At 62.7% G+C, this 57,135-nt stretch carries 51 protein-coding genes and 1 other RNA gene; 39 read left to right on the plus strand and 13 right to left on the minus strand.

From position 1 onward, the window contains the following. Positions 1–152: 152 nt before the first annotated feature. Both NKH16_RS26945 and tsaA read right to left on the minus strand, forming a co-directional pair. The gene (locus tag NKH16_RS26945; RefSeq protein WP_352742509.1) at positions 153–464 is read right to left on the minus strand and encodes a DUF2293 domain-containing protein; all 312 of its coding nucleotides are present in this window, start codon (positions 462–464) and stop codon (positions 153–155) included. Next, positions 464–982 carry a tRNA (N6-threonylcarbamoyladenosine(37)-N6)-methyltransferase TrmO gene (tsaA, locus tag NKH16_RS26950; protein ID WP_352742507.1) on the minus strand — a complete coding sequence of 173 codons (519 nt, stop codon included), beginning with the start codon at positions 980–982 and terminating at the stop codon, positions 464–466. Before tsaA ends, NKH16_RS26945 begins: the two co-directional genes overlap by 1 nt. A gap of 143 nt (positions 983–1,125) precedes the next feature. On the opposite strand from tsaA, the gene NKH16_RS26955 reads away from it, so the two are divergent. From NKH16_RS26955 to NKH16_RS26970, 4 genes are all read left to right on the plus strand, one after another. After that, a complete protein-coding gene (locus NKH16_RS26955; RefSeq protein ID WP_352742506.1) occupies positions 1,126–2,148 on the plus strand; it encodes an ArsR/SmtB family transcription factor in 1,023 nt (340 codons plus the stop codon). Further along, complete coding sequence (metF, locus tag NKH16_RS26960; RefSeq protein WP_023676795.1) at positions 2,148–3,065, plus strand: methylenetetrahydrofolate reductase [NAD(P)H]; 918 nt, start codon at positions 2,148–2,150, stop codon at positions 3,063–3,065. The genes NKH16_RS26955 and metF overlap by 1 nt, the downstream gene beginning before the upstream one ends. A gap of 601 nt (positions 3,066–3,666) precedes the next feature. Beyond that, positions 3,667–4,104, plus strand: coding sequence for an antitoxin Xre/MbcA/ParS toxin-binding domain-containing protein (locus NKH16_RS26965; protein ID WP_352742504.1), 438 nt, complete (start codon positions 3,667–3,669; stop codon positions 4,102–4,104). Positions 4,105–4,188: 84 nt separating this feature from the next. Next, complete coding sequence (locus NKH16_RS26970; RefSeq protein ID WP_352820905.1) at positions 4,189–4,794, plus strand: RES family NAD+ phosphorylase; 606 nt, start codon at positions 4,189–4,191, stop codon at positions 4,792–4,794. Positions 4,795–4,905: 111 nt separating this feature from the next. Here the strand turns inward: NKH16_RS26970 and NKH16_RS26975 are convergent, their stop codons facing one another. Beyond that, entirely contained in the window at positions 4,906–5,823 is a 918-nt protein-coding gene (locus tag NKH16_RS26975; RefSeq protein ID WP_352742500.1) for a DMT family transporter, read from the minus strand. A gap of 225 nt (positions 5,824–6,048) precedes the next feature. Here NKH16_RS26975 and NKH16_RS26980 point away from each other — a divergent pair, with 225 nt between their 5' ends. Further along, positions 6,049–7,269 carry an alanine racemase gene (locus tag NKH16_RS26980; protein ID WP_352456188.1) on the plus strand — a complete coding sequence of 407 codons (1,221 nt, stop codon included), beginning with the start codon at positions 6,049–6,051 and terminating at the stop codon, positions 7,267–7,269. A 145-nt stretch (positions 7,270–7,414) separates the two neighbouring features. On the opposite strand, the gene NKH16_RS26985 is transcribed toward NKH16_RS26980, so the two are convergent. After that, entirely contained in the window at positions 7,415–8,146 is a 732-nt protein-coding gene (locus NKH16_RS26985) for an SDR family oxidoreductase (RefSeq protein ID WP_352742499.1), read from the minus strand. Between the two features lie 124 nt (positions 8,147–8,270). Between NKH16_RS26985 and NKH16_RS26990 the strand changes: the two genes are divergently transcribed. After that, positions 8,271–9,164 carry a LysR family transcriptional regulator gene (locus NKH16_RS26990; protein WP_352742497.1) on the plus strand — a complete coding sequence of 298 codons (894 nt, stop codon included), beginning with the start codon at positions 8,271–8,273 and terminating at the stop codon, positions 9,162–9,164. Positions 9,165–9,321: 157 nt separating this feature from the next. Here the strand turns inward: NKH16_RS26990 and NKH16_RS26995 are convergent, their stop codons facing one another. Together NKH16_RS26995 and NKH16_RS27000 are read right to left on the minus strand one after the other, a co-directional pair. Next, positions 9,322–10,494 carry a lytic murein transglycosylase gene (locus NKH16_RS26995; RefSeq protein WP_352742495.1) on the minus strand — a complete coding sequence of 391 codons (1,173 nt, stop codon included), beginning with the start codon at positions 10,492–10,494 and terminating at the stop codon, positions 9,322–9,324. A gap of 80 nt (positions 10,495–10,574) precedes the next feature. Beyond that, on the minus strand, positions 10,575–11,372 hold the full coding sequence (locus NKH16_RS27000) for a glycoside hydrolase family 25 protein (RefSeq protein ID WP_352742493.1): 798 nt from the start codon (positions 11,370–11,372) through the stop codon (positions 10,575–10,577). 407 nt (positions 11,373–11,779) lie between these two features. Here NKH16_RS27000 and NKH16_RS27005 point away from each other — a divergent pair, with 407 nt between their 5' ends. After that, a complete protein-coding gene (locus tag NKH16_RS27005; RefSeq protein WP_352742491.1) occupies positions 11,780–13,159 on the plus strand; it encodes a serine hydrolase domain-containing protein in 1,380 nt (459 codons plus the stop codon). A 24-nt stretch (positions 13,160–13,183) separates the two neighbouring features. Here NKH16_RS27005 and NKH16_RS27010 read toward each other — a convergent pair whose 3' ends face one another. From NKH16_RS27010 to NKH16_RS27030, 5 genes are all read right to left on the minus strand, one after another. After that, on the minus strand, positions 13,184–13,492 hold the full coding sequence (locus tag NKH16_RS27010; RefSeq protein ID WP_352453138.1) for a HigA family addiction module antitoxin: 309 nt from the start codon (positions 13,490–13,492) through the stop codon (positions 13,184–13,186). 12 nt (positions 13,493–13,504) lie between these two features. Further along, positions 13,505–13,801: a type II toxin-antitoxin system RelE/ParE family toxin gene (locus NKH16_RS27015; RefSeq protein ID WP_352902747.1), complete on the minus strand. Its 297-nt coding sequence runs from the start codon at positions 13,799–13,801 to the stop codon at positions 13,505–13,507. 136 nt (positions 13,802–13,937) lie between these two features. Beyond that, the gene (locus tag NKH16_RS27020; RefSeq protein ID WP_352742489.1) at positions 13,938–14,603 is read right to left on the minus strand and encodes a class I SAM-dependent methyltransferase; all 666 of its coding nucleotides are present in this window, start codon (positions 14,601–14,603) and stop codon (positions 13,938–13,940) included. Continuing rightward, complete coding sequence (locus tag NKH16_RS27025; RefSeq protein ID WP_352742487.1) at positions 14,603–15,847, minus strand: BtaA family protein; 1,245 nt, start codon at positions 15,845–15,847, stop codon at positions 14,603–14,605. Before NKH16_RS27025 ends, NKH16_RS27020 begins: the two co-directional genes overlap by 1 nt. 998 nt (positions 15,848–16,845) lie before the next feature. After that, the gene (locus NKH16_RS27030) at positions 16,846–20,739 is read right to left on the minus strand and encodes a hydantoinase B/oxoprolinase family protein (RefSeq protein ID WP_352742485.1); all 3,894 of its coding nucleotides are present in this window, start codon (positions 20,737–20,739) and stop codon (positions 16,846–16,848) included. A gap of 181 nt (positions 20,740–20,920) precedes the next feature. On the opposite strand from NKH16_RS27030, the gene NKH16_RS27035 reads away from it, so the two are divergent. The 7 genes from NKH16_RS27035 (at position 20,921) to NKH16_RS27065 (ending at position 24,906) form a co-directional block, all read left to right on the plus strand. Next, positions 20,921–21,121 carry a hypothetical protein gene (locus NKH16_RS27035; protein ID WP_352492713.1) on the plus strand — a complete coding sequence of 67 codons (201 nt, stop codon included), beginning with the start codon at positions 20,921–20,923 and terminating at the stop codon, positions 21,119–21,121. Between the two features lie 189 nt (positions 21,122–21,310). Beyond that, positions 21,311–22,030 carry a TerB family tellurite resistance protein gene (locus tag NKH16_RS27040; RefSeq protein WP_352742483.1) on the plus strand — a complete coding sequence of 240 codons (720 nt, stop codon included), beginning with the start codon at positions 21,311–21,313 and terminating at the stop codon, positions 22,028–22,030. Further along, on the plus strand, positions 22,027–22,794 hold the full coding sequence (locus NKH16_RS27045; protein ID WP_352742481.1) for an N-acetylmuramoyl-L-alanine amidase: 768 nt from the start codon (positions 22,027–22,029) through the stop codon (positions 22,792–22,794). The genes NKH16_RS27040 and NKH16_RS27045 overlap by 4 nt, the downstream gene beginning before the upstream one ends. A 184-nt stretch (positions 22,795–22,978) precedes the next feature. Continuing rightward, positions 22,979–23,722 (plus strand): lytic transglycosylase domain-containing protein, encoded by a 744-nt coding sequence (locus NKH16_RS27050; protein WP_352742479.1) that lies wholly within the window; start codon positions 22,979–22,981, stop codon positions 23,720–23,722. 59 nt (positions 23,723–23,781) lie between these two features. Further along, positions 23,782–24,180, plus strand: an RNA gene (gene rnpB, locus NKH16_RS27055) — RNase P RNA component class A. Positions 24,181–24,330: 150 nt separating this feature from the next. Next, on the plus strand, positions 24,331–24,615 hold the full coding sequence (locus tag NKH16_RS27060) for a type II toxin-antitoxin system ParD family antitoxin (protein ID WP_352680272.1): 285 nt from the start codon (positions 24,331–24,333) through the stop codon (positions 24,613–24,615). Positions 24,616–24,732: 117 nt separating this feature from the next. Then, positions 24,733–24,906, plus strand: a complete 174-nt coding sequence (locus tag NKH16_RS27065; RefSeq protein WP_352680271.1) for a type II toxin-antitoxin system RelE/ParE family toxin — start codon at positions 24,733–24,735, stop codon at positions 24,904–24,906. 8 nt (positions 24,907–24,914) lie between these two features. Here NKH16_RS27065 and NKH16_RS27070 read toward each other — a convergent pair whose 3' ends face one another. Then, entirely contained in the window at positions 24,915–26,030 is a 1,116-nt protein-coding gene (locus NKH16_RS27070; RefSeq protein ID WP_352453149.1) for a cystathionine gamma-lyase, read from the minus strand. Between the two features lie 406 nt (positions 26,031–26,436). Here NKH16_RS27070 and mraZ point away from each other — a divergent pair, with 406 nt between their 5' ends. The 24 genes from mraZ (at position 26,437) to NKH16_RS27190 (ending at position 54,835) form a co-directional block, all read left to right on the plus strand. Next, complete coding sequence (mraZ, locus tag NKH16_RS27075; protein WP_254818997.1) at positions 26,437–26,895, plus strand: division/cell wall cluster transcriptional repressor MraZ; 459 nt, start codon at positions 26,437–26,439, stop codon at positions 26,893–26,895. Then, positions 26,892–27,923, plus strand: coding sequence for a 16S rRNA (cytosine(1402)-N(4))-methyltransferase RsmH (rsmH, locus tag NKH16_RS27080; RefSeq protein WP_352589451.1), 1,032 nt, complete (start codon positions 26,892–26,894; stop codon positions 27,921–27,923). Before mraZ ends, rsmH begins: the two co-directional genes overlap by 4 nt. Before the next feature lie 4 nt (positions 27,924–27,927). After that, complete coding sequence (gene ftsL, locus NKH16_RS27085) at positions 27,928–28,305, plus strand: cell division protein FtsL (RefSeq protein ID WP_023676771.1); 378 nt, start codon at positions 27,928–27,930, stop codon at positions 28,303–28,305. A gap of 14 nt (positions 28,306–28,319) precedes the next feature. After that, entirely contained in the window at positions 28,320–30,047 is a 1,728-nt protein-coding gene (locus NKH16_RS27090) for a peptidoglycan D,D-transpeptidase FtsI family protein (protein ID WP_352453152.1), read from the plus strand. 54 nt (positions 30,048–30,101) lie between these two features. Continuing rightward, positions 30,102–31,556, plus strand: a complete 1,455-nt coding sequence (locus NKH16_RS27095) for a UDP-N-acetylmuramoyl-L-alanyl-D-glutamate--2,6-diaminopimelate ligase (RefSeq protein ID WP_352453153.1) — start codon at positions 30,102–30,104, stop codon at positions 31,554–31,556. Then, complete coding sequence (locus tag NKH16_RS27100; RefSeq protein WP_352589457.1) at positions 31,553–32,986, plus strand: UDP-N-acetylmuramoylalanyl-D-glutamyl-2,6-diaminopimelate--D-alanyl-D-alanine ligase; 1,434 nt, start codon at positions 31,553–31,555, stop codon at positions 32,984–32,986. The genes NKH16_RS27095 and NKH16_RS27100 overlap by 4 nt, the downstream gene beginning before the upstream one ends. A 24-nt stretch (positions 32,987–33,010) precedes the next feature. Next, a complete protein-coding gene (gene mraY, locus NKH16_RS27105; protein ID WP_023676767.1) occupies positions 33,011–34,093 on the plus strand; it encodes a phospho-N-acetylmuramoyl-pentapeptide-transferase in 1,083 nt (360 codons plus the stop codon). 8 nt (positions 34,094–34,101) lie between these two features. Beyond that, entirely contained in the window at positions 34,102–35,502 is a 1,401-nt protein-coding gene (gene murD, locus NKH16_RS27110) for a UDP-N-acetylmuramoyl-L-alanine--D-glutamate ligase (protein ID WP_352589460.1), read from the plus strand. Next, the gene (ftsW, locus tag NKH16_RS27115) at positions 35,502–36,653 is read left to right on the plus strand and encodes a putative lipid II flippase FtsW (RefSeq protein WP_023676765.1); all 1,152 of its coding nucleotides are present in this window, start codon (positions 35,502–35,504) and stop codon (positions 36,651–36,653) included. The genes murD and ftsW overlap by 1 nt, the downstream gene beginning before the upstream one ends. A 1-nt stretch (position 36,654) precedes the next feature. Next, the gene (gene murG, locus NKH16_RS27120; RefSeq protein WP_352742473.1) at positions 36,655–37,782 is read left to right on the plus strand and encodes an undecaprenyldiphospho-muramoylpentapeptide beta-N-acetylglucosaminyltransferase; all 1,128 of its coding nucleotides are present in this window, start codon (positions 36,655–36,657) and stop codon (positions 37,780–37,782) included. Further along, positions 37,779–39,185 (plus strand): UDP-N-acetylmuramate--L-alanine ligase, encoded by a 1,407-nt coding sequence (gene murC, locus NKH16_RS27125; RefSeq protein WP_352456166.1) that lies wholly within the window; start codon positions 37,779–37,781, stop codon positions 39,183–39,185. The genes murG and murC overlap by 4 nt, the downstream gene beginning before the upstream one ends. Further along, a complete protein-coding gene (gene murB / locus NKH16_RS27130) occupies positions 39,182–40,147 on the plus strand; it encodes a UDP-N-acetylmuramate dehydrogenase (RefSeq protein ID WP_031211769.1) in 966 nt (321 codons plus the stop codon). The genes murC and murB overlap by 4 nt, the downstream gene beginning before the upstream one ends. Positions 40,148–40,461: 314 nt before the next feature. Beyond that, a complete protein-coding gene (locus NKH16_RS27135) occupies positions 40,462–41,388 on the plus strand; it encodes a D-alanine--D-alanine ligase (protein ID WP_352742471.1) in 927 nt (308 codons plus the stop codon). Further along, positions 41,376–42,317, plus strand: a complete 942-nt coding sequence (locus NKH16_RS27140; RefSeq protein ID WP_352742469.1) for a cell division protein FtsQ/DivIB — start codon at positions 41,376–41,378, stop codon at positions 42,315–42,317. The genes NKH16_RS27135 and NKH16_RS27140 overlap by 13 nt, the downstream gene beginning before the upstream one ends. Further along, a complete protein-coding gene (gene ftsA / locus NKH16_RS27145) occupies positions 42,314–43,621 on the plus strand; it encodes a cell division protein FtsA (protein ID WP_352902759.1) in 1,308 nt (435 codons plus the stop codon). The genes NKH16_RS27140 and ftsA overlap by 4 nt, the downstream gene beginning before the upstream one ends. A 67-nt stretch (positions 43,622–43,688) precedes the next feature. Then, complete coding sequence (ftsZ, locus tag NKH16_RS27150) at positions 43,689–45,359, plus strand: cell division protein FtsZ (protein ID WP_352742467.1); 1,671 nt, start codon at positions 43,689–43,691, stop codon at positions 45,357–45,359. A gap of 279 nt (positions 45,360–45,638) precedes the next feature. Further along, positions 45,639–46,586 (plus strand): UDP-3-O-acyl-N-acetylglucosamine deacetylase, encoded by a 948-nt coding sequence (gene lpxC, locus NKH16_RS27155; protein WP_254818982.1) that lies wholly within the window; start codon positions 45,639–45,641, stop codon positions 46,584–46,586. A gap of 204 nt (positions 46,587–46,790) precedes the next feature. Next, a complete protein-coding gene (locus NKH16_RS27160) occupies positions 46,791–47,660 on the plus strand; it encodes an outer membrane protein assembly factor BamD (protein ID WP_023676756.1) in 870 nt (289 codons plus the stop codon). A gap of 13 nt (positions 47,661–47,673) precedes the next feature. Beyond that, entirely contained in the window at positions 47,674–49,347 is a 1,674-nt protein-coding gene (gene recN, locus NKH16_RS27165; RefSeq protein ID WP_352742466.1) for a DNA repair protein RecN, read from the plus strand. Positions 49,348–49,587: 240 nt separating this feature from the next. After that, on the plus strand, positions 49,588–51,795 hold the full coding sequence (gene ligA / locus NKH16_RS27170) for an NAD-dependent DNA ligase LigA (RefSeq protein ID WP_352742464.1): 2,208 nt from the start codon (positions 49,588–49,590) through the stop codon (positions 51,793–51,795). Further along, positions 51,795–52,487 carry a DUF2461 domain-containing protein gene (locus tag NKH16_RS27175; RefSeq protein WP_352450121.1) on the plus strand — a complete coding sequence of 231 codons (693 nt, stop codon included), beginning with the start codon at positions 51,795–51,797 and terminating at the stop codon, positions 52,485–52,487. Before ligA ends, NKH16_RS27175 begins: the two co-directional genes overlap by 1 nt. Before the next feature lie 119 nt (positions 52,488–52,606). After that, positions 52,607–53,335 (plus strand): AzlC family ABC transporter permease, encoded by a 729-nt coding sequence (locus tag NKH16_RS27180; protein WP_352450120.1) that lies wholly within the window; start codon positions 52,607–52,609, stop codon positions 53,333–53,335. Further along, positions 53,332–53,628 carry an AzlD family protein gene (locus tag NKH16_RS27185; RefSeq protein WP_352742462.1) on the plus strand — a complete coding sequence of 99 codons (297 nt, stop codon included), beginning with the start codon at positions 53,332–53,334 and terminating at the stop codon, positions 53,626–53,628. The genes NKH16_RS27180 and NKH16_RS27185 overlap by 4 nt, the downstream gene beginning before the upstream one ends. Before the next feature lie 316 nt (positions 53,629–53,944). Further along, entirely contained in the window at positions 53,945–54,835 is an 891-nt protein-coding gene (locus NKH16_RS27190; RefSeq protein ID WP_352742461.1) for a LysR family transcriptional regulator, read from the plus strand. Here the strand turns inward: NKH16_RS27190 and NKH16_RS27195 are convergent. Beyond that, positions 54,825–56,669 (minus strand): aminopeptidase P family protein, encoded by a 1,845-nt coding sequence (locus tag NKH16_RS27195; RefSeq protein ID WP_352902764.1) that lies wholly within the window; start codon positions 56,667–56,669, stop codon positions 54,825–54,827. The two genes, NKH16_RS27190 and NKH16_RS27195, sit on opposite strands and share 11 nt — an antisense overlap. Positions 56,670–56,705: 36 nt before the next feature. Between NKH16_RS27195 and NKH16_RS27200 the strand changes: the two genes are divergently transcribed. Beyond that, positions 56,706–57,050, plus strand: a complete 345-nt coding sequence (locus tag NKH16_RS27200) for a hypothetical protein (RefSeq protein WP_352589485.1) — start codon at positions 56,706–56,708, stop codon at positions 57,048–57,050. The last annotated feature ends 85 nt before the right edge of the window (positions 57,051–57,135 follow it).

The following is a 57,135-nucleotide window of genomic DNA, read 5'->3' on the forward strand; positions in this document are numbered from 1 at the left end:
GGGGAGATGGGGTATCTTGTCTGCTTCCGCCAATCACCAACGTTGCAGGATTGGCGGCTAGGGCGAAGCTGCTGATCTCCCCCCTTGAGGGGGAGATGGCCGGCAGGCCAGAGGGGGGCGCCGTAGAACTCGACGCGCGTGCCTGCTATTCTCTACGCCTCATCCTCATCGTCGAGCAGCCGGGTGGCGCGCCAGCGGGTCAGCACGATGTTGGTCTGCTCGATGACGAAGAAGCGCGCGGAATCGCGGTCATAGCCTTCGGCCAGCAGCTTTTCGTAGTCGGTGTGGGCGTGGCGAATATGCGCAATCGTTGCCAGCCACACGGCAATGCTCGGCGGCAAGCTCTTCATGTGCACGGCGCCGGCATCGGCACGGATCTTTTCCATGTCGGCATAAGGCGCCAGCGGCAGGAGCGCTGTCAGCGCCTTGGCGACGGCGCGGCGGCGGCCGGTCGGCGCGCTCATCACTCCACCGGCCCTGACTCGTCCCGCCCGGCGATGGTCGCCTCGGCGAAGGCATCGGTCGAGGCGAAATAAGGCTTGATGTCGATGACCGGCGTGCCGTCGAGCACGTCGATGGCATCGAGATCGACGCGGCCGGTGTCGATGTCGACGGCAACCAGCTTGGCGACGTGCAGCCCAATTGGGTTCGGCCGGGCAGGGGAGCGCAGCGAAAAGACGCCTTTCGGCTCCGTGGCATGGCGGGGTTTCTGGACAATCAGTTGCCGCGGCGCATGGTGCAGCCAGGACAGGATGATGACGTGGCTAGCGCGTTCCAGCCCAAGCAGGCCGTCCCGATAGAGCGGATCGATCGTGAGAACCGCCGGCTGTCCCATCTCCCGCGCTGCCTTCATGTTCTTGGGGCAGGTCTCCCGCGTGACCCAAGGCGAAGCGATGCGGCCGATGAAGACGACATGGCCATCCGGCGGCATCGTTGCCGGGTCGGTTTCCAGAAGCTTTTCGCCGCTGCGCGTTTCGAACATGGGTCTCGCCTCGATCATGCTTCCGACTTTGCGCGATCCGCCACGCATGCGTCATTTTCTTGTCCGGAAGCGACATAGCGCTTGCAAGCCCATCAAAATCGACATAAACATATGTTTATATCTTTTTCAAAGAGAATGCTCGCATGCATGTCGCTCTCGACACGATGGTAGATACATTGAAGGCGGCTGCCGAATCCAGCCGGCTGCGCATATTGGCGCTGCTGTCGCGCGGCGATCTGACCGTGTCCGATCTCACCGAAATCCTTGGCCAGTCGCAGCCGCGCGTCTCGCGCCATTTGAAATTGCTGCTGGAGGCCGGGCTGATCGGCCGCTACCAGGAGGGCTCGTGGGCGTTCTTCCGGCTATCGGATTCCGACGCGTCGCGCGATTTCGTGCTCAGGCTGGTCTCCGGCATCCGCGGCGCCGATCCGCAGGTCGAGCGTGATCTCGAACGGCTGGCCGCGGTCAAGCGCAAGCGGCAGGACCGGGCTGCCGAATATTTCTCGGTAAACGCCGCAAGCTGGGACCATATCCGCTCGCTGCATGTGCCGGATCGCGCCGTCGAAGCAGCCCTCATCAAGCTCGTCGGCAAGCGGCCGTTTCAGTCGATGCTCGATCTCGGCACCGGCACCGGACGGCTGCTCGAGATCTTTTCGCCGCTCTATCGGCGCGGTATCGGCATCGACATGTCGCGCGAAATGCTGACGGTGGCGCGCGCCAATCTCGACAAGGCCGGCGTTTCGAATGCGCAGGTGCGCCAGGGCGACATTTTTGCGCCACCGGTCGAACGCGACGCCTTCGATCTCGTTACCATCCATCAGGTGCTGCATTATCTCGACGATCCCGCCCGCGCCATCCGCGAGGCGGCGCGTCTGCTGCGCCCGGCCGGCCGGCTGGTGATCGTCGATTTCGCGCCGCACGCGCTGGAGTTCTTGCGCGAGGAGCACGCGCATATGCGTCTCGGCTTTTCCGACCGGCAGATTGGCGACTGGTTTTCCGAGGCCGGCCTCGATCTTGAGGACAGCCAGGAATTCGAGCCGCGCGGCGGCAACGAGGCCAAGCTCACCGTCAAACTCTGGCTCGGGCGCGATCGGCGCATGCTGATTGCCGACCCTTCCAACGACAGACAACCGGCCAATGCGTATCCGATAGGGGAAACCGCCTGATGAACCAGTTCCGCTTCTCCCGCCGCCCCGACATCGGCGACAAGGTCAGGGTTTCGTTCGAGTTCTTTCCGCCGAAAAACGATGAGATGGAAGCAAGGCTGTGGGACACGGTCACCCGGCTTGAGCCGCTCAAGCCGAAATTCGTCTCGGTCACCTATGGCGCCGGTGGTTCGACCCGCGAGCGGACGGCCCGCACCGTCAAGCGCATCCTCAATGAAACGACGCTGACGCCGGCGGCGCACATGACTTGCGTCGATGCTGCGCGTCACGAGGTCGATGCGGTGATCCGGGAGTTCGCCGATATGGGCGTCAAGCGTTTCGTCGCCCTGCGCGGCGATCCGGCAGAGGGCGTCGGCGCGGCTTACCGGCCGCATCCGGAAGGCTATGCCAATGGCGCCGAACTGGTCGATGCGCTGAAGGGCGCCGGCGATTTCGACATATCGGTCTCGGCCTATCCGGAAAAACATCCGGAGAGTCCTGATTTCGCCACCGACTTCGACATGCTGAAGCGCAAGGCCGACAACGGAGCGACGCGGGCGATCACCCAGTTCTTCTTCGACAACGATCTCTATGAGCGCTATGTCGAGCGGGCACGGCGGGCCGGCATCTACATACCGATCGTGCCGGGCATATTGCCGGTGCACAATTTCACCCAGGTCGCCAACTTTTCGGCGCGGTGCGGCGCCTTGGTGCCGGCATGGCTGGCCGAGCGTTTCGATGGGCTGCAGAACGATCCGCAAACGCATGCGCTGGTGGCATCTGCCGTGGCCGCCGAGCAGGTGCTGGACCTTGTCGAGCGCGGCGTCGGCGATTTCCACTTCTACACGATGAACCGGGCCGATCTGGTCTTCGCCATCTGCCACATGATCGGCATCAGGTCGCACGAAGTCGAGGCGGCGGGATCGGCCGCGGCGTAAGGCGGCAAGCTCCTTTTTGAAATGTCAAAGATCGGGGAAATGCAAAAGGCCGGGCAAAATGCCCGGCCTTTTCAATGGTTTGGAATATTCGGTGCTGGTCTTCCCCCGCTAAGCGGCCTTATGGAAGGACGCCCATAATGAGGGCGCCGATGAATGCAAACGCAGCACAAATCATCAATGCGTTGATCGGCCTCGTCAGTCCCATGTCATAGCCTCCTCTTAAAGAGCTATGGCGAGAGTCTAGGGTCATTTGTGCCACAGGCAAGCAGAAACTTTGCTGCAATGCGACGAGATTGTGGAATTTGCGACCTGCCGTTTGCCGTTAGGCATTGAAAATCTTTGTCAAAAGCCGGCTCGGGACCTGTGAATAATTTGTGGCAAAGCCGGGGCAGTAACGAGAATGGCAGCGCTACCGCGGCAGAAATCGGAATCGATTTTCGGAACGACTGAAGATTCGACGCGTCGAAGCATCCTTTGCGCATCCAACCGGATGCTGCACGCTATACGAATGCGGTGGGCAACCAGCAGCGTTGTGAGATAGCCAGGACTTGAATTTTCTGCCAATTGGCAGTATATTGCCTGCCAAGTGATGGAGGTCGGAATGAGTGTCGCTTATGCGGTTCGCGATCCTGCAAATCAGGCTTTGCCGGCAAATCTGGCGGATGCCTCGGCACGGGCGCGGATCACGCCAGCTGCTGTTGCCGGCATCGTCAGGGTCGCAGACATCTGGCATCTGACCAGCACCGAGATCTGTACCTTGATCGGCGACGTGTCGGAGAGAACCTGGTTCCGCATGAAGAAAGGCGAGTGGGAGGGCGTTCTCTCCCAGGATTCGCTGACACGCATCAGCGCCCTGATCGGCATCTTCAAGGGACTGCGGCTTCTGTTCTCCGAAGGGCTTGCCGATGAATGGGTGCGGTTGCCGAACAAAGGGCCTCTTTATGGTGGCCGGCGCCCCCTGGACGTGATGATCGAGGGCGGCATTCCGAAGCTGCTGCAGGTTCGCCAACATATCGACGCTTTGCGCGGTGGACTTTGAATGCAGATCCCACCACGCGCTGACATTTCCCAGCGCGACACGATCCGGCTGATTTCGACAGGCAGGCTCAAGGAACCGGTCCTGATGCCGTTGGCCAGGAATCATGGAGATTTGGAGGACCTTGCGGAGCTCGAAGGAGCCACCAGCGGCCGTCTTCAGGCGCAGCAAGGGGGATTGCCCGACCTCGATCCGCGCGAACTGGTTTTCGGGAGACCGGGCTACACCTTCATCAATGCGGCGTTCGCTTACACCCGTCCAGGCGGCAATCGTTTCAACGATGATGCCAGGGGCGTCTGGTACTGTGCGTTCGATGCAGAAACCGCGCTCGGCGAGGTCTCTTTTCATCTGACGCGCGAGCTTGCCGCGATCGAACGGTTCGAAAACGTCACCGACTACGCGGAGCTCGTTGCCGACTTCATAGGCTCGTTTCACGATCTGCGCGGTGCTGAGTTCAGCAAGGACCCGGTGCTCGATCCGGATACTGTCTTAGCCTATCCTGCCGGTCAGGCGCTGGCGAAGCAACTCCGCAAGCAAGACGCCGCGACCGGTCTTGCGTATCCTTCCGTGAGACATGTTGGCAGGACCTGCCTTGCCGCCTTCCTTCCCGATCTCGTTCAGAATCTCCGGCAAGGCGGTATCTGGCGTCTGGAATGGCAGGGTTCATCTGTTCCCGCGATCACGCCCATATAGCGCCATCTCTAAAGCGCGTCGCGTTCGACCGGCCTCATGCGACGCGCTTTAGGTTCTTGTTCTATGCATGTCGTTATCGCAAAACCGCTGCACACCTTTGCGCGACATGCATTAGCGCCGCCCGAACAAGCGACCGTCGATGGTGACGAGGCCGAGCGCGATCAGCGCCATGCCGCCCAATTCGAACAGTTCGAGCCGCTCGCCCAGGAACAGGAAGCCGAGCAGAATGGCACTGGCCGGCACGATGAGCGTGACCAGCGAGGCATTGGTGGCGCCGGCCGAGGCGACGAGATTGAAATAGAGGATGTAGGCGAAGGCCGTCGACAGCAGCGCCAGCGCCAGCACCGCCGCCCACACCGGCGGCGAGGCCGAAAACAGATTGGCAGCGTCATAGGTGAACAGAACGACCGGGATCATGATGATGGTCGAGCAGGTCAATTGTCCGGCGGCAATGACCGGTGACGGCACACCCTTGAGGCGGCGGGCAATCATCAGCGCAACCGCATAGGATAGCGACGCTCCGATGAGCGCGAATTTCGCCCAGACCGAACCGCCGAGCCCGGCGACGAGGCCGGGGCCGATCATCACCGCCGTTCCCGCGATACCGAGGGCGATGCCGGCAAGCTTGTTCCACGACAGCTTTTCGTCGCTGGTCAGGGCGTTGGCGAGGATCAGCGTCCAGAACGGCGTCGTCGAATTGAGCACCGAGGCGACACCGGCGCCAAGTTCGGTCTGGCCGGCAAAGATCAGCGAGAAAGGGATGACATTGTTGGCGAGCGCCAGCAGGAAGAACAGGCCGGCATGCGGCAAGGCGAGGCGAAACGACGGGCCGCGGACCGCAAGATAGAGCTGCAACGCGATCGCAGCGATGGTGACGCGAAACAGCACCAGCACCAGCGGCGGAAGTTCCGCCACCGCAATGCGGGCAAAGAAGAACGAACCGCCCCAGACGGCGCCGAGCAGCAGAAGCTGCGCCCAGTCCTTGAGCACCATCGGACCGCGCATCGTGGTGGTGGCAGCTATCGCCATTGGTCGTCCTCCCAGACGAGATGCCTTGCTCTTCAGGCGTCTGTTCACGCCATACCCGATCCGGCCGCAAGGGCCACCCGAAACCTGAGCGATGGCCTAGCTCGCTCATAACCGGCCTGCAGCACCGGCGTAGCGCCGCGAAGCCAGGGCGGCGAGACATAGAATTGTTTTCATTAGCCGCTAGCTTGGATTAATTGTGCGCAGCCTCAGTCAAGGGATTCGTCCATGCAGCGATTCGAAAATGCCCGCGAGGCAGCGCTGGCGCTTCGCCCGGACGATCCGATCTATTGCTTCCGCCCGCAGGTGCTGAAGGCGGACGCCAAACAGTTCATGGGCATGTTTCCCGGCAAGACCGCCTATGCGGTCAAGACCAATGGCGAGCGGATCGTGCTCAACGCCCTGGTCGAGGCCGGCGTCGGTGCCTTCGATGTGGCCTCGCCCGGCGAATTCGCCGCCGTGCGCGCCGTCTCGCCGGACGCCGAGATGCTCTACATGCACCCGGTGAAGGCGCAGTCGGACATCAGGCTGGCGCTGGAAAAATACGCCATCCGCGTCATTTCGCTCGACCATGAGGACGAGGTCACCAAGCTGACCAGGGTGGTGCGGGCGCTCGACATCGATCCGGGCGCCATCACCGTGTTCGTGCGGATCCAGACGAAAGGCTCGGCGGCCTACGAACTGTCGAAGAAGTTCGGCGCCGGACCGGCCAATGCGGTCGAACTGGCCGAACGGCTGAACCGGACGGGCTACAAGGTCGGGCTGTGCTTTCACGTCGGCAGCCAGATCGAGGATCCCGACACCTATGAGCGGGCGCTGGCCTCCGCCGACTGGGTGCGCAACCGCGTCGGTTTCGACATTGCCGGGCTCGATGTCGGCGGCGGCTTTCCCGCCGAATACGGTCATGATCCGAACAGCCGCAAGCCGGAAATGCCGTCGCTCGGCCAGATCATGTCGCGGCTGTCGGGCGACCTCCAGGAGTACCAGTTCGACCAGATGCCGCTGGTGGCCGAGCCCGGCCGGGTGATCGTGGCGCGCTGCCTGTCGCTGATCGTGCGCGTGCTGCTGCGCAAGGGCAAAAGGCTCTACATCAATGACGGCATCTGGGCGTCGCTGTCGGATTCATGGACCGGCAAGATCACGCTGCCGGCGCGCTTCATCCCCGATCCGGCGATCCGCTCGCGCAATGGCGAGGACAAGACCATCGTGCCGTTCAAGGTCTGCGGCGCGACCTGCGATTCCGTCGATATATTGTCGCGGCCGTTCTGGCTGCCCGAAACCGTCGATACCGGCGATTGGATCGAGATCGGCCATATCGGCGCCTATTCGCTGTCGCTCCGAACACGGTTCAACGGCTTCTATCCCGACACTTTCGTCGAGGTGGCGACGCCATTCGACGAAGGCGATGCGCCGCAGGGGTTTGCCAGCCTGGAGACGATGGCGGATTAGTGAATAGTGAATAGTGAATAGTGAATAGAAGTAGTTCTTGCGTTCCGTCCGCTTCGGTGAATTATCACCATTCACCATTCACCATTCACCATTCACCATTCACCATTCACCATTCACCATTCACCATTCACCATTCACCATTCAGTCAGGCCACGCCGCCGCCGGCCTGGATGTTCTCGCCGGTAAGCCAGCGAGCCTCGTCCGAGGCCAGGAAAACCGCGACATCGGCGACGTCGTGCGGTGCTCCGATCCGGCCGAAGGGCGACATGCCGGCGGCCACGGCGCGGTCCCGTTCGGGGAGCAGGTCGGTGTCGGTGAAGCCTGGTGAAAGCGCATTCACGGTGACGGAGCGCGGGCCGAGTTCGCGCGAGAGGACGCGGACGAACTGCTCGACGGCTCCCTTGCTGCCGAGATAAAGCGCCGTTTGCGTGAAGAACATCCTGGTTCCACCGGTGGAAACGGCAATGATGCGGCCACCGTCACGAACGCGGCGCGCCGCTTCCTGAAGCGTGAAGAAGGTGCCCTTGGCATTGGCGCCGAACACGTGATCGAAGTCCGCTTCGGTGGCCTCGACGAGCGGCTTTATGACAGCGACGCCGACATTGGCGACGACGATGTCAATCGGCCCCATCTGCCGTTCGGTTTCGTCGAACAGCCTGCGAATGTCGGGGATGCTGGAGACGTCCGCCTGGATGGCGACGGCTTTTCCGCCAATCCCTTCAATGGCGGCAACCACTTCCCTGGCTGCTTTCTCGTTGCCGACATAGTTGACGACCACGGCAGCACCCTTGGCCGCGAGCCCCTCGGCGATGGCGCGCCCGATGCCACGCGAGCTGCCGGTCACAAGTGCGGTTTTGCCTTCGAGTGGACGATGCATGGCTGTTCCTTCCGTCTGATTACGGCCGCCTCGATCGAGCGGGCGTTCCAGGGAAAGCTATGGGCATGCTATTGCTCAGAGAATAGCCTATTATCTTACTGACTTGTTAAGGCTGGGGTACATAATGCGCGGAACCGAGTTTTCCGAACTCACGGCATTTGCAGCAATCATCGAAGAGGGCAGCTTCGTCCGCGCCGCGGCCAAACTCAGGATTTCGCCTCCAGCACTCAGCCAGACGATACGTGGGCTGGAAGAGCGTCTCGGTGTCCGCCTGCTCAACCGCACCACGCGCAGCATGTCGCCGACGGCTGAGGGCGAGAAGCTGTTTGCCCGCATCGCACCGGCGTTCAGCGAACTGGAAGGGGCCGTCGCCGACGCGCATGCATCACGCGGCCGGCCGGCAGGCTCGCTGCGCATCAATGTTCCGCGCATTGCCGCCACGCGTTTCATCGCGCCGATCCTCGGCGATTTCCGCCGGGCCTATCCCGATATCGCCCTCACAATCATTGTCGACGACATGCTCACCGACATCGTCGAGGGCCGCTTCGATGCCGGAATCAGATTGGGTGAGCGGCTGCACAAGGACATGGTGGCGGTAAAACTCAGTGACGAACTGGAGATGGCCGCAGTGGCCGCGCCGAGCTACCTGGAGCATCGCCCGATACCCCGTCACCCGGCGGATCTGCATCAGCACCAGTGCATCAATTTCCAGTGGCCCAGCGGCGGCAATCTCTACCGCTGGGAGTTCGCCCGGGGCCAACGTGCCTTGGAAGTGGCTGTCAGCGGCGGCCTGACGGTCAACGATACGGAACTGATGATCGGGGCGGTTCTGGATGGGGTCGGCGTGGCGTACATGCTGGAATATCAGGTCCGGCCATGGATCGAAGCGGGAAAGCTCATCCGCTTTCTCGACGCCTGGTCGCCGAGATTTCCGGGCTTTTATCTATATCACGCGAGTTCCCGCCAGGTTCCGGCACCGTTGCGAGCGTTCATCGATTTCCTGCTTGCCAGGCGGTGATGTGAATAGTGAATAGTGAATAGTGAATAGTAGTAACCTCTGGTGCTCAGTGCGGCTCCGGTGCTATTCTTTTTCACCATTCACCATTCACCATTCACCATTCACCATTCACCATTCACCATTCACCATTCACCATTCACCATTCACCATTCACCATTCACAGTCTCGCCAGCAGCTCCGGCGTCGGCCAGCCGTCGACCGGCATGCCCAGCCGCTTCTGCTCCTTGCGGATCGCTTCGCGGGTGTTGGTGCCCAGTATGCCGTCGACGGTGCCGACGTCATAGCCTTTCGCCTCGAGCTTGGTCTGCAGCGCCTTCATCTGGTCGCCGTTGAGGCCGGGTTCGGGGCTGCGCGGATCGAATCGCGGCGCGCCCCCCAGCCGGGCGGCAAGATTTGCCGCGGTCAGGGCATAGGTGAATGACTGGTTCCACTCGAGATAGACGTCGAAATTGTCGTAGGTCAGGAAGGCAGGCCCCTTGCGACCCATGGGCAGCGCCAGGCCGGCCTTCAGGCCGTTGTCGAGAAGCGGCGTACCGTCGGGCCTGGTAACGCCCCACTGCGCCCACTGCGTCAACGGCAGCTTGTTGGTGCGCCCCGTCTGCTCCCACGGCAAATCGTCGGCCACACGGACTTCCTCGATCCAGGGCTGATCGCGCTTCCAGCCGCGCGACTGGATCTTGCTGGCCGTGCTCATGATCACATCGGGCGCGCTGCCGCGCAGGTCGACCAGGCCGTCGCCGTCGCCGTCGACGCCGTGGCCGAGATAGTCGGAAGGCAACATCTGCGTCTGGCCGATCTCGCCGGCCCAGGCACCGGTGACGTCGGCCGGCACGACGCCGCGATCGATCAACATCAGCAGCGGGACGATCTGCGGCCGGAACAACTGCGGGCGGCGGCAGTCATGCGAAAGGCTCACCAGCGCGTTCAGCGTATGAAAATCGCCCTGCACGGCGCCAAAATCGGTCTCCAGGGCCCAGAAGGCGGCGATGACCGGCGCCTGCACGCCGTATTCGCGATCGGCGCGGACAAAGACCTCGGCATATTTTTGCAGATTGGCCGCACCTTGCTTCAGCCGATGCGACGAGATCATGCGGTTCGAGAATTCGATGAAGGTCTGGGTGAAGACGCCCTGGGCGCGGTCGCGTGCCAACGCCTTCTCATCGAGGGTGGCGTTTTCCAGCGCATCAAGGCCGGCAGCGCCGACGCCGGCCGCCCTGGCCTCCGCCGCCACGCCGTGCTTCCATGACTCGAAATCCCCGCCGCATTGCTGTGCCGCGGCCGGCACGGCGGTCAGGAGCAGCGCCGCGAGAAGTCCAAAGCGCAATCGCATCGCTATCCTTCCAAGAAGATTACCGGCGGTTGCAGGCATTCGTCGTTGGCTGTGTCGAAAAGCAGGCGGCAGGCCTGGTGTCAACGGGTGTTCTGCCGCAACCACTTCTTCCACGCGGCTTCGGAGCCGTTGAAGACGCTGATGTCGGCGTTTCCGGCCATGCCCGGCACGACACCCGTTCCGGTATACTGCCAGAAGGTGAAGGGATGGCTGCCGTATTTCTGGCGCGGGTGCCCGGCGACGGAGCGCAGCCAGTAGGGGTAATTGCGGAAGCCCGATAAACCGTTATCTTCGAAGAAATCGACAGACGTGTAGATGATCGGCTTCTTGCCGTAGTATTTTTCGACGATTTCGAGAAACGTGCTCATCTCGCTGCGTACCGTGGCGGGATCGGGCCGCAGCTTGCAGGTCGGCGATTTCGGGTTCCATTCCATGTCGAGAACCGGCGGCATCGCCGAACCGTCTTTGGGCACGTTCTGGATGAACCAGCGCGCCTGGGTAGCGGCCGGCGTGCAAAAGTAGAAGAAATGATAGGCGGCACGGGGGACGCCCGAGGCCTTCGTGCGGCTCCAATGCTCGTTGAAAGCTTCATCGAAACGGTCTCCGCCTTCGGTTGCCTTGATAAAGGCGAAGGAGATGCCGCTGGCCCTGGCCGCCGGCCAGTCGATCGAGGTCTGGTATTTGGAGACGTCGGTGCCGTGGACGGCGTAGCTCCACGGTGCGCCGCTATCCCATTCATGCGGGTCGGAATCGGCAAAACGGGGCGCGCGTACCGCAACCGTCGGGGCGCTGGACGACGACAGCGATGGCGTCAGATCCTCGACCGTCGAGCAGGCACCAAGCAGCATCAGCGTGATGAGGACCGCGAAACGGCGCATCGCTACTTCCTGAGCCGGTTTCAGCCGGCCGCTGATGGGTCTTTCCGCGGGTGGCCCCTCGACCGGGCGCGGCGCGTTTGAAACTGACTTACGCGACGCGCCTGGATCTTCGTTTCATGCATTCCCAAACCGTTACGCAGTTTTGGGACGCATGCATTCAAGCCCCCGCCGGACGGTCACCCCACAGGATCGCCCGGTCTGTCCTAAGCGCGTCGCTTCGACGCGCTTAGCTCTTTTGTCTATGCATGTCGTTGTCCCAAAACCGCTGCGCACTTCTGGGCGACATGCACCTGTGATCGCCGATCATGGTTGATATTCGGTTGACGGCGCTCGACAAGAGCCGCGATTTTGCCGAAACAATGGCGGCAAATCGATGACATAGATCGCGCTCAGGGGAATTCGAAAAAATGCAGATCCTCCTGAAGTTCGTCAAATGGCTGCTCGGCCTGGCTGTGCTGGCCGCCGCGATACTCGCCGGCTGGCTGTATTTCGCGCCGCCGGAACTGATCCGCGTCGGTTCCGGCTATGCCGCCAAGATCGTCTGTTCGAACGTCTTCATCGCCGGGCGAGACGCCAACGACGTGCTCGCCGTCGATGTGCAGGCGCCGGGTCATCCGCTGCTGAAGCTGATGAGAGTGTCGGTCGACAAGGAGAAGGGAACGGTTTCGGCCGGCCTGTTCGGCGCGCTCGGCAAAAGTGTCGCGGTCGCCCGCGAGGGGCTCGGCTGCGCCTCGGTTCCCGACGGCGATATTGCCGCCGCCAAGGCTGTCGCCGGAGCTGCACCGACGCCGGCGCCGCTGCCCGATCTGATCTGGCCGGAGGGCGACAAGGCCGATGCCTCGCAGGATCCCGAGGTCGCGAAAGTCCTCGACGATCCAGCCATGACCGGCGCCGGCATGCGGGCGGTCGTGGTGGTCAAGAACGGCCGCATCGTCGCTGAGCGTTATGGCGACGGCTTTTCCGAAAAGACGCCGCTATTGGGCTGGTCAATGACCAAGACCGTAAATGCGGCGATCGTCGGCACGCTGGTGAAGGAGGGCAAGCTGGCGATGACCAACCAGGGTCTGTTCGGTCCCTGGAAGGGAGATGGCCGCGCCGTGATCAGCCTCGCCGACATGATGGCGATGTCGAGCGGGCTGGAATTCAACGAGGATTATGGCGACGTCGCCGACGTAACGCGCATGCTCTATCTCGAACCGGACATGGCGGGCTTTGCCGGATCCAAGCCGCTGACCGGCGAGATCGGCAAGGTGTTTTCCTATTCGAGCGGCACGGCGGTGATGCTGTCCAGGCTGTGGCAGGACGCAATCGGCGACAAGGACAAGGCACTGGCGTGGCCGAGGACCGCGCTGTTCGATCCGCTCGGCATGCAGAGCGCTGTGCTTGAGGCCGACGAGCACGGCACCTTCGTCGGCTCGTCCTATCTCTATGCCACGGCACGCGACTGGGCGCGCTTCGGCCAGTTCCTGCTGCAGGGCGGCGTCTGGAACGGCCAGGAGATGCTGCCCGCCGGCTTCGTCGACTGGATGCGGGAACCGGCAACTGCCTCGAAAGTCTACGGCAAGGGGCAATTATGGATAGAAGGACCGGGCGACGAAGAAAACCCCGGCGCCGGCACTGCCGCCGGCGTGCCCAAGGACACCTATTGGATGGAGGGGCATGATGGGCAAACGGTTGCCATCATCCCCTCAGAGCAGCTGGTTGTGGTGCGGCTCGGGCTGACGCCGGCCAGGCTCGGCTACCGGCCGCAGGCGATGGTGGCGGCGCTGATCAAGGCGCTGCACTGAGGAATGCGGCGGTCGCAGTCTTGTCTATGCGGCTGTCGCCAAAGGCTTGGCGCGATCAACACGCGCCCGCTCGTCGGGTGAATTCATAACCGTCCAAAGATCGTTACGGCGCTGGACGTTCAACCAGAAATCCGGGCTGTTGCCAAACACCCGCGCCAGAATGAGCGCGGTAGCCGCCGTCACGTTGCGGCGGCCGTTGCACAATTCGTTCACATGCTTGCGCTGGACGCTCATAGCTTCGGCCAAAGCCGCCTGTGTCAGGCCGAGTGGTTGCATGAATTCTTCCGTAAGAATTTCGCCAACCGTTGCTGGCTTGCGTGCGGTCATCAACATGTCTCACCTCACTTATATATAGCTGTGGTCGTTGAGATAGATGTCCGACGCCTCGCCCCGGCCCCCGTCCCAGCGGAAGACCAGCCGCCATTGTTTGTTGACACGGATCGAATGGAAACCTTCGAGATTGCCGCGCAACTTCTCGAAATGGTTGCTGGGCGGCACACGCAAATCCTGATCGATCGCCGCGTCGTCAATCATCTGGAGCTTGCGGAACAAGCGGCTTTCGAGATCGGACGGAATATTGCGGGAATGGGTGTCGTCCACGAAGAAAGCCCGCAGCCATCCATCTCTAGATCCGATGATCATCCCATGCTTCCGGCGAGGAGATAATGTACCACTCCTTGGGTCACATGGCAATGTGTGATTTAGCCAATTAAACTGATTTCAGCCACGGCCCCCATTTAGGATTGGAGCCCCAAAACCTTCCACGCCAAAATTGATATTAGATGGCGATCTTGATCACGGCGAGCCAGCTGTAGCCGCGATAAAGTGTTCTGAATCGAAGGCTTGCTCCAACTCTCGCAGATTCCGATTCCAGGACGTCGCGCAGGACTTCACGCGGCTGGACATGGAATTTTCTCAACCAGCCGCGCAGCAGCGTGCGGAACCAGCCGGGCAGGGCCTCCTGCTGGCCGAAATCGACGACGTGCAGCGAGCCGCCCGGTGACAGGGCAGCAAGAGCCGCGAACACTGTCTTCTCCCAGCCGGGAATCATCGACAGCGAATACGAGACAAAAATGCGGTCGAAACTTTTGACGCCGAACAGTGCTTTCGCGTCGAAATCGGTGGCGTCGCCGCACGCCAGGGTGACGCGCCCGGAGAGGCCTTCGCGGGCAAGGGCAGCGGTGGCCGTCTCCAGCATCCCGGCCGAAATATCGAGGCCGAAGAAGCGCGCGCCGGGATAGCGGCGGGCGGCGAGGATGATGTTGCGGCCGGTGCCGCAGCCGAGCTCGAGCACGGTGCCGCCGGCCGGCACATCCAGTCCGGCGATAAGCCGGTCGCGGCCGAGCAGATAGTATTTGCGGGTCAGGTCGTAGATATGACGCTGCCAGCGGTAGACGCCGTCCATCAGCTCGGCATGGCTGGCCGGCAAGTCGGTCGTGCTCATCAGGACCGCTTCACATAGAGATGGAAGCCGCCATAGATGGCCGAGCGGTCGCGCGCCGAAAACTCGCGCGAGGCGTCGTTCTCGTAGCGCCACTGATCGAGCAGCGAATTCGAGACGCGGCCGGGCAGCAGGCTGGGTTCCGCTGCGGTGCGGAAGATGACGCGGGCGCCGGTTGAGGCGGTTCGGGTGATCTCGGCCCACAACCCGTTGAGCTGGTGGTCGGTCATCCAGTCCTGTGCATCGAGCAGCACGAAGCGATCCACCGAGCCGGCATCCTTGCCGGCAAGGAACTCGATCAGATTGGCGTGGTGGATGGCAACGCGATCGACATTGTTGCGGATCGTCTTGTAATTGCACTTTTCGAGATAGGCGGGCAGGGCGGCCTCGCCCGGATCAGGGTAGCGGCGGGCGAAAGCCTGCCAGGCGAAATAATTGGTCTTCAGCGGAAAATCGCAGGCGAGCTTTTCCAGTCGTGCCTTCAGCACGCTGGCCATGGTGCCGTCACCCGAGGTGATCAGCGAATCGTACTGGGCCGGCGGAATGCCGAGGCCGAACAGCGAGGCTTTTCGTGAGGTCGCCCATTTCAGCAGCGGTTTTTTGAAGACCGGCGCCAGCTCTTCGTCGAAGAAGCGGCGCTGATCGGCGATGCTCTTGGCGTCCATGATGCCGGCCGGGTCGACGCCGAAGAATTTTGCGGTGCGATGGCCGATCGCAATGAACAGGCCAAGCAGGCCGGTCTGGTAGAAATTGCGGTCGAAGACAGCGATGCGGCGACGGCCGCGCCAGTTGCGGCGCTCCCAATAATGGCGGCTGACCGGGTCGAGATGCGGTGCGATGAAGCGATCGTAGGCCTGTGAATTGTGCCCGGTCCCAGCCGCGCCGAAGAAACGGAACAGGTCGCCCTGCGACGGCAGGTGACGGACGGCTTCGAGCTTCATGCGGTTCAGCGCGATATGGGCAGCGTTGAGGTCGACGGCATCGATCCTTTCCGGCGAGCGGGTGAGATAGGCAAGGATGTTACAGCCGCCGGAGGCAATGGTGACGATGCGGTGGCCCGTCCCGAGCTGCATCGCGTCCATGTCGATTTCGGGGTCTTCCCAGATCTGCGGATAGACGAGGCCGGAGAACAGGAAGGCGAACAGGCGCTCGGAGATGCCGGCTTTCGACAGCGGGCGGTTCTGGTAGACGGCCTTGCCGACTTCCTTGCCGCGGCGAAAAACCAGGTCCCCAGAAATGTCCGTCATGGCAAGGCGATTCCCCGTTTGCGTTGCCGCAAGCGGGTAGCGCAGGGTGATGACAGGCCGGTGACAGCCTGTTGACGCCGGCTCAAGCATTGCTGTGGCGCGCAAAATTAGGTGGTGCCTTGGCACAACCTTACTTGGCAGCGAATTTGGCTGGAAAATCGAGGGCCAGTCGAATCGTAGTTCATGAATCTACGATCAATCCGTAGAGGCAGGCGAGCATCCCCAAATGTCGGTTCCGGTGTCGCAGTTTTCATGAGTTTGTCAGCGGTTGAAACCAAGATAGCCAAATGTATTTGTACAGAAAGTGAGCATCAACCAAAGAGGGCTTGTGCAGAATATGCACCACAGCACGATCACCGTTCGAAACACTTGATCATGAGGGAATGTGAACGGATCGATCTTGGGATGACCTAAGAGTTTTGATAAGGGCGGCACATAATTACCTGTAGCGGCAGCATGCATCGTCTTAGAAAAATGTTTCCATCTTAGAAAAACGAAGCAAGCCCAAAATGCAGGAAAAAGCGTCAGTGCGAATATCATCTTTAGCGGTATGGGTTGCCCGCCGTGAATGATCCACCCAGGGCAACTACTTCGCGCTGGGTCGACCAGCGAAAAGATGAAGGCCTCCACAACAACTCCCAAAAAACAGACTATAGCTCCCCACTTAGCAACCCTTCGACAGAAATCTGGATCATAGTTCGGGAGGCGCGTATACTCATCCATATGGGTGCTAAGTCCTCATCGGTCCTGGAAGTCTTTGGTATAGAATGGCGAAGCTGCTCTTCGCCCTTGAGGGTTTGATCCGCCCGCCGACATCGAAATTGCGCCCGCAACCCTTTTTGGCCCACGGTCGGTTTGGTCCCGCCGGATCGCTCTCAGCCCCCTGCTTTCCATAGGCCCCCTGCTTTCCATAGCTTGCGCAATCGTGCCCGCCGTTTTCCCACCTTGCCCTGCCTAGGCGGCCGATATCATCTTATCTTGCGCGTTACACTTGCGCGTTACGACTTGCCAAATCCACCTGGGGTCGGCGTCGTCACGATGACCGCCTCGCCAGCGTCGAGGATGGTCTGATCGCAGGCTTTCAGCGTCTCGATCGCGCCGGTCTTGCGGCGGACCTTGGTCGAACCGGCCTCGCCATCGCCGCCTCCGTCCAGTCCCCGCGGCGGGCGGTTGCGATGCGAGGACAGGATGGCGCATTCCATTTTTTCGAGGAAGCGGATGGTGCGCCTGGTGCCGTCGCCGGCATTCCATTTGCCTTCGCCGCCGGAGCCTTCGCGGATATGAAAATCCTCGAGCAATACCGGGAAACGCAGTTCCAGCACTTCCGGATCGGTCAGGCGCGAATTGGTCATATGGGTGTGGACGCCGGAGGTGCCGGCAAAACCGCGGCCGTCGTTCATCCGGCCGGCCGGCGAGCCCGAGCAGATCGTCTCGTAATACTGATACTGCTTGTTGCCGAAGGTGAGATTGTTCATCGTGCCTTGCGCATTGGCCATCGCGCCCATGGCGCCGAACAGCGCGTTGGTGACGTGTTGCGAGGTCTCGACATTACCGGCGACGACCGCCGCGGGATAGGCGGGTTTCAGCATCGAGCCGTCGGGAATGATGATGTTGATCGGCCGCAGACATCCGGCATTCATCGGGATGTTGTCTTCGACCATGACGCGAAAGGCATAAAGCACCGCGGCACGGGCGACTGGCTCTGGCGCATTGAAATTGTTCTTCATCACCGGCGACGTTCCGGTGAAGTCGACGGTGGCTTCGCGCTTCCGCCGGTCGACCGATATCTTCACCTTGATCATTTGGCCGGTGTCGGTCGGATATTCGTATTCCGAACTGTCGGGCAGCCGCTCCAGAACGCGGCGCACGCTTTCGGCGGCATTGTCCTGGACATGGCCCATATAGGCTTCGACCACATCGAGGCCGAAATGCGCGACCATCTTGCGCAGCTCGGCGACGCCCTTTTCGTTCGCGGCGATCTGCGCCTTGAGGTCGGCGATGTTCTGGTGCGGATTGCGCGCCGGGTAGGGGTGGTCGGTGAGCAGCGTCTCCAGGTCCTTCTCGCGGAACCGGCCGCGATCGACGATGCGGAAATTATCAAACAGCACGCCTTCCTCGTCGACGGTTGTGGCAAGCGGCGTCATCGAGCCGGGCGCGGTGCCGCCGATGTCGGCATGATGGCCACGCGAGGCGACGTAGAAGAGGATCTTCGGCGATTGGCCGATCTCCCCCCTTGTGGGGGAGGTGGCGGCGAAGCCGCCGGAGGGGGTCGTTGCGGCAGTGCTCGACGCACTTGTGGTGCCTTCTGCGAGGACCCCACCCGGCCGCTTCGCGGCCACCCTCCCCTCAAGGGGGAGGGAAAACACCGGCGTCACCACTGTGATATCAGGCAGATGGGTGCCGCCATTGTAAGGCGCGTTCAGCGCAAAGACGTCGCCGGGACGGATGTCGCCGGAGTTGAGCCGGATGATGGTTTCCACCGAGCGGTCCATCGAGCCGAGATGCACCGGCATATGCGGCGCGTTGGCGACCAGCGCGCCATTCCGGTCGAAAACGGCACAGGAGAAGTCGAGGCGCTCCTTGATATTGACCGAATAGGCGGTGTTCTGCAGCGTCACGCCCATCTGCTCGGCGATCGACATGAACAGGTTGTTGAAAACCTCCAGCATCACCGGATCGGCTTCGGTGCCGAGTGCGGCGTGTCGGCGCTTCTTCTCGACGCGCCGCATCAATACGTGGTTCTTGGCGGTGATCTCGGCCTGCCAGCCCGGCTCGACGACGATGGTCTGGTTAGGCTCGATGATCAAAGCGGGGCCGGCGATCTTGTTACCAGGCTTCAGCGTTTCGCGAGGGAAAATGCCGGCGTCGCGCCAGACGCCGTCGACAAAGATTTTCCGGTTCCCGGAAGGATTTGCGGCCATGTATTCAACAACTGAATCGCTTTCGTCGCGGCCGGTGCCGCCGGTATCGGTACCTTCGACGCCGATCGACTCAACGATCATCGGCTTGTCGTCATAGACGAAACCGAACTGTGCCTTGTGCGCCGATTCGAAGTCCGCCTTGGCCTGCGCAATCGAGCCGTGCCCGAAGTTCACAGGCAGCGCGGTATCGGTGCCGTCGTAGCGGATCTGCAGCACCGGTCTCGAGACGACCGCGTCTTCGCTGATGCCTTGCGCGGCGAGTTCGTCGATGACGGCTTTGCGCAGCGTTGCGATGAGTTCATCGATCGCTGGCCCGGAATTGTCCGCCAGCGGCTTCAGCAGCGCCTGCTGGCGTGACGCAAATACAGAGGATAGGCCGATGCCGTATGCCGAGAGCAGGCCTGAGAAGGGATGGATCAGCACCGCCTCCATGCCGAGCGCATCGGCGACCAGGCAAGCGTGCTGGCCGCCGGCGCCGCCGAAGCAGTTCAGGAGGTATTCGGTGACATCGTAGCCGCGCTGCACCGAAATCTTCTTGATGGCGTTGGCCATGTTTTCGACGGCGATGGTGATGAACCCTTCGGCGACGGTTTCCGGGGAGCGGCCGTCGCCGATCTCGGCGGCAAGGGCCGCGAATTTTTCGCGAACCGTCTGGACGTCGAGCGGTTCGTCCTGGCCCGGTCCAAAAATAGCCGGGAAGAACTCGGGCTGCAGCTTGCCCAGCATGACATTGGCGTCAGTGACGGCCAACGGGCCGCCGCGCCTATAGGCGGCCGGGCCGGGATTGGCGCCGGCCGAATCCGGCCCGGCGCGAAAGCGGCCGGCCTCGTAATGCAGGATCGAGCCGCCGCCTGCAGCGACGGTGTGGATGCGCATCATCGGCGCGCGGATGCGCACGCCGGCGACCTCGGTGTCGAAGGCGCGCTCGTAGTCGCCATCGTAATGGGCGACATCGGTGGAGGTGCCGCCCATGTCGAAGCCTATGACCTTGCCGAAACCGGCGAGTTTTGCCGTCTCGACCATGCCGACGACGCCGCCGGCCGGGCCGGACAACAGCGCATCCTTGCCCTGGAACATGTCGGCGGCGGTGAGGCCGCCCGACGACATCATGAACATGAGGCGAGGGCTTTCCCTCCCCCTTGAGGGGAGGGTGGCGGCGAAGTCGCCGGGTGGGGTCGGCTCGACTGGGTTCGACACTCTGGCGGTGCCTTCTGAGATGACCCCCTCTGGCTGCTGCGCAGCCATCTCCCCCACAACAAGGGGGGAGATTGGCGCGGCACCCAGTTCCGCCGCAACCCTTTGCACATACCTAGCCAGGATCGGCGACAGATAGGCGTCGACCACCGTGGTGTCGCCGCGGCCGACCAGCTTGATCAGAGGCGAGACCTCGTGACTGACCGAGACCTGCGAGAATCCGAGCTTTCGACAGACTTTGGCGACCGCCTTTTCGTGCTCGGGATGTTTCCAGGCATGCATGAAGACGATCGCGACCGCATCGATGCCATCCGCCTTGGCTTGCTCAATAGCCGGGCGTACCGAAGCAATGTCGAGCAGGCGCTCGACACTGCCGTCGGCGCGAACCCTTTCGTCGATCTCGACGACACGCTCATAGAGCTGTTCGGGAAGGATGATCTGCTTGGCAAAGATATCGGGCCTGGCCTGATAGGCAATCCTCAGCGCATCGCGGAAGCCTTTGGTGATGAGCAGCAGCACACGGTCGCCCTTGCGCTCGAGAAGGGCATTGGTGGCAACCGTGGTGCCCATCTTGACATCGCCGATCAGAGCGGAGGGGATTGGAGCGCCGGGTTGGACGCCGAGCAGCTCGCGAATGCCATGGATGGCAGCATCGGCATAGGCTTCGGGATTCTCGGACAGCAGCTTGCGCGGGTGCAGCGCGCCTTCCGGGTCACGGCCGATGACGTCGGTGAAGGTGCCGCCACGGTCGATCCAGAAATCCCATTTTGCAGTCACTGCGGCGGCTCCCGGGATTTTTCCCTGTTCGATCTGTTAGCTTGCGAGGCCCTGACCGGCAATCGTCAAATGATTGGAATATGTTACAGGCAGAAATGCAACGTTACGAAACTCATGCGCAGCTTACGCATTGTGTCCTCGACCGCCGCCGGTAACGGAGGCGGATTAGAGGAGAGATATCATGAAGAAACTCATTCTTGCGTCGGTGTCGGCGCTTGCGTTGCTTGGCCTTGCCGCCTGCAGCAACAGCGGCACCGACAACACCACGACGCAGAGCACCAACCCGCCGGCATCCGACCAGACGATGAAGCCGGCTGCTCCTGACGCAAACAAGCCTGCCGAGCCGGCTCCGGCGCCTGCGCCGGCTGCTCCGGCTCAGTAGTCAATGTGACAACCAAGGAAAGGCTGGCCTCACAGGCCGGCCTTTCTGCTGCTTACGATACCAGCGCCTGGCGGCCGAGTGCGACGACGTGAGCGCTGGCGCCAGCCGCCTCAGACAAATCGATTGGGCCAGCCCCTGCGGCACTGTCTTGGCTTGATAGCGATGGGTGGTTGGCCCTATGAAGCCCCCATGTCGATTTGGGACCGCCTTGGCGACTTCGTCGCACGCGTTTCATCTTCAGCGTCGTCAGGCGTCGCCGAAGTGGTCGAGGCCGTGCGCACGGTTTTCTCCGGCGATGCCGATCTGCGCCGGCGCGTCGCCTTCTCGGTGGCGATGATCGCCCTGTCGGCCAAGATGGCCAAGGCAGACGGCATCGTCACGCAAGACGAGGTGCGCGCCTTCCAGGAAATATTCGAGGTGCCGAAGGAACAGAGGCGCAATGTGGCGCGGCTCTACGATATGGCCAAACGCGACATTGCCGGTTTCGAGACCTATGCCGAGCGGATGGCGCAGCTTTGCGGTTCGGGCCATTCGAACTGCCTGATGCTCGAGGACATACTCGACGGGCTGTTCCACATCGCCAAGGCCGACGGGCTGGTGCATGAGCGAGAGGGCCAATTCCTGCATCGCATCGCCGAGATATTCCGCATCGATGAGGCGCATTACCAGAGCATCCTGGCCCGGCATGTCGATCTGGGTGCGGCCGATCCCTATGTTGTGCTCGGCATCGAGCGTGGGAAGCCGTTCGAGGAGGTCCGCAGGCGCTACCGCAAGCTGGTCTCCGACAATCATCCGGACCGGCTGATCGCACGCGGCCTGCCGCAGGAATTCATCAAGATCGCGACGACCAGGCTGGCGGCGATCAACGCGGCCTATGAAATGATCGAGCGAGGCCTGCGGCACGCATGAGCGGCTTTCCGCCCGATGAGCCGAGCGCCGAGGTCAGGGTATCGCCGAATTTCGGACCACGGCGCGGGACGCTCGGACCCGATATGATCGTGCTGCACTACACCGGCATGGCTACCGGCGCCGGTGCCGAGGCATGGTTGTGCGATCCGGCAAGCGAGGTCTCGTCGCACTACCTGGTCCATGAGGACGGCGGCATTGTTCAGATGGTAAGGGAAGGCGACCGCGCCTGGCATGCCGGCAAGAGCTCGTGGTTCGGACAGAGCGACATCAACTCCTGTTCGATCGGCATCGAGATCGTCAATCCGGGGCATACGCTCGGCTATCGCAACTTTCCAAAACCGCAGATCGACGCGGTGATCGGCCTGTGCGCTGGGATCATCGAGCGCCATTCCATTCCGGCGCAGCGGGTGCTTGCCCATTCCGACGTGGCACCGGGGCGAAAGGTCGATCCAGGCGAGAAATTTCCATGGAAGGCATTGTTTGCTGCCGGTATCGGCCATGTTGTGCCGGCAGCACCGATCCGGCGCGGCGCCGTGCTGAAGCCAGGCGATACCGGCGCCGAGGTAGAGGCGCTGCAGTCGATGCTGGCGCTCTATGGTTATGGCGTCGAGATCACCGGCGCTTTCGACCGGCAGACCGAAATCGTGGTCGAGGCATTTCAGCGGCATTTCCGGCAGCGCCTGGTCGATGGCATGGCTGATGGATCGACGATCCGCACGCTGGAAAGGCTGCTCGCTTCCGTAAGGATAGCCTCTCTCAAATAATCTTTTGCCAGCTTAAAAGTTACAATCTGTTACTCAAAGTGACTTGCGTCGCCTTCTTTGGCGCCAATTCCGTCGTCAAAGGCGATCCGTACAGATTGTCGGACGTCTATCCCCCCAGATGTTCCGATGTTGATTGAGGGTATCTGCGCGAAGTCTTTGTGCAGATCAAACAGAACAGGATCACATGCAGAAATTGACCGTTTTAACGGCAGCCATTGCTGCCGGCGTAATGACTTTTGCCTTCAGTGCGGCGAACAGCGCACCGCTGAGCCAGCGGGCCGATCAGGGCTTCAGTGCCGCAGCCGGCAAAACCGCCGTGCCGAAGGGTGGTGCAAAAGTAGAGAAGACCGCCACCGCAAAAGTGGAAAAAGCGGCCGCGGTAAGGACGAAAAAGCCAGTCTCCGCGAAAGGGCCAACCGCTGCGAGAAAGACAATCGCCAAACTGCATGTGAAGCGTAACCGCAAACGCATCGACCGCATGGCAACGGCGTCAGTCGCTCCGAAGAGCAGGCCAGCGCCTCAGGCGGCGGCAGTCGGCGGCAGCGGACAGTATTCGGCGATCATTGCGCGTTATGCCGCCAGCTATGGCGTCCCGGTGTCGCTCGCCAATGCCGTCATCAAGATCGAAAGCAACTACCAACCGAACCAGGTCGGCAGCGCCGGCGAGATCGGCCTGATGCAGATCAAGCCGGCGACGGCGCGGATGATGGGCTATAGCGGTTCGGTTCAGGGTCTCTACGATCCCGATACCAACATCAAATACGGCATGAAGTACCTTGCCATGGCGCGGGATCTCGGCGGCGGCACGACCTGCGGCACGATCCTGAAATACAATGCCGGCCACGCCGCCACACGGATGAACCCGGTGTCCGCAGCCTATTGCGGCAAGGTCAAGGTGCAGCTGGCAGCACTTGGAGCGCCCGCCTGACAAGCGACAACGTGCTTTTTCGTTTGCGTTTTCGGGCCTGAACCCCTTTATACGCCTTGCCAGCTGGCCGGGCGGCCGCACCCGCGAAGCCGAAAGGCTGTGGGTGAGGAAAGTCCGGGCTCCATGGAGACACGGTGCCGGTTAATGGCCGGCGGGGGCGACCCCAGGGAAAGTGCCACAGAAAGCAAACCGCCACGATCCAATCGAGGCAAGGGTGAAAGGGTGGGGTAAGAGCCCACCGCGCGACTGGCGACAGGAGCGGCACGGTAAACCCCACCGGGAGCAAGACCGAATAGGGGCGGTGCGAGGGGAAACCCTCGAGGGCTGTTTCCGGCTCACCGTCCGGGTAGGTTGCGTGAGGCGTATGGCAACATGCGCCCAAGATGAATGGCCGCCACGTTCTCGCCCCGTACGGGGCGAGGGCCATACAGAACCCGGCTTACAGGCCAGCTGGCAGTTTCCCCGATAAAAGGAAATCTCCTGATATCAGCAGGTTGCGTTTTCGGGCGCAGCCGTTGATTCAGTTTCGACCCCTGCAGCCGAGCGCGACAATCCTTGAAATTGGTACGATTTAATCGTACCATTGAGAGATTGATCAGGAGTGCGCCATGGGCCACGTTGACAAACGCAGCATCACGCTGTCGCCGGAACTGGCGGCGGCGGTCGACGACGTGGTCGCCGCCGGCGAATATGCCTCGGCAAGCGAGGTGATCCGCGACGCGCTGAGGCAATGGAAGGACCGGCGCGACCTGCTCGGCTACACGGTCGAGGAATTGCGCAAGCTGGTGCAGGAGGGGATCGACAGCGGTCCGGGGCTGGACGGGCCGCCAATCATGGAACGGCTGCGCGCCAAATATCTGAAAATGGCCGGAACCAAAGGCCTTGAGGAGTGAAATACCGCCTGCTTCCTCAGGCATTGATCGACCTCGAAGCCATCGGCGACTACATTGCCGAACAGAATCCAAATGCGGCGGTTCGGCTCGTGGATCTCTTGCAAAGGCCGGTGGGATTTGCTGACCCTGCACCCCTTCTCAGGTGCGCCGCGCGAAGACATCGCAACCGGAATCCGTCACCTGATCGTCGGCGAATACCTCACCTTGTATCGTGTCCGCGAAGAGGCGATCGAAATCGTTCGCGTGCTGCACGGCCGGCGCAAGATTGATGCCGACGATCTGAATTCGTGATTGCCGATTCAGCCACCGATTGCGTCTAGCGACGCCTCGATCGCCTGCCAAAGCTCTTCCACCGGCTCGCAGCCGATCGACAGGCGAACGAAGCCGGGCGGAACGGCATCTCCCCTTTTTGATCGCCGTTCGGCCGAAGTGTGCACGCCGCCGAACGACGTCGCTGCCTGCATCAAGGCGCAATTGTTGATGAAATCCTCGGCCTTGTCCTCCGAGGCGAGCACGAACGAGATGAGAAAGCCGAAGCGCTCCATCTGGGCGCGGGCAAGATTGTGCGATGGATCGCTCTCCAGTCCCGGAAAGCGCAAGCCGCTGATCGCGCGATGGTTTTTCAGCCGTCGCGCTATCATTTCGGCGGAAGCGCACATGCGGTCGAAGCGCACGTCCAGCGTTTCGAGGCCGCGATGCACCAGCCATGCCTCGAACGGCCCGGGGATAGCGCCCGACGTCTCGCGCCAGTCGGTCACCCTCGAGATAATGTCCGCGTCGCGGCTGGCGACATGGCCGAACAGCACATCGGAATGGCCGTTTGGTGCCTTGGTGTCGGCGGCAATGACGATATCTGCGCCGAGATCGAGCGGGCGCTGGCCGAAAGGCGTCATTGTCGTGTTGTCGACCACAAGCACCGCACCCGCTCTATGCACGGCTTCGGCGACGGCTGCGATGTCGCATATATCCAGTCCTGGGTTGGCGGGCGTTTCGACGAACGCAAGCCGATACCTATCGAAGCCGCCGTCGAGGAAGCTTGATGTTGGCCGGACATCATAAGCGACGCCAAAGGACTTCAGGAAGCGCTCTGCCAGCGCTCTCGTCGTGTGATAGCCGTCGGACGGCAGCAGGATACGGTCGCCGGCTTTGAGCAGGCCGAAAAATACCGCCGAGATGGCAGCCATCCCCGAGGGAAAGGCGACGCATGAGGCGTCTTCCAGATGCGCCAGCATGTGCTCGACCGCATCCCAGGTCGGATTGCTGAAGCGGCCATATTGATCGAAGCCGGTGGCGTCGCCGGGCGCATGAAAGATGGCGGCCATCGTCAGGGGCAAGGGGATCGGGTCGCCCTTGGCCAGCCCGCCGCGGCGCAGATGGGGAAGTGCCGCGGCGCGTGACTTGGCTGTTTCGGACATGATTTCAAACCTCGTTACTGACCGGAAAAGGAGATGCCGAGGCTATGCGCGGCAGCGATCCGCAGCAAGCCGCCTCCGGTTGGACCAGACGGCCCTAAACGCTTCGTTAGGCTTAATGGAGGATAAAGACCGGAGTGCCGTCAAAGCTGCTCTCCCCAGTCGTGGCAGGCGCGTTTTGAAGACTGTTCCCGTTGACGCCCATAACACCCCATGATATCCCATTCCGATACTCAAGCCTTCGTTCCGTGTCAGGGTGAAGCGTACGCCAATCGGGCAGCCGCGGCGGCTGCGCGTTTGCCTGCGTTCGCCCGTCACAACGAAGCGGGTTTTGGACGTCGACCGGGCTGGGGCGGCGCGGACAGGAAGATGCAGAGGGGTGCGGCGGCGCAAGCGGCCGTAACGCGTAATGGACCGGTTTCTGTCGAACGCGGTGAACAGGATCGATGCGAAGGGACGAGTGTCCGTGCCGGCGCATTTCCGTGCCGTTGTGCAGAAACGCGGCTATTCGGAACTTTATGCGCTACGCTGCCTGGATCGCCCGGCGATGGATGTCGGTGGGCTCGACCTGCTCGATCGCTACGAGCAGCGTATCGCCCAGGAAGACCCGTTCCTGCAGACGGCGGACGACATGTCGTTCTTCTGCCATGGCGATGGAACGTTTCTGAAGCTCGACCAGGACGGCCGTATCACGATGAGCGATTTCATTCGCGAGCATACCGGCATTTCAGCGGAAGTGGCCTTCGTTGGCCGGGGCAATTTCTTTCAGATCTGGGAGCCGGGACGGCTCAGCGCCTACGGGACGGAAGCACGCGCCCGGCTTTTGCAGCTTCGGCAGGGGACGAAGCCCGGGGAGCGGCCGGAATGATGGCGGGCGACGGCGATGAAGTTCATGCCGCTGGCGGACCAGCCCGTCACATTCCGGTCCTCCTTGCCGAAGTTCTGGAGGCGCTGGCCCCGACAAAAGGCGAGGTGATCGTCGACGGCACGTTCGGTGCCGGCGGCTACACTAAGGCCATTCTGGCAAGCGGAGCCTCGGTCGTCGCCATCGACCGCGATCCGGATGCGATCGCGGCGGGGCGGGCCCTTGAACAGCAGTCCGGCGGCAAGCTCAGGCTTGTCCAGGCACCGTTCTCGACGCTCGACGAGCAGGTTGAAAGTGCCGATGGCGTCGTGCTCGACATCGGCATCTCCTCCATGCAGATCGACCAGCCGGAGCGCGGCTTTTCATTCCGGGCCGATGGACCGCTCGACATGCGCATGGCGCAGGCGGGCCTGAGCGCCGCCGATGTCGTCAACACCTTCAAGGTGGGCGATCTTGCCCGCATCTTCGGTTTTCTCGGCGAGGAACGCCATGCCGGGCGCATCGCCCGCATGATCGAGAGCCGTCGCGAAAAACGCCCCTTCGAGCGCACGCTCGACCTTGCCGATGCCATCGAGACGCATATCGGTCGCGCGCCGAAAGACAAGATCCATCCGGCCACCCGCGTTTTCCAGGCGCTGCGCATCTTCGTCAATGACGAACTCGGCGAACTGGCCAAGGCACTGTTTGCCGCCGAGCGCGCGCTGAAACCGGGCGGGCGGCTTGTCGTGGTGACCTTCCATTCCCTCGAGGACCGCATCGTCAAGCGCTTCATCGCCGACAGAGCCGATTCAGCGACCGGATCGCGGCACCTGCCCGAGGCGCAGGCGCGCACCGCCACCTTCACCAAGAAGGGCGGCGGCGTGACGCCTGGCGATGCCGAGATATCGGCAAATCCGCGGGCGCGCTCGGCAAGGCTGCGCACTGCAATCCGTACAGAGGCGCCGGCGCGTGCCGGCGATTTTTCGATTTTCGGCCTGCCAAAACTGCCTGGCCCAAAGCTTCCCGGCGCCGATCGACCGGGAGAGAGGTGAGCACGTGTTTCGTACCAGCGACATAGTCCTGATCGCCGTCATGGTTTCGGCGGCTGCCCTGACCTACAAGACCAAGCGCGAGGCCGAGGAGCAACTGGCGGCAGTGCACAAGATCCAGGCGCAGATCCGTTATGAGGAGGACACGATCGACCTGCTCAAGGCGGACTGGAGCCTGCTTACCCAGCCGTCGCGCCTGCAGAAGCTCACCGAAATCTACAAATCGCAACTCGGACTCGAGCCGGTCAATGCGCGGCAGATCGTCGGGCTGGACGATCTGCCGGCGAAACCCGTCAACATCGAGGACCTTTCATCGCAGCGGCTGGGCGGCATGGCCGATATCGGCGGCAAAGATCCCGTGGTGACCGGAGGCATCGTCCAATGATCACCGGATTTCCAATGGCTGCCAGATTTCCAAAGATTGGCAGGCTGCTGAAGAGCGGTTCACAGGCCGGTGCAGGCGGATCGATCGTGGTCGAAGGTGCCCGCAAGGCGACCGGTGGCAAGGGCAGGACCCGCATCGTCATGACCATGGCGGTGTTCTTCGGCATCTATTCGACCATTGCCGGGCGGCTGGTCTATCTGGGTTTCCAGAATCCCGACCTGTCGGGCGGCCCGCAGAGCCGGGTGACGGCATCGCGACCCGACATCGTCGACCGTAACGGCGAAGTGCTGGCGACCGACATCAAGACCGCGTCGCTGTTTGCCGAACCGCGCCGCATCGTCGATGCCGACGAGGCGATCGAAAAGCTGTCGACGGTGCTTCCCGAGATCGACTACGAGCAGACATATAACAAGCTGAAGAGCGGCGCCGGGTTCGTCTGGCTGCAGCGGCAACTGACGCCGAAGCAGCAGGCCGACATCATGCAACTCGGCATCCCCGGATTCGGCTTTCGCACCGAAAAGCGCCGGTTCTATCCGGCCGGCGAAACCTCGTCCTACATTGTCGGCCTCACCAACATCGACAATCAGGGCATCTCCGGCATGGAGAAATACATCGACGAACAGGGCTTGAGCGATCTTCAGGCGTCGGGCCTCGCGGTGGCCAAGGATTTGAAGCCGGTGCAGCTCTCGATCGACCTGCGCGTCCAGCATATCGTGCGCGACGAGGTCGCCACCGGCATGGAAAAGTACCACGCCATCGCGGCGGGCGCCGTCGTGCTCAACGTCAAGACCGGCGAGGTGCTGGCGATGGCGTCGGTTCCGGATTTCGATCCGAACAACCCCTATAACGCGCAGGACAAGGACCGGCTCAACCGTATGTCGGCCGGCCTCTATGAAATGGGGTCGACCTTCAAGAGCTTCACCACTGCCATGGCGCTCGATTCCGGCAAGATAACGCTGCAAAGCCGTTTCGACGCGTCGCGCCCGATCAGGATCGGCCATCAAACCATCCATGATTTCCATGGCAAGGGCCGGGTACTGTCGGTGCCGGAAGTGTTCATCTACTCCTCCAATATCGGCTCTGCCAAGGAAGCCGAAGCGGTTGGCATCGACGGACACCGCGAATTCCTGCATCGCCTGGGAATCCTCGAGAAGATGCAGACCGAACTGCCGGAAGTCGCTCGGCCGACCGAGCCCAAGGTCTGGAAGCAGGTCAATTCGATCACCATCGCCTTCGGCCACGGTGTGTCGACGACGCCGCTGCAGACAGCGGTCGGCTGCGCCGCGCTGATGAATGGCGGCTATCTGATGGACCCGACCTTCCTGCCGCGCACGCAGGAGCAGGCGATGGCGGTGGCCAAGAAAGTGGTCAGCGACAAGACGGTCGAGGGCATGCGCTATCTCTATGCACTCAATGCCGAAAAGGGATCCGGCCGCAATGCACGGGTGCCAGGATACCGGGTGGGCGGCAAGACGGGAACGGCGGAGAAGGTTGTCAACGGCCGTTACTCGAAGGAAAAGAATTTCAACGCCTTCGTTGCGGCTTTCCCGATGGACGATCCGCAATACATAGTGCTTACGATCGCCGACGAACCGAGGCCGGAAAAGCCCGGCATGGGTGCTACGGCCGCCTCGAACGCGGGCATCATGGCTGCAAACATCATCCGACGTGCGGCTTCCATGCTTGGCGTGAAGCCAGATTTCAGCCATGAAAATGGTGCAACGCTGGTTTCCTATCAGTGATTCTTGGGGCGCGCCGGCAACTGCGCGCTATTTTGTTGCGATGAACGGGGTTCGATGAAGCTGAAAAATCTAGCCGGTATCCTGCCTGTCGAAGGGACAGCTTCCTTCGATATGGAGGTTACAGGGATTTCGTCGGATTCCCGCCAGGTAACACGGGGCGTCGTCTTTTTCGCGCTCAGCGGCTCCAAGGCGGATGGCGCAGCCTACGCAGCCGATGCCGCGAGCCGAGGCGCTGCAGCGATCGTGGTCGGCAAGGGCAGTGCCGTCGCCGGGCTGCCAATCCCGGTTCTTGTCGTAGACGATCCGCGCCTTGCACTGGCGCTGAGTGCTGCACGTTTTTTCGGCATGCAACCGCAAACCATGGTCGCGGTGACCGGAACCAGCGGCAAGACCTCGGTCGCCGCATTCACCCGGCAGATATGGGAGCAGGCGGGTTTCGCCGCCGCCTCGATCGGCACGACCGGCGTGGTGGCGCCGGGCCGCAACGAATATGGCTCGCTGACCACGCCGGATCCGGTGGCACTGCACAGGCTGCTCAAGGAGCTGGCGGAGGCCGGCGTCACCCACGCCTCGATGGAAGCGTCCAGCCATGGCCTCGACCAGCGCCGGCTCGACGGCGTCAAGCTTGCGGCCGGCGGCTTCACCAATCTCGGCCGCGACCATATGGACTATCATCCGACGGTCGAGGACTATCATCGCGCCAAATTGCGTCTGTTCGACGCGCTGCTGCCGAAGGGCGCGCCGGCGGTCATCTTTGCCGACGACCCGTGGTCGGAGCCGACGATCAAGGCGGCGCGGGCAGGGGGACTGAATGTGCTGACGGTCGGCCGCCACGGCGATTTCCTGCGGCTGAAGCGGGTCGAGCACGAGCGCCACCGCCAGCGCGCCGAGGTCGAAGCGGACGGCGTTCTCCATGAAGTCGACTTGCCGCTGGCCGGCGACTTCCAGATTGCAAATGCGCTGGTGTCGGCCGGCCTCGCCATTTCGACTGGAACATCTGTTGCCAAGGCGTTGATGGCGCTGGAGAAATTGAAGGGCGCGCCGGGACGGCTCGACCTTGTCGGGACGGCCGCCAACGGCGCGCCGGTCTATGTCGACTACGCGCACAAGCCGGATGCGCTGGAAAACGTGCTGGCTTCGGTGCGCCCCTTTACCACCGGCCGCGTCATCGTCGTATTCGGTTGCGGCGGCGACCGGGACCGAGGCAAGCGGCCGATCATGGGCGAGATCGCCACAAGACTGGCCGACGTGGTCATCGTCACCGACGACAATCCCCGCTCGGAAGTACCCGAGACGATCCGCGCCGCGATCCTGGAGGCCGCACCCGGCGCCATCGAGATCGGCGACCGGCGCAAGGCCATCCACGAGGCGGTCGGGATGCTTCACGCTGGCGACACGCTGATCGTGGCCGGCAAGGGCCATGAGGAAGGCCAGACCATCGGCACCGAGACGCTGCATTTTTCCGATCATGAGGAAGTTCGCTCGGCGCTGCGGGAGCAAGCGGCGTGAGCTATCTGTGGACCTCCGAGGCGCTGGTTGCCGCCATGGATGGCCGGCCGCTCGGTCCGATGCCTGAAGGCATCGCCGGCATTTCCATCGACAGCCGCAGCCTGCAGCCGGGAGACGCTTTCTTCGCCATCAAGGGCGAGGCCATGGACGGCCATGATTTCGTCACGGCTGCCATCAAGGCGGGCGCCGGCGTGCTGGTCGTCGCCGAGGGCAAGCTGCCGTCGCTGGGGCGGCTGACTGCACCGATGATCGTCGTGGAGGACGTGCTTGTCGCTCTGGAAAAGCTCGGCGTTGCGGCGCGCGCACGCTCAAAGGCCAGGGTCATTGCCGTGACCGGATCGGCGGGCAAGACCACCACCAAGGAAGCGCTACGCCACGCTCTCTCCGCGGTCGGTACGGTGCATGCATCGGCCCAGTCGTTCAACAATCACTGGGGCGTGCCGCTGACGCTGGCGCGCATGCCGCAGGATTGCGACTATGCCGTCTTCGAGATCGGCATGAACCATCCCGACGAGATCCGGCCGCTGGTCAAGATGGTCCGGCCGCATGTCGCCATCGTCACGTTGATCGCGGCCGCTCACCTCGGCTTCTTCCGCAACCTGGACGAGATCGCCAAGGCCAAGGCGGAGGTTTTCGAGGGACTGGAGCCCGGTGGCGCCGCCCTTCTCAACCGCGACGATGCGCGCTGGAAGCTGCTGGAGAAGATGGCCAAAGAGGCCGGCGTCGAGCATGTCTACGGGTTCGGCGAGAATGCCCGGGCGACCTTCAAACTGATCAAATGCGAGCTCAATGCCGATCACTCGGTCATCACCGCCAAGATTGGCGGGCACGAGATTGTCGCCAGGATCGGCGCGCCGGGCCGCCATATGGTGCAGAACGTGCTCGCGGTTCTTGGTGCCGCGCATCTGGTCGGCGCCGACGTTAACAGGGTTGCGCAGGCGCTGGCCGATCTTTCGCCCGAACGCGGACGCGGCAAGCGCTATGTGTTGCGTCACCCCAACGGGCCGATCACGCTGATCGACGAGAGCTACAACGCCAATCCCGCGTCGATGAGGGCTGCAATGGCACTGCTCAACACGACGCCGGTGTCGGGCGAGGGCAGGCGCATTGCCGTGCTCGGCGATATGCTCGAGCTCGGCAGCCATTCGGCGAAATTGCATGCCGCGCTTGCCGGTCTGATCGTCGGCACCGACACGCGCACGGTCTTTCTCGGCGGCCCGGAGATGCGGGCGCTGGCCGACGTTTTGCCCGGCGAGATCAGGACGGAGTACCGCGCCGGTGCGGAAGATCTGAAACCGGTTCTTCTATCGGAATTAAAGCCCGGCGACGTGGTCATGATCAAATCGTCGAAGGGCATAGGCTTTTCAAAGCTGGTCGAGGCGTTGCTCGGCAAGTTTCCGGCGGAAGCCACAACCAGCAGACAGACCTAGGATCGGTCCGGGGGACGCAAGCGCATGCTAACACTGCTCGTCGAATTTGCGGACAAGATCTCGGTCTTCAACGTCTTCCGCTACATAACATTCCGCACCGGCGGAGCGCTGATCACAGCGGCGCTGATCGTGTTCATCTTCGGACCGACCATCATCAATTCGCTGCGGCTGCGGCAAGGCAAGGGCCAGCCGATCCGTGCCGACGGGCCGCAGACGCATTTCAAGAAGGCGGGAACGCCGACAATGGGCGGACTGATGATCCTGTCCGGCATCGTCGGTTCGTCGCTGCTGTGGGCGAACCTGTCGAGCATCTACGTCTGGGTGGTCCTGCTGGTGACGCTGGGATTCGGCTCGATCGGCTTTTACGACGATTATCTCAAAGTAACCAAGCAATCGCATCTCGGCTTTTCCGGCAAGGCGCGGCTGGGGCTCGAATTCGTCATCGCCGGCATCGCCGCCTGGGTGATCATGCATAACGGCCAGGCGCCGTTCTCGTCATCGTTGACATTCCCTTTCGCCAAGGAGTTTCTCGTCAATCTCGGCTGGTTCTTCATCCCGTTCTCGTGCTTCGTCATCGTCGGCGCCGGCAATGCGGTGAATCTGACCGACGGTCTCGACGGGCTGGCGATCGTGCCGATCATGATCGCAGCCGCATCCTTCGGCGTCATCGCCTATCTCTCCGGCAACGCGGTGTTCGCCGAATATCTGCAGATCCATTTCGTGCCCGGCACCGGTGAACTTGCGGTGGTCCTTGGAGCGGTGATCGGCGCCGGTCTCGGTTTCCTCTGGTTCAATGCGCCGCCGGCGGCGATCTTCATGGGCGACACCGGCTCGCTGGCGCTGGGTGGGCTGATCGGCACGGTCGCGGTGGCGACCAAGCACGAGATCGTGCTGGTCATCGTCGGCGGCCTGTTCGTCGTCGAGATATTCTCGGTCATCATCCAGGTCGGCTACTTCAAGATGACCGGCAAGCGCGTCTTCCTGATGGCGCCGATCCACCATCATTTCGAAAAGCTCGGCTGGACCGAAAGCCAGGTGGTGATCCGCTTCTGGATCATCGCCGTCATCCTGGCGCTGGTCGGCCTGTCGACCCTGAAGCTCAGATAGGAGGCCGCTTGATCCCCGCCGCATCCTTTTCAGGCAAGCGCGTTTCGCTCTTCGGGCTCGGTGGCTCGGGGATTGCCACGGCGCGCGCGCTGATCGAGGGCGGCGCGGATGTGCTGGCCTGGGACGACAATCCCGATAGCGTCGCCAAGGCCGGCGCGGTCGGCATCACGACAGCGGACCTGCGCGGTGCGGACTGGGCGAGGTTTTCCGCCTTCGTGCTGTCGCCCGGCGTGCCGCTGACGCATCCCAAGCCGCACTGGACCGTCGAGCTGGCGCGGGGCTCAGGCGTGGAGATCATCGGCGACATCGAGCTTTTCTGCCGCGAGCGGATGCTGCTGGCACCGGCAGCACCTTTCATTGCCATTACCGGCACCAACGGCAAGTCGACGACCACGGCACTGACGGCGCACATCCTAAAATCGGCTGGGCGCGACACGCAGATGGGCGGCAATATCGGCCGCGCGGTGATGACGCTCGATCCGCCGCAGCCTGAACGGCACTATGTGGTTGAGTGCTCTTCCTACCAGATCGATCTTGCCCCTTCGATCAATCCGACGGCCGGTGTGCTGCTCAACCTGACGCCGGACCATCTCGACCGCCATGGCACGATGCAACACTACGCCTCGATCAAGGAGCGGCTGGTGGCCGGCAGCGAGACGGCAATCATCGGTGTCGACGATTCCTGGTGCGCCCAGATCGCCGATCGGCTGGAGCGGGCCGGCCGGCAGGTCATCCGCGTCTCCAAGCGCCTGCCGCTGACCGACGGTTATTTCGCTGACGGCACCAACTTAATGGAAGCCGTGCACGGCCGCTACAGCCGTGTCGCCTTCCTCGAAGACATCGGCTCGTTGCGCGGCCAGCACAATGCGCAGAACGCGCTGGCCGCCGCCGCCGCCTGCCTCAAGGTCGGGCTCGAGCTCGGCGAGATCCAATCCGGACTGGAGAGTTTCCCTGGGCTGGCGCACCGCATGGAGCAAGTCGGCCGCAAAGGGCATGTGCTGTTCGTCAACGATTCCAAGGCGACCAATGCCGATGCCGCTGCACCGGCGCTGTCGAGCTTTGCGCGTATCTACTGGATTGCCGGCGGCCTGCCGAAAGAGGGCGGCATCGAGCCGTTACGCGGCTTCTTCCCGCGCATCGCCAAGGCCTATCTGATCGGCGAAGCCGCACCGGCCTTTTCGGCGACGCTGGGCGAAGCGGTGCGCTACGAGATATCAGGCACGTTGGCGGCGGCAGTCGAACACGCCGCCCGCGATGCGGCCAGGGATAGTAGCGGCGAGGCAGTGGTGCTGCTGTCGCCGGCCTGCGCCAGTTTCGACCAGTTCAAGAATTTCGAAGTCCGCGGCGAGGCGTTCAGGCAAGCCGCAACCGCCATTGATGGCGTGAAGCCCATCGGAGGGACACGATAATGCAAAGCCGTCTCGACAAAAGCCCTGTGGCGACCTGGTGGTGGACGATCGATCGCTGGTTCCTGGCGGCGTTCCTGTCGCTGATGGGGCTCGGCATCGTTTTGTCCTTCGCCGCAAGCCCGGCGGTGGCCGAGCGCATCGGGCTCGACAGTTTCCACTTCGCGACACGCCAGATTATCTTCACCATTCCGGCGCTTGGGGTAATGCTGGCCGTCTCGTTCCTTGAATCCAGGCAGATCCGGCGCATGGCGCTGGTCATGTTGTGCATCATGCTGTTTCTGATGGTGGCGGTGCTCTATATCGGCGTCGAGGTGAAGGGCGCGCGGCGCTGGGTGTCGCTAGCCGGCCTGTCGATCCAGCCGTCCGAGTTCCTGAAACCGGCCTTCGTCATCATCTGCGCCTGGCTGTTCGCCGAGCACAAGCGCCAGCCCGACATTCCGGGCAATTTGTTCGCCATGTTGCTGCTTGCACTGGTCATCTCGCTGCTGGTGGCGCAGCCTGACCTTGGGCAGACCATGCTGGTGCTCGGCACCTGGGGGGTGATGTTCTTCATGGCCGGATTGCCGTGGCTGTGGATCGTCGCGCTGGGTGCTGCAGGCGTCGGCGGCGTGTTCGCCGCCTATGCAGTGTTCCCGCACGTTGCCGGCCGTATCGACCGCTTCATGACCGGCGAGGGCGACACGTTCCAGGTCGACATGGGCCGCGAGGCGCTGATCAATGGCGGCTGGTTCGGCGTCGGGCCGGGCGAGGGCACCGTCAAACGGGTCATCCCCGACAGCCATGCCGACTTCGTCTTCTCGGTCGCCGGCGAGGAATTCGGGCTGATCATGTGCTTCTTCATCATGTCCATCTTCGGGTTCATCGTGCTGCGCGGCCTCAACACGGCACTCAAGGAGCAGGACGATTTCACACGCTATGCGGTTGGCGGCTTGGTCACGGTCTTCGGCCTGCAGTCGGTCATCAACATGGCCGTCAATCTGCAGCTGATGCCCGCCAAGGGCATGACGCTGCCGTTCATTTCCTACGGCGGTTCCTCGCAGATCGCGATCGCCATCTCGATGGGCATGGTGCTGGCGCTGACGCGCAAGCGCCCGGAAAAGCGCAAGCAGCTGGGCTTCATGCCGTCGCCGCGTGCGATGCCGGCGGAGTGAGATGGCCAAGGGGGTCATCCTTCTGGCGGCGGGCGGAACGGGCGGACATCTGTTCCCGGCCGAGGCACTGGCGCACGAACTGACCGGGCGCGGCTGGGCGGTGCACCTGGCGACGGACGAACGCGCCGAGCGCTTTGCCGGGCAGTTCCCGGCGGCCGCCATCCATCCGATCCAGTCGGCGACGATGGGGTCGAAAAATCCTTTTGCCGTGCTCGCCGCATTTTGGAAAATCTGGCGCGGGGTGCGGCAGGCATCGGCCGTCATCGCCAGCGTCAAGCCCGCCATCGTAGTCGGCTTCGGCGGCTATCCGACGCTGCCGCCGCTCTATGCCGCGACCCGGCGCAAGGTGCCGACGCTGATCCACGAGCAGAACGCGGTGATGGGCCGTGCCAACCGGGCGCTCGCCGGCCGCGTCGACGCTATTGCCGGTGGTTTCCTACCGGAAGACACAAGTGCTACAGGCGTCAAGACGGTGACCACCGGCAATCCGGTCAGGCCGCAAGTGCTGGAAGCGGCGAAGACGCCTTATGCCGCATCGGCCGGTGAAGAGCCGTTCCGATTTCTGGTGTTTGGCGGCAGCCAAGGCGCGCAGTTCTTTTCCGATGCGGTGCCGGCGGCGATCGCCCGGCTTTCCGATGCACAGCGCAGGCGGCTGGCGATCACCCAGCAGGCGCGCGCCGACGATGTGCCGCGGGTGAAAGCGGCCTATGCCACGCTTGACATCGAGGCCGAGGTGTCGCCCTTCTTCACCGACATGGCGGCGCGGCTGGCGGCGGCGCATCTGGTGATGTCGCGCTCCGGCGCATCGACCGTATCGGAAATCGCGGTGATCGGCCGGCCGGCGCTGCTGGTGCCTTATCCGCACGCGCTCGACCACGACCAGGCGGCGAATGCGGCGGCCCTTGCGGCAGCGGGCGGCGCCGAGGTGCATCCGCAATCCACGCTTTCGGCGGAGCGGATCGCCGTGCTTGTCGGCGGGCTGATGGATGATCCAGGCAAGGCGGCGACAATGGCCGCGGCGGCGAAATCGTCCGGAAAACCGGATGCCGCGCGGTTGCTCGCCGATCTGACAGAGGCTATTGCGTCCAGGAAATCCGTTTCGGAATTCAGGAAGGAGACGCACGCATGAAGATGCCACAGACGATCGGCCTCGTGCATTTCATCGGCATTGGCGGCATCGGCATGAGCGGCATCGCCGAGGTGCTGCACAATCTCGGCTACAAGGTGCAGGGATCCGATCAGGCCGACAGCGCCAATGTGCAGCGGCTGCGCGACAAGGGCATCGAATGCTTCGTCGGCCATCAGGCCGAAAACCTCGGCGAGGCCGAAGTGGTCGTCGTCTCCACCGCAATCAAGAAATCCAACCCGGAGCTGAAGGCGGCGAGAGAGAAGTTGCTGCCGATCGTGCGGCGCGCCGAAATGCTGGCCGAGCTGATGCGCTTCCGGCAGGCGGTCGCGATCGGCGGCACGCATGGCAAGACGACGACGACTTCGATGGTGGCGACGCTACTCGAAGCCGGCGGGCTCGACCCGACGGTAATCAATGGCGGCATCATCAATGCCTATGGCACCAATGCCCGCATGGGAGACGGCGAATGGATGGTGGTCGAGGCCGACGAGAGCGACGGCACCTTCCTCAAGCTGCCGGCCGAGATTGCCGTCGTCACCAATATCGACCCCGAGCACCTCGACCATTACGGCTCCTTCGACAAAGTGCGCGAAGCGTTTCGTCAGTTCGTCGAGAATGTGCCGTTCTACGGCTTTGGTGTGATGTGCACCGACCACCCCGAGGTGCAGGCGCTGGTCGCCCGCATCGAGGACCGGCGCGTCATCACCTATGGCGAAAATGCGCAGGCCGACGTGCGCTTCACCAATCACCGCATGGACGGCCCGACCTCGGAATTCGACGTGGTGATCCGCGACCGCAAGACGCACGGCCAGATAACGATATCAGGCCTGCGGCTGCCCATGCCCGGGCGCCACAATGTCTCCAATGCGACGGCGGCGATTGCCGTCGCGCATGAGCTCGGCCTTTCGGCTGAGGCAATCAAGAAGGGCCTGTCGTCTTTCGCGGGCGTCAAGCGGCGCTTCACCCATACCGGTTCGTGGAACGGTGTCGATGTGTTCGACGATTACGGTCATCATCCGGTCGAGATCACGGCGGTACTGAAGGCTGCGCGCAGCGCTACCAAGGGTCGCATCATCGCCGTTACCCAACCGCATCGCTTCACCCGGCTGCGCGATCTGTTCGACGAGTTTTCCGTCTGCTTCAACGACGCCGATACGGTAATGGTGGCGCCCGTCTATGCAGCCGGCGAGGAACCGATCGACGGCGTCACGTCCGACGCACTGGTGTCGCGCATCCGCTCCGGCGGCCATCGCGACGCACGCTACATCGAAGGTCCGGCGGCGATTGCGCCGATCGTGCGCGAGGTGGCGAAGCCGGGCGATTTCGTCGTCTTCCTCGGCGCCGGCAACATCACCCAATGGGCCTATGCGCTGCCCAAGGAACTCGGCGGGACCATCTCATGATGCGCGGCCAGGCGTTGATCGAGAAGCTTGGCGACCGGCTTGCCGGACTGCGCGGCCGCATCACGCCCAATGCCGAGATGGACAAGATCACCTGGTTTCGAGCCGGCGGGCTCGCGGACGCATTGTTCCAGCCGGCCGACGAGGACGATCTTGCCACGTTCCTGAAGGCGGTGCCGGAGGAAATTCCGCTGACCATCGTCGGCGTCGGCTCGAACCTGCTTGTCCGTGACGGCGGCATTGCGGGCTTTGTCATCCGGCTTTCGGCCAAAGGCTTTGGCGAGACCGAAGTGATTGCGCCGACCACGATCAAGGCGGGCGCCGCGACACCCGACAAGCGCCTTGCGGCCGTTGCCTACGAGGCCGGCATCGGTGGCTTTCATTTCTACCACGGCATTCCCGGCGCCATTGGCGGAGCGCTGAGGATGAACGCCGGCGCCAATGGCGTCGAGACGCGCGAGCGCGTGGTCGAGGTGCGGGCACTCGACCGCAAGGGCAATGTTCATACGCTGAGCAATGCCGATATGGGCTATGCCTATCGCCATTCAGCGGCGCCGTCCGGGCTGATCTTCACGTCGGCGCTGCTCGAAGGCATTCCTGAGGACAAGGCGGCGATCAAGGCCGCGATGGATGCTGTCCAGAACCATCGCGAGACCGTGCAGCCGATCCGCGAAAAGACCGGTGGCTCTACCTTCAAGAATCCTGAGGGCACCTCGGCCTGGAAGGAGATCGACAAGGCCGGCTGCCGCGGCCTGATGGTTGGTGGGGCGCAGATGTCGCCGATGCATTGCAACTTCATGATCAACACCGGAACCGCCACGGGCTACGAGCTTGAATATCTCGGTGAGACGGTGCGTGCGCGCGTGCTCGAAAGATCAGGCATCCGGCTGCAGTGGGAGATCAAGCGCATCGGTAATTTTCGGCCGGGCCATGCCGTCCAGGAATTTCTCGGGCAGTTGCTTTAGGCAAGCTGACCGCCGTTGCCTTTCGGACTCATGAATTCACATTTTGCTGCCGTTTTTGCGGAAAGTGAATCCATCGGAATCGTAAGCACTTGCCAGCGAATCAACTCTCTGATTCTCTGCCCTGAAGCGTTTCCTGATTTGAGTCGTTTCGACGCGTTACTCGCGTTTCCGTCTGGGGGGCAACCTGCCGGGAGACTCGGACTCAATGTTGCGGAAACACGGGAGCGAAGTTGCTCGGGCGCATTTGAGTGCGCGCGATGCTTTTCGGGGCATGCGCGATGGTGCAGGCCTGCTGTGAGAGGAAATGACGGGGAATGACAAGCAAGCATGTGGCCGTCCTTCTGGGGGGATTCTCGTCCGAGCGGCCCGTGTCCCTGTCGTCGGGTAAAGCCTGCGCCGATGCGCTCGAGGGAGAGGGCTACCAGGTCACCCGCGTCGACGTCTCGCGCGACATCGGCTCGGTGCTCGCCGAGCTCAAGCCTGACGTCGTCTTCAATGCGCTGCACGGCCCCTTCGGCGAGGACGGCACCATCCAGGGCATCCTCGAGTACCTCGCCATTCCGTACACCCATTCCGGCGTGCTTGCCTCGGCGCTTGCGATGAACAAGGAACAGGCCAAGAAGGTCGCGAAGGCGGCCGGCGTTCCGGTGGCGGAGTCGAAGGTGGCCAATCGCTTCGCCATCCAGAACAAGCACCCGATGAAGCCGCCCTATGTCGTCAAGCCGGTCAACGAAGGATCGAGCTTCGGTGTCGTCATCGTGCATGAAGGCCAGTCGCATCCGCCGCAGATCATCGGCTCGTCCGAGTGGAAATATGGCGATACGGTCATGGTCGAGCGTTATGTGCACGGGCGGGAATTGACCTGCGCGGTGATGGGCGATGTGGCGCTCGGTGTCTGCGAGATCATCCCGACCGGCCATTCCTTCTACGACTATGATTCAAAATACGTCGCGGGCGGATCAAAACACGAATGCCCGGCAAAACTTTCACCGAATATTTACCAAAAAATACAGACACTGGCGCTCAAGGCTCATCAAGCCATCGGCTGTCGGGGCGTTTCCCGGTCGGACTTCCGTTATGACGATCGTCACTCCGAAAACGGCGAAATTGTCTGGCTCGAGGTCAACACCCAGCCGGGTATGACGCCGACGTCTTTGGTGCCGGAAATCGCCGCGCAAGCGGGACACTCGTTCGGCGATTTGTTGAGTTGGATGGTGGAGGACGCTTCGTGTCTGCGTTGAAGTGGGGACAGGGCAAGGGGAAGGGCACGGCCGGGCCGGCGCTGTTCGGCATGCCGTTGTCGTTCGACCATTTCGTGCTGCCGCGCCTGCTCCGCCGGCCGGTGCGCGTGCTGGCGCGCCTCGGCGAAGGCGACTTCGAAGCGCCGCCCTATTGCGCTGCCATGCTGTCGGCGGCACTGCTTGTTTCGAGCAGTGCCTATGGCGCCTATCTCGGCGGATATTCCGACGCCATCGTCCAGAGTGTCACCGCCCGCACCGGCTTTGCCGTCGACCAGGTCAAGGTCGTCGGCAACCGCGAAACGTCCGAGATAGATATTCTCGACAGGCTGGAACTCGACGGCTGGACCTCGCTGATCGGCTTCGATGCCGAAGCCGCGCGCGAACGCATCACCACGCTACCCTGGGTCGAAGCCGCGGCAGTGCGCAAGGTCTACCCGCATACGCTGGAAGTGCGCGTCGAGGAGCGCGAGCCGTTCGCGCTGTGGCAGCAAGGCAGCGCGCTTTCGGTCATCGAGAAATCCGGCACCGTCATTGCGCCGTTCTCCGGCGGCAAGCAGATATTGCTGCCGCTGATCATCGGCACCGGCGCACCGGCCAAAGCGCCGGATTTCCTGGCCAAGATCAAGAATTATCCGGAGCTCGCCGCGCGGATCAAGGGCTATATCCGCATCGGCGAACGGCGCTGGGATCTCAAGCTTGAAAACGGCATCACGATCAAGCTCCCCGAAGACGGTGAGGATCAGGCGATTGCCGACCTGGTCAGGATGGATCACGAGAACGGGCTTTTGACGCGCGACATCGCCGCCGTCGACATGCGCCTTTCCGATCGTCTGGTCGTCCAGTTGACGCCGGAAGCGGCGACACAGCGCCAAGCCGCGCTCGACGAAAAGCCCAAGATGCTGAAGCGCAAGCCGGAGACGAAGATATGAGCTGGCTTGGCGGCAATAGCGATGCCTCGTCGCGCCGGTCCGGCATCCTGACGGTGCTGGATGTCGGCTCCAGCAAGGTCTGCTGCGTGGTGGCCAAACTCAAGCCGCGCGACGATGGCAAGCTGCTGCGCGGCCGCTCGCATCGCGTCCAGGTGATCGGCATCGGCCACCAGAAATCGCAAGGCGTGAAATCGGGCGTCGTCATCGATCTCGACCGTGCCGAGCACGCCATCCGTCTTGCCGTCGACGCCGCCGAACGCATGGCGGGACTGACGGTCGATTCGCTGATCGTCAACATGACTGCCGGCCGGCTGAAGAGCGAGGCTTTTTCGGCCACCATCAATCTCGGCGGCCATGAGGCCGACGAGGCCGACATCAAGCGGGTGCTTGCCGCCGGCGCCAAGCAGGCGTTGCGGGCCGAGCGCGAGGTGATCCATTCGCTTCCCGTAGCCTTTTCGCTGGATGCCGAGCGCGGTGTGCGCGATCCGCGCGGCATGGTTGGCGACCAGCTTGGCGTCGACATGCACGTGCTGACAGGCGACGCAGCGCCCTTGCGCAATCTGGAGCTCTGCATCAACCGCTCGCATCTGTCGGTCGAACGCATGGTGGCGACGCCCTATGCCAGTGGGCTTGCTGCGCTGGTCGACGACGAGCTCGAAATGGGCGCGGCCTGCATCGACATGGGCGGCGGCACGGCGACGATCTCGGTGTTTTCGGAAGGCAAGTTCGTCCATGGCGATGCCATCGCGATCGGCGGCAACCACGTCACGCTGGATATGGCCAAGGGCCTGTCGACCTCGCTCGATGCCGCCGAAAGGCTGAAAGTGATGCATGGCTCGGCGCTGCCTGGCAGTGCCGACGACCGCGACCTGGTTTCCATCCATCCGATCGGCGAGGACGGCGAGGTGCCGTTGCAGATCCCGCGCTCGGTGATGACGCGCATCATCCGCGCTCGCATCGACGAGACGCTGGAATTGTTGCGCGACCGGCTGAACAAGTCCGGCTACGGCAATGCCGTCGGCAAGCGTGTGGTGCTGACCGGCGGCGCCAGCCAGCTTGCCGGCCTGCCAGAAGCAGCACGCCGCATTCTCGGCCGCAATGTGCGCATCGGACGCCCGCTTGGCGTGGCAGGCCTGCCCGAGGCGGCCAAGGGGCCGGCTTTTTCGACGCCCGTCGGGCTTCTGATCTACCCGCAGATGGCGAGCTTCGAGAGCCGCCCGGCGAAGGGAATTTCCGGTCTTCGGATGACCGGAACAGGCGGAAAACTGCATCGAATGAGTCAGTGGTTGAGAGACAGTTTTTAATTTGACGGGGACAGCCCCATAGGCGGCCGCGGCGGCGAAGCGGCGGGAAAGGCAAAGGACGAAGACAATGACCATCAATCTGCAGAAGCCGGACATCACCGAGCTCAAGCCGCGCATCACCGTGTTCGGTGTCGGCGGCGGCGGCGGCAATGCCGTCAACAACATGATCACCGCCGGCTTGCGCGGCGTTGAGTTCGTGGTGGCCAACACCGACGCGCAGGCACTGACGATGTCGAAGGCCGAGCGGCTGATCCAGCTCGGCGCGCATGTCACCGAGGGTCTCGGCGCCGGATCGCAGCCTGAAGTCGGGCGCGCGGCGGCGGAGGAATGCATCGACGAGATCATCGATCATCTCTCCAACACGCATATGTGCTTCGTCACTGCCGGCATGGGCGGCGGCACCGGCACCGGGGCGGCTCCCGTCGTTGCCCGCGCTGCCCGCGAAAAGGGTATCCTCACCGTCGGCGTCGTCACCAAGCCGTTCCACTTCGAAGGCCAGCGCCGCATGAAGACGGCCGACATGGGTATCGAGGAACTGCAGAAATGCGTCGATACCCTGATCGTCATTCCCAACCAGAACCTGTTCCGGCTGGCCAATGACAAGACCACCTTCGCCGATGCCTTCGCCATGGCCGACCAGGTGCTCTATTCGGGCGTTGCCTGCATCACCGACCTGATGGTCAAGGAAGGCCTGATCAATCTCGACTTCGCCGACGTCCGCTCGGTCATGCGCGAAATGGGCAAGGCGATGATGGGGACTGGCGAGGCTTCGGGCGAGGGCCGTGCAATGGCCGCGGCGGAAGCCGCCATCGCCAACCCGCTGCTCGACGAGACCTCGATGAAGGGCGCCAAGGGCCTGCTGATCTCGATCACCGGCGGCCGCGACCTGACCCTGTTCGAAGTCGATGAGGCGGCAACCCGCATTCGCGAAGAGGTCGACCAGGATGCCAACATCATTCTCGGCGCCACTTTCGACGAGGAACTCGAAGGCGTTATCCGCGTGTCGGTGGTCGCCACCGGCATCGACAAATCGGCCGCCGAAATCGCTGCCGCGCCGATCGCTATCCGCACGGCTCCGCCGAAGCCGGTCAGCCGCCCGGCGGCTCAGGTCACGGAAATGCGCCCGGCGCCTGTCCAGCAGCCGATCTATGAACCACGTGCTGCCGATCCGGTCGCCGAGGCCATTCAGCTCGCCGAGGCGAATGCGGCAGCGATGGCGCAGGCCCGCCCGGCACCGGTCGCCCATGCGGAAGACTTCCGCCCGCAGAGCAAGATCTTCCAGGCGCCTCCCGCTCAGCCGCAGCCGATGATGCAGCCAGCGGTTCAGCAAGCGATGCAGCCGGCTCCGCATCGTGAAATGCCGCACCCGGTTGCCGCAGCGCCCCAGCGCATGCCGCGGGTCGAGGATTTCCCGCCGCAGGTGAAGGCCGAAGTGGAAGCCAAGGCCCGCCCCGCCGACCACGAGAACAGCGGCCCGATGGGGTTGCTCAAGCGCCTGACCAACGGTCTGACCCGCCGCGAAGAGGAGCCTGCACGGCTGCAGCCGGCGCAGCCGCGCGAACCGAAACTGCGCCAGGCGCCGGCCGAAGTGCGCCGCCTAGCCAGCCAGGATCCGCAGCTTTACGCGCCGCGCCGCGGCCAGCTGGACGAGCAGGGCCGCCTGACGCCGCAGAGCCGGGCTGTCCAGGAAGACGATCAGTTGGAGATTCCCGCCTTTCTGCGCCGACAGGCCAATTGATCTGTTAACGGTTCGTAACAGTTGTTAACAGGCGAGCAGGAGACTGTTCGCCTGTTAACGTTAAAAACGATTTCAGAACAAGGACTTATGAGGCGTTCCCTCTCGGGACCGCAGTTACAAAGAGTAAGAAACCGTGATTTGGAGACTCCCCGCGGGACCATTATCTTCGCCACCGACCAAAGTCGGTTTGCTGGGAGTCTCGGGGAAGTGGCCCTGCCTGCCGATCAATCAAGAGCCGCGCCCTCAGGGCAGACGAAGCGGACCTAGGCAGTACGGGCTATGGGGATTGTTTTGCACGACTATCAGACGACACTTAAATCGCGCGCGACGCTGACTGGCATCGGCGTTCACAGTGGCAATCCGGTCACCGTCCATTTCCTGCCGGCGGATGCCGATACGGGTGTCGTCTTCCAGCTTTCGAATGCAAGCGGAAGCCACGAATTTCGCGCGCTCGTCTCCGAGGTCGGCGCCACCGATCTCTGCACCATGCTTGGCGATCCGCAAGGCGAGCACATTGCCACGGTCGAGCATCTGATGGCGACGCTTTTCGGGCTTGGAATCGACAATCTCGTCATCGAAATCGACGGCCATGAGGTGCCTATCCTCGACGGCAGCGCAGTGATGTTCGTCGAGGCCATTGACCAGGCAGGCATCGAAACGCTGCCGGTCAAGCGCCGCTACATCAGGGTGGTCAAGCCGGTTCGCATCGAGAACGGCGCCTGCTGGGCGGAGTTCAGGCCCTATGACGGCACGCGCTTCGAGATCGAGATCGATTTCGAAAGCCCGGCGATCGGGCGCCAGCTTTTTGCATCCGACATGAACGCCGACATTTTCCGCCGCGACGTCGCGCGGGCCCGCACTTTCGGTTTCATGAAGGACGTCGAGCGGCTGTGGGCGGCCGGCTATGCGCTCGGCTCGTCTTTGGAAAACTCCCTGGTGATCGGCGACGACAACCGCGTGATCAACATGGGAGGCCTGCGCTATCCCAACGAGTTCGCGCGCCACAAGACGATGGATGCGATGGGCGACCTGGCGCTCGCCGGTGCCCGGTTCATCGGCTGCTTCCGCTCCTATCGTGGCGGCCACAGGCTGAACGCAGCTGCGCTGCGCCGTCTCTTGTCCGACCGTTCGGCTTTCGAGATCGTTGAGACGACGCGCCGCGAGCGCGGGCGTACCGCCGAGATGAGCGCCGTCAACGCACCCCTCTACGCACCCTGGATGATCTGATTCTTAAGGTCTTGCGGCTCCCGTTGCGGTCAAGCTGTGTTGCATGGATGCATCACCGGCCGGCCAAATTACACAGCTTTCCAGGTGGCGCCAAACCGCCACAAAAATGTGCGATTGGCCGGGGATAGCGTTGCCGGGCAAGGCAATTATGGTTTATGGCTGCTGCCGTCGACTGAAATGACGCCGAAAGGGCGGAATCCAAACATGTTTTTCAAGCGAGTTGGTCAATCGAAGGCGCTGCGGCGGGCTGTTTTCCTGGCGCTTTCGGTGGTCGTTCCATCGCTGTTTCTGTCGGCCTGCATGTCGTCCGAGAAGGACGTCGATCTGTCGACCTATGTCGATCAGACCGAGCCGGCCGACGTGCTCTACAATCAGGGTCTCGCCAATCTGAATGCCGGGCGACTGCAGGAGGCAAGCCGCAAGTTCGATGCCGTCGACCGCCAGCATCCCTATTCCGAATTCGCCCGCAAATCGATGGTGATGGGTGCCTTTGCCGACTACCGTCAGGGCAATTACGACGAGGCGATCGGTTCGGCCAAGCGCTACCTGACCCTTTATCCGTCGACCGACGATGCAGCCTATGCCCAGTACATTATCGGGCTGAGCTACTACCGTCAGATCAAGGACGTCACCCAGGACCAGAAGGAAGCGCGTCTTACCGTGCAGACGATGCAGGACCTCGTGACGCGCTGGCCCACGTCCGAATATGCCGACGACGCAAAGGAGAAGATCCGCTTCGCCAACGATCAGCTCGCCGGCAAAGAGATGCAGATCGGCCGCTATTATCTCGAGCGCCGCGAATACATCGCGGCCGTCAAACGGTTCCGTAACGTCGTGGAGAACTATTCCAACACACGTCATGTCGAGGAAGCGCTGGCGCGTCTTACCGAGAGCTACTATGCGATGGGGCTGACGTCGGAAGCGCAGACCGCTGCGGCCGTGCTCGGCACCAACTATCCCGATAGCCAGTGGTACAAGGACTCCTACAAGCTCCTGCAGAGTGGTGGGCTCGAGCCGCGCGAGAATGCCGGATCGTGGATCTCCAAGGCCGGGAAGCTGATCACCGGCGCCTGAGCGGCGCGTCCCCATGCTCTCCAGACTGTCGATCCGCGATATCGTTCTGATCGAGAAGCTGGACATCGACTTCTCGTCCGGCCTTTCGGTCCTTACCGGCGAAACCGGCGCCGGAAAGTCCATCCTGCTCGACGCTTTGTCACTGGCGCTTGGCGCCCGCGGCGACGCTTCGCTGGTGCGGCATGGCGCGGCACAAGGCCAGATCATCGCCGTGTTCGACGTGCCGCGCAACCACGCGGCTCGCATGCTGCTTGCCGAGAATGCCATCGAGGACGACGGCGACATCATCCTGCGCCGCGTCCAGACGGCTGACGGCCGCACGCGCGTGTTCGTCAACGACCAGCCGTCCAGCGTGACGCTGATGCGCGACATCGGCCGTGCGCTGGTCGAGATCCACGGCCAGCACGACGAGCGCGCTTTGGTCGATCCCGGCGCCCATCGCGAGTTGCTCGACAGTTTCGGCGGCCATCTCGGCGCTGCTCGGGCAACCGGCGAGGCGTGGCGGCATTGGCGTACCTGCGAGCAGGAATTTTCACGGCACCGGGCCAAAGTCGAGGCAGCTGCCCGTGAGGCCGATTATCTGCGTGCAGCGGTCGCCGAATTGACCAGGCTCGATCCGCAACCGGGCGAAGAGACCGAGCTGGCCGAACTGCGCGCCGCGATGATGCGAGCGGAAAAGATCGCCTCGGAAATCCACGACGCCCAGGATGTGCTCTCGGGCCCGTCCTCGCCCTTGCCGCAGTTGGCCAGCCTGCTCAGGCGACTGCAGCGCAAGGTGACGGAAGCGCCCGGCTTGCTCGAGGACGTCGTCAAATCGCTCGACGAAGCGATGCTGTCGCTCGACGCGGCGCAGTCGGGCGTCGAAGCCGCACTGCGCGCCACCGAACATGATCCGCAGCGGCTGGAGAAAGCCGAGGAGCGGCTGTTTTCGCTGCGTGCCGCCTCGCGCAAGCACAGCGTCGCCGTCGACGACCTGGCGCAATTGCGTGACACCATGGCGGCCGATCTTGCCGATCTCGACGCCGGCGAGGAGCGCCTGCAGGCGCTGGAGAAACAGGCTGCGGCGGCGCGCCAGGCCTATGACACTACGGCGGCCCAGCTGTCGTCGCTTCGCCATGCGGCGGCCGTCGGGCTGACCAAGGCGGTAATGGCCGAACTGCCGGCGCTGAAGCTCGAACGGGCCGAATTCATCGTCGAGATCGCAAGCGATGCCGAGAGCCGCATGGAAGAAGGCATCGACCAGGTCGAGTTCTGGGTGCGCACCAATCCCGGCACCAGGCCCGGCCCAATGATGAAAGTCGCTTCCGGCGGCGAGCTTTCGCGCTTCCTGCTGGCGTTGAAGGTAGCACTCGCTGACCGGGGCTCGGCGCCGACCTTGGTCTTCGACGAAATCGACACCGGCGTCGGCGGTGCGGTTGCCGACGCCATCGGCCAGCGGCTGGCGCGGCTGGCAAAACGCGTGCAGGTGCTTTCGGTCACGCATGCACCACAAGTGGCGGCGCGCGCGGCGACGCATTTCCTGATCTCCAAATCAGGCGGGGCCGACCGGGTCTCGACCGGCATCGCCGAGATGGACCGGGCGGCGCGGCAGGAAGAGATCGCACGCATGCTCGCCGGTGCCACCATCACCGACGAGGCGCGCGCGGCGGCCGAGCGGCTGCTACGGGAGAACACCGCGGCAGCCTAGAGCGTTTCATCGTTTCACGGAAACGCCGAACCGCTCTACCTCTTTGTTTGCGCAATTCCGGACGGAAACCGTTTCACACTTTTTCCTGGAATTGCTCCAGGCGAGTTCGTTTCCGGCGCTCGCGACCTGAGTCAGGGTCTGGCGCCATCCTGCTGTTCAGGAATGATTTTCCGTGCCTGGTCTCTCCCTCGTGAGAGAATCCTGTTCTATTGTGTCGCGCCACCGTGGAGGGAGCAGTGCATGGACGAAAAACCAGTCGAGTCGCTCAGCGAAAGCGAGGCGGCAAGCGAGTTGAAGCGGTTGGCGCAGGAGATCGCCGAGCACGACCGGCGCTACCATGGCGAGGACGCGCCGATAATCACGGATGCGGAATATGACGCGCTGACCCGGCGCAACCTCGCCATCGAGCAGCAGTTCCCGCATCTTGTGCGTGAGGATTCGCCCTCACGCAGGGTCGGCGCCCCGCCGGCCGAAGGTTTTGCCAAGGTGCGCCACGCGGTGCCGATGCTCAGCCTTGCCAAGGCCTATACCGACCAGGACGTCGCGGACTTCATAGAACGGGGCCGGCGATTCTTTGACCGCGACAAGGATCTGAACATCGCCTTCACGGCGGAGCCGAAGATCGACGGGCTATCGGCTTCCCTGCGGTATGAAGGCGGTGTGTTCGTGCAGGGAGCAACGCGCGGCGACGGCGTCGTCGGCGAGGACATCACCGCCAATATCAAGACCATCGCCGATATTCCCAAGACCTTGAAGGGATCGGACTGGCCCGAGGTCATCGAAATACGCGGTGAGGTCTATATGACCTACGCGGAATTCGAGGCGCTGAAGCAACGTTCGGCGGCGATAGGCGGCCAGGATTACGTCAATCCGCGTAACACGGCGGCCGGGTCGCTCCGCCAAAAGGACCCGTTAGTTACCGCCAGCCGCAACCTTAAATTCTTTGCTTACGCCTGGGGCTATACTTCAAAGGATCCAGCTCCGACCCAATACGATTCCGTGCAAAAATTCGCGGAGTGGGGATTCAAGGTCAGCCCGCTGATGGTCCGGGCAAGATCGGTCGAGGAACTGGTCGCGCACTATCACCTAATCGAGACCCAGCGCTCATCGCTGGGCTACGACATCGACGGCGTCGTCTACAAGGTCGACCAGCTGGAATTGCAGCGCAGATGGGGTTTCGTCACTGGCGAACCACGCTGGGCCATTGCCCACAAATTTCCAGCCGAACAGGCGATGACAACCGTGCTCAGGATCGACATTCAGGTGGGCCGTACCGGTACGCTGGCGCCCGTTGCCCGGCTTGCACCCGTCACGGTCGGCGGCGTCGTGGTCGAAAATGTCACGCTTCACAACGAAGATTACATCAAGGGTCTGGACAGCAACGGCCAGCCGATCCGCGACGGCTATGACGTGCGTATCGGCGACACGGTGGTCATCCAGCGGGCAGGGGACGTCATTCCGCAAATCGTGAGTGTCGTCGCCGACAAGCGGCCGACTGATGCCGTGCTCTACGAATTCCCGCACAGATGTCCGATCTGCGGCTCGCCCGCAACGCGCGAGATCAACGAGAAGACCGGCAAGGAGGATTCCCGCCGACGGTGCACCGGCGAGCTGATCTGCCCCGCGCAGGCCGTGGAAGGATTACGCCACTTTGTGTCGCGCGGCGCCATGGATATCGAAGGCCTGGGGGCTGAAAACATAGACCTGTTCTTCAATGCCGGGTTGGTCAAGACTGCCGCCGATATCTTCACCCTCCGGGACCGCCGTCCCGCCGTCACCAAGGCGCTGGCGGAGCGACGGGAGGAGCAGGCCAGGCAGCGCGACGCCGCATCGGGCAAAACGCGCAAGAATGTACGCAGCGTCGAGGAACGCAACTATGACGGCCTCGACAAGCTCTTCGCTGCCATCGACGCCCGCCGCGAACCCGAACTTGATCGCTTCATCTTTGCGCTGGGCATCCGCCATATCGGCGAAACGACGGCCGTTGTGCTCGCCCGAACCTTCTCGACGATCGAGGAGTTGATCCGCATTGGCAAGGAGACAGCAGCGGCAGCCGATCCACACACCGTTTTTCCTTCGATCAACGGCATCGGCGATACGGTGATAGGCGCCCTTCGCGATTTCTTCGGCAATGAACGCAACGACGCCGTACTTGAAGCGCTGCTCACACAGGTCCACCCGAAGCCGTACATTGTGAACGTCTCAGCCGATAGTGCGGTCGCCGGCAAGACAATCGTGTTTACAGGCACGCTGGAAAAGATGACGCGCCCGGAGGCCAAGGCGATGGCCGAACGTCTCGGCGCGAAGGTCGCCGGCTCGGTTTCCGCGAAGACCGATCTTCTGGTGGCAGGGCCAGGCGCCGGTTCCAAGCTGAAGGATGCGACCAAATTCGGCATCGAGGTGATCGACGAGGACACCTGGCTGCAGCGGATTGGCAAGGGCGGGTGATGGCGGCTGCGTTCAACGGTTTTGGGCAAAAGGCCATTCCCTTCCTCAAGGCGCTGGATTTTCATCAGAGCCGGGAGTGGTTTTTAGAGAACCGCGACCTTTTCGAACGCGACCTGCGCGATCCCTTCGGCGATCTGGTCGAGACGCTCTCCGAGCGCTTCACGGCCGCGGGGCTCGGCCTGCGCGGCGACCGCAAGAAGTCGCTGTTCCGGATTAATCGCGACGTGCGTTTCGCCAAGGACAAACGGCCTTATAACCGGCATTTGTCGGCGATCCTTTCGCCTGACGGCACCAAGATGGAACAGGGCGTGTTTTACGTCCATATCGGGCTGGAGCGCTGCTTTGCCGCCGTTGCCTGGTGGCAGCCTGGACCGGAGCTATTGCTGGCGCTGCGCAACGCGATCGCGAAGCGGCCCGCTGAATTCCGTACCCTCGTTGCGGCGCTGAAGAAGAACGGCCTCGAATTCGACCCGGACGGCTGCATGAAGCGCACGCCGCGCGGCTTCGAGCATATCGCCGAGCCCGATCTCGCTGCCGCGATCCGCAACCGGCATTTTGCCGTCCGGCACGCAATCGAGCCGGCGGATATCTACGGAGCTGGATTGGTCGACGAACTCGTCGACTTCGTCATGCGGGCAAAACCGCTGCTTGACTGGGGCAGGGCGATCGAAGGCAAGGCTTCGCCGCGCTAGGCACGGAAGCGCGTTTGCGCGACCTTCAGCTGTCATTTCCGCTGATCGTTTGCCTCAAGCGAATTGGTGTGACAAGCCGCGCCGCCCTCCCTACATAGGCGCTTCCCGAGGAGCGGTCGATGTCGGCGGAAGCAATCTCCGAAAACAGTGCGAAAAGCGATTTCTGGGACGGCGTGCGGCTCAGCATGCCCGTCGTGGTGGCGTCGGCGCCGTTTGCGTTGCTGTTCGGGGCGCTCGCGGTCGACAACGGGTTTTCCGTGCTCGAAGCGTTCCTGATGAGCGCAACGGTGTTCGGCGGCGCCAGCCAGATGGTCGGCATCGAGCTGTTCGGCCAGCATGTCGCGCCGTGGCTGATCGTGCTGTCGATCTTCGCGGTGAATTTTCGCCATGTGCTCTATTCGGCTGGCATCGGCCGGCGCATTGCGCATTGGCCACTGGTGCAGCAGGCGATAGGCTATTTTGTGCTGACCGATCCGCAGTTCGCGGTGGCCGAGCGCAAGGCTGAGGCCGGCGAGACCGTCGGGTTCACCTGGTATATGGGGCTTGGGCTGCCGGTCTATTTGTTCTGGATCATCGAAAGCGCGCTCGGCGCGATGTTCGGCAAGCTTATTCCCGACACCGATGCGTTGGGCATCGATTTCCTGCTGCCGATCTATTTTCTCGGCCTGGTCATGAGCTTCCGCAAGCGGCCTCTGTGGCTGCCGGTGGTCGTCGCCAGCGCTGCCGCCTCCATCATTGCATACAAAACGGTCGGCTCGCCCTGGCATGTCTCCATAGGTGCGCTGGCGGGCGTGCTGCTCGCCGTCATCCTGCCGCCCCGCCACAGCGGCGTGGAGGCACGGCCATGAGCACGACCTTGTGGATCATCATCGCCGCTTCGATCGCGACCTATCTGACCCGCATCGGCGGTCATCTGGTGATCTCCCGCTTCGATCATATCCATCCGCGCGTCGAAGCCGGGCTCAGCGCCGTGCCGGCGGCGGTGCTGACCACGCTGGTGGCGCCGGCGGCGCTCAGCGCCGGGCCGGCGGAATGGGCAGCCCTGATCGTTGCCGGCCTTGTCTCACTGCGCGGCGGCCTGATGGCGATGTTCCTGGCGGGTGCTGCCGTGCTGATCCTCTCGCGGCAGCTCGTCGGCTGATCGACTTTTGCCTTGACGGCGAGATCACACATGCGCCTTGCCGCAGCGACTATTACCGCGCCGACCCGCGACAGGCTCAGCCGGATCGCCTCCGCTCTCTCCTGGTGGGCGCCACGCACGGCGTCGCTATAGAGCGCTTCGCGCTGCTTCGGCGTCAATGCGCTTAGATCGATCGGCTGGATGCCGAAGGGCTCACGCGACATTTCCATCTCCCCTGGTTTGCCGTGTTGATCGGCAGCTACACCGGCGATTTACGGGAAAGGCATAATCAGTTAAAATGAATAATTAAGATCGTTATGTTCTCCAGGAGAGATGTATGGATTTGGCCGATCTGCGCATCTTCCGCACGGTGGTGCGCGAGGGCGGAATCACCAGGGCGGCGGAAAAACTGTTTCGCGTGCAGTCGAACGTGACCACACGCATCCGGCAGCTCGAGGAGGATCTCGGCGTGCAGCTGTTTATCCGGGAGGGCAAGCGCCTGCACGTATCACCGGCCGGTCACAGATTGGTCGGCTATGCGGATCGGCTGCTGGCGCTTGCGGAGGAGGCGCGAACGGCGATGCTCGATCCACACCCGCGCGGCACTCTTCGCCTAGGTGCTATGGAGAGCACCGCCGCGGCACGGCTTCCAAGTCTGCTCGCCGAATACCATGCACGGCATCCCGAAGTGGAAATCCAGTTGCGCACCGGCAATCCGCAGGTTCTCGCGACCGCCATGCTTGCCGGTGAGCTCGATGCAGCGTTCGCCGCCGAGCCGATCGCTGACGTTCCGTTCGAAAAGCTGCCCGCATTCCACGAGCAGCTGGTCATTGTCTCGGCGGCATCGCGCGTTTCGGTCGAAGACCACCTGGACATGCCCAAAACCATGATAGCCTTCGAGCACGGCTGTCCGCACCGCAAGCGGCTGGAACAATGGTATGCGCGCAGAGGGTTCATGGCCGAGAAAACCATCGAGCTTGGTTCATACCATGCCATCCTTGGTTGCGTGGTGGCTGGCATGGGCATAGCGCTGATGCCGAAAAGCGTGCTTTCGGGTTTCCCGGAAAGCCGCTGGCTAAAGCTGCACGAACTGCCCTCTGACGAAGACAACGCCGTCACGGTGTTGTTCTGGCGCAAGGGAGCCGGTTCTCCCAACGTCACCGCTTTGCAGGGACTGCTTGCGGAGCAAAGCCTGTCAACCGGCGTTGCCGCCGCGGCTATTGCTTGAAGTCGTGCGGCAGCGGCGCGGTTGCCTTTTCCAGCCAGGCCAGCGTTTCGCCGGCGAGCATCGGTCCGATCTCGGCCAGTACGCGCGCATGGTATTCGTCAAGCCAATGCAACTCGTCGCGGGTTAAAAGGTCCGATCGGACCAGCCGCTTGTCGATCGGCGCCAGCGTCAGTGTCTCGAAGCCGTGCATGGCGATGTCGCCGCCCTCGATTGCCTCGGCCGGTGTCACCAGAATCAAGTTCTCGATGCGGATGCCGTAGGAACCTTCCTTGTAATAGCCGGGCTCGTCGGAGACGATCATGCCGGCCAGCAGCTTTTCGGTACCGGTCTTGGCGATACGCTGCGGGCCCTCATGCACGGCAAGATAGGAGCCGACACCGTGCCCGGTGCCATGGGCGAAATCGCAGCCGTGTCTCCATAGCGCCAGGCGCGCCACTGCATCGATTTCGGAGCCGCGCGTGCCCTGGGGGAAGCGCAGCATGGAGATGCCGATCATGCCTTTCAGCACCAGCGTGAAGCGTTCGCGCATCTCTTCCGTTGGCGTGCCGATCGGCACGGTGCGGGTAATGTCGGTGGTGCCGTCCTGGTACTGCCCGCCGGAATCGAGCAGGAACAGCTCGCCATCCCCCAGCTTGCGATTGGTGGCGCGGGAGACGCGGTAGTGCATGATGGCGCCGTTAGGACCAGCGCCGGAGATGGTATCGAACGATACGTCGCGCAGCGGCATCTGCGTTTCTTCGCCGGTCTGGCGGCGCGTCTCCTCAAGCCTGGTGACAACGGCGATTTCGTCGAGCGTGCCGGGCTTCTGGCGGTCGAGCCAGCACAGCAGCTTGGCGACCGCGGCGCCGTCGCGGCGATGTGCGGCGCGTGCGCCGGCGATCTCAGCTTTGTTCTTTGTTGCGCGTGGAATGCGGGCCGGATCGGGCACGGCAATGACGGTGCCGCCATTATCCTCGACCAGCATCCTGAGCTTGTCCGCCGCTAGAACCGGGTCCAGCGCGATTTTTGCACCGCTCTTGGCCTGGGTGACGATTGCCGTTTCGAATTCACCTGGGTCGTGCAATTCGGCGAGCTGCGTCAGGTAGGCCGCGACAGTGCGCGAAAACTTGCGCTGGTCCATGAAAAGCAGATGCGAGCCGTCGGCGGCCAGCACGGCAAAGCCGAGCGCCAGCGGTGTGTGCGGTACGTCGCCGCCACGGATGTCGAACGCCCAGGCAATGGAGGAGGGGTCGGTCAGCACGGCATGGGTGGCGCCGTCCTTCTCGATGGCTGCCGCGAGCCGCACCAGCTTGTCCTTGGCCAGTTCGCCGGCAAAGCCGATCGGGTGGATCTCGACCGGCGCCAATGGCGGCCCGGGCTGATCTTGCCAGACGGCGTCGATAGGATTTTGTTCGAGCGGCACCAAGGTCGCGCCGGACTTCTCGGCCGAGGCTTTCAGCGCCTTTACGTCACTGATCGTATGGAGCCACGGATCGAAGCCCAACCGCACGCCCTTGCCGAGATTGTCCTTGATCCAGCTGGCCGGCGGGTTGTCGACAAGGCTCTCGATCGAAAAGATGTCGAGATCGACCTCCTGGCGCACCTGCAGCGTGTAGCGCCCGTCGACAAACATGACGGCGCGCTCGCCAAGCACAATGGCGACTCCGGCCGAGCCGCTGAAGCCGGTCAGCCATTTCAGCCGTGCCGAGCGATCGGCGACATATTCGCCCTGGTGCTCGTCGGCACGGGGCACAATGAAGCCATCCAGCCCGTTCGCCGCCAACCATTGGCGCAGCATTGCCACGCGCGGCTTGCCAACGGCCGGATCGCCGGCGGAATCGAAGGTCTGGAACATGTAGGCTCTCCTCGAATGCTGGCGCGACCGTAGCGCATGACCTCGAAAATCGGAATCGATTTTCGGAACGATCATTCCCGGTTGCTGCGTGTCTCTTTGCGCATGGAGGCCATGCAGAATCGGCGATTTCAAAAAGCGTCAGCAAGGCTTACCTTCTTCACGTGGAGGAAAGAGTCCTATTGCCCTGCAAAGGAGACCGTCATGTCCACGATTTCACCTAGACGCGGATTTTTCAGAAACGCTGTGAAAGCGCTGATCGAAGCTCGCCAGCGCGAAGCGAGCCGGTATGTGAGCGGCGTTCTGCTTGGCTTTGACGACGAAACGCTGAAAGCTCACGGCTACGATCGCGAACAGCTGAAGAAAGCGGCGAACTCGCGCTAGCTAGTTTCCGTCCACAAACGTCAAACTGTTGATTTTATTGCCTAAATCGTGACTTTGCGCGGGCAAGGCCCGGCGGTTTCAGGTA

This window comes from Mesorhizobium sp. M1307, from assembly GCF_040318155.1.
Classification (GTDB): Bacteria; Pseudomonadota; Alphaproteobacteria; order Rhizobiales; family Rhizobiaceae; genus Mesorhizobium.

Bases quoted from the DNA above. Each gene is read 5' to 3' on its own strand.
- NKH16_RS26945 (WP_352742509.1), bottom strand. From the start codon at position 464: ATGAGCGCGCCGACCGGCCGCCGCCGCGCCGTCGCCAAGGCGCTGACA.
- tsaA (WP_352742507.1), bottom strand. From the start codon at position 982: ATGTTCGAAACGCGCAGCGGCGAAAAGCTTCTGGAAACCGACCCGGCA.
- NKH16_RS26955 (WP_352742506.1), top strand. From the start codon at position 1,126: ATGCATGTCGCTCTCGACACGATGGTAGATACATTGAAGGCGGCTGCC.
- metF (WP_023676795.1), top strand. From the start codon at position 2,148: ATGAACCAGTTCCGCTTCTCCCGCCGCCCCGACATCGGCGACAAGGTC.
- NKH16_RS26965 (WP_352742504.1), top strand. From the start codon at position 3,667: ATGAGTGTCGCTTATGCGGTTCGCGATCCTGCAAATCAGGCTTTGCCG.
- NKH16_RS26970 (WP_352820905.1), top strand. From the start codon at position 4,189: ATGCCGTTGGCCAGGAATCATGGAGATTTGGAGGACCTTGCGGAGCTC.
- NKH16_RS26975 (WP_352742500.1), bottom strand. From the start codon at position 5,823: ATGGCGATAGCTGCCACCACCACGATGCGCGGTCCGATGGTGCTCAAG.
- NKH16_RS26980 (WP_352456188.1), top strand. From the start codon at position 6,049: ATGCAGCGATTCGAAAATGCCCGCGAGGCAGCGCTGGCGCTTCGCCCG.
- NKH16_RS26985 (WP_352742499.1), bottom strand. From the start codon at position 8,146: ATGCATCGTCCACTCGAAGGCAAAACCGCACTTGTGACCGGCAGCTCG.
- NKH16_RS26990 (WP_352742497.1), top strand. From the start codon at position 8,271: ATGCGCGGAACCGAGTTTTCCGAACTCACGGCATTTGCAGCAATCATC.
- NKH16_RS26995 (WP_352742495.1), bottom strand. From the start codon at position 10,494: ATGCGATTGCGCTTTGGACTTCTCGCGGCGCTGCTCCTGACCGCCGTG.
- NKH16_RS27000 (WP_352742493.1), bottom strand. From the start codon at position 11,372: ATGCGCCGTTTCGCGGTCCTCATCACGCTGATGCTGCTTGGTGCCTGC.
- NKH16_RS27005 (WP_352742491.1), top strand. From the start codon at position 11,780: ATGCAGATCCTCCTGAAGTTCGTCAAATGGCTGCTCGGCCTGGCTGTG.
- NKH16_RS27010 (WP_352453138.1), bottom strand. From the start codon at position 13,492: ATGTTGATGACCGCACGCAAGCCAGCAACGGTTGGCGAAATTCTTACG.
- NKH16_RS27015 (WP_352902747.1), bottom strand. From the start codon at position 13,801: ATGATCATCGGATCTAGAGATGGATGGCTGCGGGCTTTCTTCGTGGAC.
- NKH16_RS27020 (WP_352742489.1), bottom strand. From the start codon at position 14,603: ATGAGCACGACCGACTTGCCGGCCAGCCATGCCGAGCTGATGGACGGC.
- NKH16_RS27025 (WP_352742487.1), bottom strand. From the start codon at position 15,847: ATGACGGACATTTCTGGGGACCTGGTTTTTCGCCGCGGCAAGGAAGTC.
- NKH16_RS27035 (WP_352492713.1), top strand. From the start codon at position 20,921: ATGAAGAAACTCATTCTTGCGTCGGTGTCGGCGCTTGCGTTGCTTGGC.
- NKH16_RS27040 (WP_352742483.1), top strand. From the start codon at position 21,311: ATGTCGATTTGGGACCGCCTTGGCGACTTCGTCGCACGCGTTTCATCT.
- NKH16_RS27045 (WP_352742481.1), top strand. From the start codon at position 22,027: ATGAGCGGCTTTCCGCCCGATGAGCCGAGCGCCGAGGTCAGGGTATCG.
- NKH16_RS27050 (WP_352742479.1), top strand. From the start codon at position 22,979: ATGCAGAAATTGACCGTTTTAACGGCAGCCATTGCTGCCGGCGTAATG.
- NKH16_RS27060 (WP_352680272.1), top strand. From the start codon at position 24,331: ATGGGCCACGTTGACAAACGCAGCATCACGCTGTCGCCGGAACTGGCG.
- NKH16_RS27070 (WP_352453149.1), bottom strand. From the start codon at position 26,030: ATGTCCGAAACAGCCAAGTCACGCGCCGCGGCACTTCCCCATCTGCGC.
- mraZ (WP_254818997.1), top strand. From the start codon at position 26,437: ATGGACCGGTTTCTGTCGAACGCGGTGAACAGGATCGATGCGAAGGGA.
- rsmH (WP_352589451.1), top strand. From the start codon at position 26,892: ATGATGGCGGGCGACGGCGATGAAGTTCATGCCGCTGGCGGACCAGCC.
- NKH16_RS27090 (WP_352453152.1), top strand. From the start codon at position 28,320: ATGGCTGCCAGATTTCCAAAGATTGGCAGGCTGCTGAAGAGCGGTTCA.
- NKH16_RS27095 (WP_352453153.1), top strand. From the start codon at position 30,102: ATGAAGCTGAAAAATCTAGCCGGTATCCTGCCTGTCGAAGGGACAGCT.
- mraY (WP_023676767.1), top strand. From the start codon at position 33,011: ATGCTAACACTGCTCGTCGAATTTGCGGACAAGATCTCGGTCTTCAAC.
- ftsW (WP_023676765.1), top strand. From the start codon at position 35,502: ATGCAAAGCCGTCTCGACAAAAGCCCTGTGGCGACCTGGTGGTGGACG.
- murG (WP_352742473.1), top strand. From the start codon at position 36,655: ATGGCCAAGGGGGTCATCCTTCTGGCGGCGGGCGGAACGGGCGGACAT.
- murC (WP_352456166.1), top strand. From the start codon at position 37,779: ATGAAGATGCCACAGACGATCGGCCTCGTGCATTTCATCGGCATTGGC.
- murB (WP_031211769.1), top strand. From the start codon at position 39,182: ATGATGCGCGGCCAGGCGTTGATCGAGAAGCTTGGCGACCGGCTTGCC.
- NKH16_RS27135 (WP_352742471.1), top strand. From the start codon at position 40,462: ATGACAAGCAAGCATGTGGCCGTCCTTCTGGGGGGATTCTCGTCCGAG.
- ftsA (WP_352902759.1), top strand. From the start codon at position 42,314: ATGAGCTGGCTTGGCGGCAATAGCGATGCCTCGTCGCGCCGGTCCGGC.
- ftsZ (WP_352742467.1), top strand. From the start codon at position 43,689: ATGACCATCAATCTGCAGAAGCCGGACATCACCGAGCTCAAGCCGCGC.
- lpxC (WP_254818982.1), top strand. From the start codon at position 45,639: ATGGGGATTGTTTTGCACGACTATCAGACGACACTTAAATCGCGCGCG.
- NKH16_RS27160 (WP_023676756.1), top strand. From the start codon at position 46,791: ATGTTTTTCAAGCGAGTTGGTCAATCGAAGGCGCTGCGGCGGGCTGTT.
- recN (WP_352742466.1), top strand. From the start codon at position 47,674: ATGCTCTCCAGACTGTCGATCCGCGATATCGTTCTGATCGAGAAGCTG.
- ligA (WP_352742464.1), top strand. From the start codon at position 49,588: ATGGACGAAAAACCAGTCGAGTCGCTCAGCGAAAGCGAGGCGGCAAGC.
- NKH16_RS27175 (WP_352450121.1), top strand. From the start codon at position 51,795: ATGGCGGCTGCGTTCAACGGTTTTGGGCAAAAGGCCATTCCCTTCCTC.
- NKH16_RS27180 (WP_352450120.1), top strand. From the start codon at position 52,607: ATGTCGGCGGAAGCAATCTCCGAAAACAGTGCGAAAAGCGATTTCTGG.
- NKH16_RS27185 (WP_352742462.1), top strand. From the start codon at position 53,332: ATGAGCACGACCTTGTGGATCATCATCGCCGCTTCGATCGCGACCTAT.
- NKH16_RS27190 (WP_352742461.1), top strand. From the start codon at position 53,945: ATGGATTTGGCCGATCTGCGCATCTTCCGCACGGTGGTGCGCGAGGGC.
- NKH16_RS27195 (WP_352902764.1), bottom strand. From the start codon at position 56,669: ATGTTCCAGACCTTCGATTCCGCCGGCGATCCGGCCGTTGGCAAGCCG.
- NKH16_RS27200 (WP_352589485.1), top strand. From the start codon at position 56,706: ATGACCTCGAAAATCGGAATCGATTTTCGGAACGATCATTCCCGGTTG.